Here is a 57,671-nt window from a genome sequence, read left to right as displayed (position 1 = left end):
GACGGTGGAAATCAGGAAAACATGGAGATCAAGGATCTCACCATGCTGGCTGGAAGTAATTACTTTGGTTCGACTACCCAGAATTCGACAGGTGCTACCCCAATTTATATGGAAGGTAACTTGCTCATGGGAACGGGTTCTTCGATGACTTTGATTCCTCGTGGAAACGGTGGTTCTAGTTATGCTGATGGATCAAACTGGGGTATTTACGTTAAGAGTGGAAACCTGAAGTTGCAGCCAGATGCGCAACTGAACATTATCCCCGAAAAGTCTACTTCTGCTAAGAATGCCAATGGAATTTATGCCAACGGTAACGTTGAAGTTAACGGTGGACAAATTAACATCCTGGCTGATGGTTCAAGTTCGGACTATAACAAACAGTTCGTTTCGAAGGCCAACGTTAAGATTTTCAACGGTGGTTCTTTGAACGTGATTGCCCGTAACTTGGGAAACGATTATGCTTCGGGTCTGATTACGAACACTGGAAACTTCAGTGTGCTTGATCAAGGTACAGTTCGGATTTCGGCTGATGGTAGTGGAGCCTCGACTCTGTTAAGCGGAAAGATGAACATCGTTAACCCTGGTGAAGACGGAGTTGTCTTTGACTTGTCAAAGAACACTAACAAGAATAGTACCTTAGCAGACGGTACCATCGTTGCTTCTTCTGTTCGTGCCTCTGATACAGAGGGTGGAAACTTTACCGATTACGGTTACACGCTTACTTGGGCTAGCAACAAGTGGGTATTGATCGATAAAAACATGAAGAAGCAGAACAACGATAGCGTTCAGAACTTCATGGAAATCGCCGCTGCTGCTGCCACGAAGTTTACTTCACCAATTAGCATTACGACTGATGCTCAGGGACAAAAGCACGCCACTGGTTCACTGGTTGTTAAGAACTACAAGCCTGGAACTGGTGACAAGGTTTACTTGCAGTTGGCTACCGGAAGCGGTACTAATTTTGACGGAATGACCTTAGCTGATGGAACGATTTCTAGCGATAGTTCCGTCGATGACAGCAAGTACTACGCCGTTGTTGATATTCCGGCTAACTACCATGGTCAAGCATTGCGTTACGACCTAGTGTTGCCTGCTAAGTACAAGAACGAAAACGTTGGTATTCGTGCTGTCTACTCAGTTTCAAGTACGAACATCACAAAGGACGTGAAGAACAACGTCGATACGACGAACATTCAAGCGATTAAGGCTGATCCTGATACGTCAAAAAAGATTGACCTGAAGGGTGATTCTTACCAAATCGATACCATTGATACCAGCATGGTTGAAAAGGCCAAGAAGGATGCATCAAACGATATCGATCAGGGTGCTGATGTCAATAAGAACCAAGATCTTTATGATAACAACCCTAGTTATCACGATGCTTACGATTCATACAAGGCTGGTTACCACGATGCTGAAAAGGATGGGGGACAAACACCTGATCCAGAAGTTCCTGCTGGAACTGGAAACGCTGATGCCTACGCGAATGGTTATGACGATGGTTATAACAAGTTCGTAGCGGAAGCTATTAAGAAGGCGAAGAAAGAAGCTCACGATGCCATCAAGGAAGCGTTGAAGCAGACTGATGCTAATATTGCTGGTGACTCTTCATTGTCTGATGACAAGCAAAAGCCTCAACAAACGGCTAAGGCTGGTGATCAGGCTAACCGTGCTGACGTTGCTATTGATAACGCCCAAACGTTGGACGATATTAAGAAGGCTCTTTCTGCTGGTGTTGACAACATCAAGGCGGAGTACAAGTCACATGCTGCAATTGACAAGGCGTTGGCTGACACGAAGGCAGCCATTGAAGCAGATAACTCATTGTCAGGTGATGACAAGAAGACTCAGGTTGCAAACGCTGAAGCAGATGCTAAGACTGCCAATGATAACTTGGACAATGCGGCTGACAAGGCTGCTTTTGACGCTGCTCAAACAGCTGGTGTGCAAGCAATTGAAGCTGAACACAAGCCAGGAAACTTAGCTGGCGATCAGGCCGCTGCAAAGGCCGCCATCGAAAAGGCTAAGACTGAAACCAAGGATGGCTTGAACAAGGCCCAAACTGATGGTGTTGCGGGCGTTGAAAAGTCCCACGTTAAGGGTGACTTAGCTGGCGATCAGGCCGCTGCGAAGGCCGCCATCGAAAAGGCTAAGACTGAAACCAAGGATGGCATCAAGAACGATCCATCATTGGATGAAGATGCTCGAAACAAGCAAAACGCAGCAGCCGATAAGGCCGCTGAAGATGCTGAAAAGGCTATCGATAACATCACGAACAAGGATGCCATCAAGAACGATCCATCATTGGATGAAGATGCTCGAAACAAGCAAAACGCAGCAGCCGATAAGGCCGCTGAAGATGCTGAAAAGGCTATCGATAACACCACGAACAAGGATGGCATCAAGAACGATCCATCATTGGATGAAGATGCTCGAAACAAGCAAAACGCAGCAGCCGATAAGGCCGCTGAAGATGCTGAAAAGGCTATCGATAACATCACGAACAAGGATGCCATCAAGAACGATCCATCATTGGATGAAGATGCTCGAAACAAGCAAAACGCAGCAGCCGATAAGGCCGCTGAAGATGCTGAAAAGGCTATCGATAACACCACGAACAAGGATGACTTGAACAAGGCTCAGACTGATGGTGTGACTGATGTGCAAAATGCTCACCAACCTGGTGACTTGGCTGGTGGAAAGACTGCCGCTAAGGCAGCCATTGAAAAGGCTAAGGAACAAACAAAGAACGACATCAACAATGACCCAACCTTGGATCAAGATGCTCGTGACAAGCAAAATGCAGCCGCTGACAAGGCAGCTACGGATGCTGAAAAGGCAGTCGATGACGCTACGAACAAGACGGACTTGGACAAAGCTCAGAAGAGCGGAGTTGCTGACGTTGACAATGCCCACGTTAAGGGTGACTTAGCTGGCGATCAGGCCGCTGCAAAGGCCGCCATCGAAAAGGCTAAGACTGAAACCAAGGATGGCATCAAGAACGATTCATCATTGGATGAAGATGCTCGAAACAAGCAAAACGCAGCAGCCGATAAGGCCGCTGAAGATGCTGAAAAGGCTATCGATAACACCACGAACAAGGATGGCTTGAACAAAGCCCAAGCTGATGGTGTAGCAGATGTTGAAAAGTCCCACGTTAAGGGTGACTTAGCTGGCGATCAGGCCGCTGCAAAGGCCGCCATCGAAAAGGCTAAGACTGAAACCAAGGATGGCATCAAGAACGATCCATCATTGGATGAAGATGCTCGAAACAAGCAAAACGCAGCAGCCGATCAGGCCGCTGAAGATGCTGAAAAGGCTATCGATAACATCACGAACAAGGATGACTTGAACAAGGCCCAAACTGATGGTGTTGCGGGCGTTGAAAAGTCCCACGTTAAGGGTGACTTAGCTGGCGATCAGGCCGCTGCGAAGGCCGCCATCGAAAAGGCTAAGACTGAAACGAAGGCAAAGATTGATGCTGACCCAACGTTGTCAACGGATGACAAGCAGAAGCAAGACGCAGCAGCTAACAAGGCAGCTGAAGATGCCGAAAAGGCTATCGATAACACCACGAACAAGGATGACTTGAACAAGGCTCAAACTGATGGTGTTGCGGATGTTGAAAAGTCACACGTTAAGGGTGACTTGGCCGGAGATCAGGCAACCGCTAAGGCAGCCATCGAAAAGGCTAAGACTGAAACGAAGGCAAAGATTGACGCTGACGAAACGTTGACGCCAACGCAGAAGTCTGAACAAGACGCCAAGGTTGATACGGATGCACAGGCTGCAGATGCCAACATTGATAACGCTACGAACAAGGATGACTTGAACAAGGCAACAAACAATGGAGTCTCAGCTATCCACGCCGATCACCAGTCAGTTGATTTGAGTGGTAAGAAGAATACCGCCCATGAAGCCGTTCAAAAGGCTTTGGATGAAACGAAGAAGGCTATCGATGCTGATGAATCGTTGACGCCAGACCAAAAGAAGGATCAAAAGGCCGCCGCTGAAAAGGCTGCTGAAACAGCAAACACAAACATTGATAACACCAAGAACCAAGATGACTTTAACAAGGCACAAGGTGAGGGAATCAAGAATGTCGAAAACGCCCACAAGACCATCGATATGACTGGTAAGAAGAATACCGCTCATGGCGTAATTGACAAGGCGTTGGAAGACACGACAAACCTCATTAATGGTGATGAATCATTGACGCCAACTGAAAAGAAGGCGGAAGTGGATGCCGCTAAGGACGCAGCTGATAAGGCAAACGCCGCTATCGACAATTCCAAGAACCAAGATGACTTGGACAAGGCTCAGACTGCCGGTGTGAAGGACGTGAATAACACGCACAAGTCCGTCAACTTGGACGATGATAAGGACAAGGCTTACGTGGCTATCCAAAAGGCTTTGGATGAAACGAAGAAGGCAATTGAAAATGATGATTCATTGACGCCAACTGAAAAGTCAGGTCAGATTAGTGAAGCCGAAGGTGAAGCAACAAAGGCTAACAAGGCTATCAAGGATGCCAAGAACCACGATGAGTTGAACACTGCTCAAACCGATGGAGTCAAGGACGTTGAAAACACACACAAGACTGTTGACTTGAGTGGTAAGAAGAAGACGGCTCACGGAGTCATTGCCAAGGTATTGGAAGAAACGAAGAAGGCAATTGAAGCCGATGAATCATTGACGCCAACTCAAAAGTCCGATGAGACCGCTGCTGCTGAAAAGGCTGCAACGAATGATGATGATGCAATTGAAGCAGCTAAAAACCACGATCAGTTGGATGCCGCTCAGTCAAACGGTGCAAAGAACATTGAAGCCGAGCACAAGTCAATTGATTTGACTGGCGATAAGGCAGCTGCAAAGCAAGCCCTCAAGGACGCTTTGGATGAAACCAACAAGGCCATCGTAAACGATGAAACCTTGACGCCAACTCAGCGTGACAAGCAGAAGGAAAACGCCCAAACCGAATACGACAACGCTATCAAGGCTGTTGATAACGCTAAGAACCAAGACGACTTGTCAACGGTTAAGACGGCTGGTGTTACAGATATCAAGAAGCAACATCAGTCAGTTGACTTGTCTGGTGACAAGCAATCGGCTCACGATGATGTGAAGAAGGCCCTTGATGAAGCTAAGAAGGCGATCGAAGATGATGAATCATTGACACCTGATCAAAAGAAGGCTGAAACTGCTGAAGCTGAAAAGGCAGCAGCAAAGGCCAACACGGATATCGACAATTCCAAGAACCAAGATGACCTGAACAAGGCTCAAAGTGAAGGAACGAAGGCAACTGCCGACACGCACAAGTCAGTCGACTTGAGTGGTGACAAGCAGTCAGCACACGATGACGTGAAGAAGGCTCTTGATGAAGCTAAAAAGGCGATCGAAGATGATGAATCATTGACACCTGACCAAAAGAAGGCCGAAAAGGAAGCCGCTGATAAGGCAGCTGACAAGGCTAACAAGGACATCGACGATTCAAAGAACCAAGACGACTTGAACAAGGCACAAAGTGAAGGTACGAAGGCAACTGCCGACACGCACCAATCAGTTGACTTGTCTGGGGACAAGAAGGCTGCTCACGATGCTGTGAAGGATGCTTTGGATAAGGCGAAGACGGACATCGATAACGACGAATCTTTGACGCCAGACCAAAAGAAGGCCGAAAAGGAAGCTGCTGATAAGGCAGCTGACAAGGCTAACAAGGACATCGACGATTCAAAGAACCAAGATGACTTGAACAAGGCCCAAAGCGAAGGTGCGAAGGCAACTTCTGATACTCACCAGTCAATTGACTTGTCTGGCGACAAGCAAGCCGCTCACGATGATGTTAAGAAGGCCTTGGATAAGGCCAAGAAGGCTATCGAAGCTGATGAATCATTGACGCCAAAGCAGAAGGCAGATCAAACTGCAGCCGCTGAAAAGGCAGCCGATAAGGCAAACGCTGATATCGATAACTCGAAGAACCAAGACGACTTGAAGAAGTCTGAATCTGAAGGTGTAAAGACTGCCGAAAACACGCACAAGGCTGTTGACTTGACCACTGATAAGCAAGGTGCTTATGACGCTGTTAAGAAGGCGTTGGCTGATACGAAGAAGGCAATTGCTGCTGACGAATCGTTGACGCCAAAGCAGAAGGAAGCCCAGACAGCAGATGCTGAAAAGGCTGCTGAAAAGGCAAACGCCGACATCACTGCTGCTAAGAACCAAGATGACTTGGACAAGGCGCAAACTGAAGGTGTCAAGGCCATCGAAGATGCTCATCAACCAGCTGACTTGTCTGGAGACAAGAAGGCTGCTCATGAAGCTATCCAAGATGCTTTGAACCGTGTGAAGGCTGAAATTGATGCGGACACGACTTTGACAGATGCTGAAAAGGCAGATCAAAAAGCCGCCGCTGAATTGGCTGCTGAACAAGCAATCAAGATGGTTGATGCTGCGAAGAACGCTGATGATTTGAAGTTGGCAATCGCAAGCGGTATCAAGTCAATTGAAGACGCACACAAGTTACACAATGGTGTTGCGGTAACTGAAACGGCAACTGCTGTTGATGGAAAGCGCAAGAACATTGAACTTCCTGCAACTGGAAAAGAAGATGTACAAAGCCCATGGGCTGCTGCATTGTTGGCACTTTCTGCCGCTGGACTTATGTTGTTTGGACGTAACAAGAAAAACGATGAAAAGTAATCGTTTTAATTCGAGACGTTGACCCCAAGCTGTTGGAGAAGACGTAACGAAACTTCGCTTTGTTAAATAGCGAAAAAGGAACACCCCTACGGATTTTGTAGGGGTGTTTTTTTGCGCGTTTTTTAATGATTCTAAGAGTTTGTAATGTACTGAAACATTTTTGTTTTGGTCTGAAAGACTGATGTAACGGCGTATTCATTGAACTTTGTTATGTTGGATAGGTATGGTTACAACCTATGTCCAAAGTGGGCTGTTTCCTTTATTTAACGAAAGAAGGAATAAACAGATGTATCAAGATCATCAAAAAGTCGGCGAACGCAAGAAACTTAAGAAAGTGAAGAAGCAATGGGTCGTTGCTTCGACCGCTTTGTTCGCCTTTGTAGGGGCTGCGGCATTGACGACAACGACGGTGTCAGCCGACGAAGTAAACAACAACACTGAAGTTGTTTCAACTCAAAATACTGACAAAACGAAAAGCACTGATCAAACGCAAACGACAGATACACAGACCGAAACAGAAGGTTTGGAATTGCGTGGGGCACTTGAAGAAAACAGCAATCCAGCAGGCGATAGGGATCAAAACAACGGTAATAACAACCAAGTCAGTCCCGAAGAAGCTAAGCAAAAATTGATTGACGAAGTGGTCGATGACTTCTTGTCAGGACGTCCTCTGAAGTCAAACCCTTCAGATGACTACTTGAAGTACTGGAACATCTTGAAAGATTTCAGTGCGGAATACAACGCTAAGATCAACGGTTACGGAACGTCAACGGAAGACTATACGTCATTTAAGGCAACGGATAAGAACAACGTCGCACAGTCCAAGCAAGAAGCTGATGACTATGAAGCAAAGCTTAAGGCTAAGTTCATCAATGACAAGAACGTTTCTGTTCACGGAACGGACAAGGATGCGTTGAACGCACAAGATTTCAACAACTCTTCTAAGAAGAGTGAAGATGCTGATTTCTTCAATTCCTACATCATCAAACAAGGGATTGCTGATGCTGAATCTGGTCGTTTTAACGGTCACAACACGGCTGATAAGGCAATTGTTAACATCTCCAACGACAAGAACGACGCCTACTCACAAGCCTACTTGGGTGCACAAGCGGCCATGGCAGCGCAGTGGAACAACGACAAGGATTTGAAGAACCCAGGAACGTTGCAGTTGTTAAGCGATGATAAGTACACAGCCGCTTATTTAGCTGGATACAACGACGTTGTAAAGCGCTTTAACGATGGTACGGTCTTTGTTGCCAATGCGGACCAATTTAACACGGCCTTTACAGGAGACGGACACACCATCCCAACTGGTGGTCAGATTCAAAAGAATCGAACAGCCATTAACTTGACTAACGACATTGACTTTGGAAATAGGGCTAATGGAACACCTCGTGTAAGTGTTACTGGATCACTTGATCGGCTGACAATTGATGGGCAGAACCACATGATGGACCTCCACGGTGTTAGTTATACGATTGGGTCTGGTAGCTCCCAGAATTTGATGATTAAAAACTTCCAGTTGTTGGCAGGTACGAACTACTATGGACCGTTCTGTCTTCAAGGTGGTAATGCATACTACTCAAATGTCAATTACACAGGTTCTCAGTTGCTTTCATCAGCTGGTACGAACGTTGATTTCTCCGGAAACATCAACGTGTTTAGTATTGGAAAATACACAACGCCGTTCTCAAACAACGTCGCAACTCAAGGATCGAATGGAAATCAGGAAAACCTGGAAATTTCGAACTTGACGGTTCAACCGGGAACTTCTTATTTTGGAACAACTGAGTCAAATGGTGTCGGAAACACTGTTATCAAGATGAAGAGCGGTGGAAATTTCCTAATGGGAGATAGTTCTGTCGTGACGCTGGTTCCTCGTGGAAATGGTGGGCAAGATGTGATGGGAAGCTCGAGCTGGGGAGTTGCTAACGCCGGCGGTACGTTAAAGCTTCAAAACAACGCTTCTTTGACGATTGTGCCGGAAGCTTCTACTGCTCATTCCTATGAAACAGCTAACGGTATTTACCTGTCTGGCGGAACGGTCGAGGTCAATGGTGGTGAAATCAACGTCTTGGTTGACGGCCCAAGTGCAGCTAGCAATACATTGGTATATGCAGCTGGTGGTTCAAAGATCTATGTTAAGAATGGTGGACGATTAAACATCATCGTTAAAAACCTTGGGAATCGGGCTGCTACGAATGGAATCCTACGTAACGATGGTGGTAAAATCAACATCCTAGACCAAGGAACGGTTAACCTTTCCGCTGATGGGTCAGGAAACGTTGTTCTGCTAAACGGTCAAATGGCTATCGTTAACCCTGGTAAGGAAGGTGTTGTCTTTGATTTGAAAGACAACACTAACAACTCTAGTAAGCTAGCCTCTAACCAAATTTCTGGTTCTTCTGTCCGCGCAACGGACGATCCAAGCCACGACTTTTCTGAGTACGCCTACACGATTCGTTGGCAAAACGGCAAGTGGACTTTGATCGATAAGAACAAGAAGAAGACCGACAAATCAGACGTTAACCAGTATTTGAAGATTGCTGATTCAGCAACGACTAAGTTCACTTCACCACTTAACCTCGATAAGGATAAGAAGAAGGTTTCTGGATACTTGTCTGTCCAGAACTACACTCCTGAAGCAGGGGATACAGTTTACATTCAATTATCAACTGGATCAGATACTGACATTAACAAGATGACTGCGGTTGACGGTTCTGTAAAGAGCAACAACCCTAACGATGACACGAAGTACATGGTAGCCGTTAAGATTCCTGCAGGATACAAGGGTCAAGCGCTGCGCTTCGAAATGGATTTGCCAGAAAACTATAAGAGCGAAAACATTGGAGTTCGTGCAAACTATTCTGTTTCTACTTCAGTAATCGTCAAGGACGTTACTAAGGACAAGGATACGACGAAGGCCCAAGCCATTAACGCTGATGGCGACAAACTTGACTTCAAGGGTGACAGCTTCGACATCAACACAATTGATAACGCTAACGTTAAAAAGGCCAAGGAGGACGCCCAAAAAGACCTTGAAACGAACACTGATGATAACCGGGAAAAGGATCTCTACGTTAACGATGAAAACTATAAGGCATCGTATGATTCTTATAAAGAAGGTTACAAGGCTGCTAAGAATGGTGGCGCAAAGACCAACACGCCAGAAGTGCCAGCAAACTCAGGAAACGCGCAATCATTTACGGATGGTTATAAGAAGATTGCTGGTGTCGACATCGACAGTGCAAAGAAGACAGCTCGAGATGCTATCGACAAGGCCCTGAAGGAAACCGAAGACGCCATCAACAATGACAATGCTTTGCCACAGGCTGACAAGGATGCTCAGAAGAAGGCCGCTCAACAAAAGGCTGACAAGGCCAAGGAAAACATCAACAAGGTTGATACGGTTGATGACATCAACAAGGCCCAAAAGAAGGGTGAAGAAGACGTTAAGGCTTCTCACGTTCCTTACAGTCTTGACTTGGATGGTCAAAAGAATGCTGCAAAGGATGCCGTTAAGAAAGCTTTGGATGCAACGAACAAGTTGATTGATGATGATCCAACGCTTACGCCAGATCAGAAGAACGATCAAAAGAAGGCTGCGAAGGATGCAGCGGACGATGCCAACAAAGCCATCGACGATGCCAACAAAGCCATCGACGATGCCAAGGATTCCGATGCCGTAACGGCCGCTCAAAAGGATTCTGTACCAAAGATTTTTGACGCCCACAAGGCAGATAAGAACGGAATTCCGGCTCACCAAAGCGCGGCTAAGGCTGCTTTGAAGGAAGCGTTGAAGAACACAAAGGCAGCGATTGATGCGGATCCGACGTTGACTGATGACGCCAAGAAGCAGCAAAAAGAAGATGCTGAAAAGGCGGAAACTGCTGCTGAAAAGAATGTGGATTCAAAAGATAATGTTACTGATATCTTGAAGGCGCAAACTGATGGCGTGAAGGACATCGATTCCAAGCACGTGGTGAACACGACGCCTGTTCCAGCGCAAAAGTCAGCTGCAAAGGCCGCCATCGACGAAGCGTTGAAGAACACGGAAGCGGCCATCGATAACGATCCAACGTTGACGCCTGATCAAAAGGACGAGCAAAAGAAAAACGCTCGTGCGGCTGCTAAGAATGCCAAGGATGAAATTGACAAGATTTCTGACACTGACCCTGATGCTGCTCAAAAGATTGTGAACAAGCAAAACGACGGTGCTAAGGACATTCATGACCAGCACAAGTCTGCTGATCTTGGAGCTCAGAAGTCATCAGCAAAGGCGGCTGCAAAGAAGGCGCTGGAAGACACCAACGCCGCCATCGATGCAGACCCAACGTTGACGCCGGACGAAAAAGATGACCAAAAGAAAAACGCTGCGGCAAAGGAAGACGAAGTCGAAAAGAAAATTGACGCCGCTGATACTGCCGACGATGTGTTAGATGCTCAGAACAAGGGTGTGCCTGATATTTATAAGGAACACCAGGAGCACAATCCAAACTTGCCAGGTCAAAAGACCGCAGCCAAGGCCGCTGTTCAACAGGCCTTGGACGACACCAAGAATGCGATTAACAATGATGGATCCCTCAGTGATGATGCGAAGGCGGAACAAATTTCAAAGGCCGAAGCAGCGGCAGAAAACGCCTTTGATGCCATTGATGAGGCTGAAGATGCCAAGAGCGTGATTGATAACCAGCAACGTGGTGTTGACAATGTCAAGAAGGCCCACACGATGGGTGCAAGTATTGATGATCAAAAGGACGCCGCCAAGAAGGCCCTCGACGAAGCCTTTGACAAGACAAAGGCCGCAATCGAAGCTGACCCAAGTTTGACGGATGCTGAAAAGCAGGATCAAATTCGAAAGGCTGGAGAAGAACGCGATAAGGCCAAGGAAAAAATTGGTAATGTGAATGCTGCTGATTCGAACGCTGCTGACCAAATCCGCGATGCACAACAGTCCGGAGTGAATGACGTGTTGAACCAACATCAACAGGCCAAGACTGATGTTCAAGGTCAAAAGAACGCGGCGAAAGCAGCCATTGACGATGCGCGGAAGCAAACCAAGGCGGCCATTGATGCTGATTCAAACCTGACGCAATCTGAAAAGGACGCGCAAACGGGTGAGGCTGATCGGGAAGCTAATGATGCCATCCAAGCAATTGATCAAGTCGGCGATGGAGAAGAAAACGCCGCCGAAACGATTAAAAACAAGCAAAAAGCAGCCGTTCCAGCTGTCTACGGTAAGCACGTGACGAGTGACTTGGATGCTCAAAAGCAGGCTGCACGTGCTGCTGTCGAAGATGCTCGTGCAAAGGCCAACGCGGCCATTGATGCTGACCCAACGTTAGACACAACGGCGAAGACAAGTCAAAAGAATGCCGTGGATGATGAGGCTAAAAAGGCTATCGACAACATTGACCATCATTCAGAATCAGCTGACGAATTGGCTAACCACCAAAAGGAAGATATTCCGGCTATTCACGTTAAGCACGAAGTGAACAAGGATGACGTCCCAGCTCAAAAGTTGGCTGCGCACGCTGCAGTAAAGGATGCTTTGGATAAGACGAAGGCTGCTATTGATGGTGACCCTACGTTGACCACTGAAGAAAAGAATAAGCAAAAGCAAGACGCTGCTGATGCTGCTAAGCAGGCTGACGACGACATCGAGAAGGCAACTAACGCCCAAGGTATTGAAGATGCTGAAAAGAAGGATTTGCCTGAAATCTTTGGCGCCCACCAGCATGCCAAGGATCCGCTTCCAGCACAACGTGTTGCTGGTAACGGTTCAATCGACGAAGCCTTGGATAAGATGAAGGCTGAAATCGATGCGGACTCGACTTTGGACGACGATGAAAAGGCTGAACAAAAGCACGATGCTGAAGAAGCTGCTCGTCGCGCAAAGGACAACATTGAAGCAGCAACAGATGCCGACGGCATCATCATGGCTCAAAAGATTGGGGTTGCTGCCATCAGCCACGTTCACCGTGCCCACGTTGAGAAGCCAAAGCCTGCTCAACCAGTTGCTCCTGTCGCACCAGCTGCTCCTGTTGCACCACAAGAAGAAGTAAAGCACGCCCAACCAGAAACCGCCAAGGAAGCTGCTAGCCAAGCGCTTTCAAGCATCTGGATGTTGGCCGTTGCGGCAACTGGATTTGTGCTTTCAAAGGCAAAGAAGGATGCAAAGTAAGAACTTGAATCAAGATTTTTTACTAAAAAATTGCATATTTAAGTGATAAAAAAACGCTCCTATCGTGTCATTCAGTGACAGGAAGATAGGAGTGTTTTTTTCTATGTTGATAGCATGTACGATTACAAAAGAATATTGTTTGGCTGAAAACGCCAAGAAGAATCAGATTTACCTCTGCCCGGGTTGCTTTGGACCGGTTCGGTTAAAGCACGGGGAAGAGAAGGTGGCCCACTTCGCCCACGTGGTAAAGGATGGCTGTGCCCGCTTTTCAGAGGGTGAATCACCCGAGCACTTGGCTGGTAAGTTGGCGCTCTTTAAATACTTCGATGGCCGGGTGCCGGTTCTGGTAGGACCGGTGCTCTCACAGATTGACCAACGACCAGACTTACTCGTAGGCCGACCGGGCAACCAGGTCGCCATCGAATACCAGTGCTCGCCAATTTCAAAGAAGGCCTTAGCAAGACGAAATGCTGGCTATGAGAGCATCGGGCTCAAAGTTTGGTGGATTCTAGGTCCCGACTATTATAAAAAGCACCTGTCAACGGGAACCATCTGCCGCTTTGTCTTAGCTGGAAAGGTCTGGTATTTCCTACCGGAACAACGCTTATTTATGGTGGAATCGAACTTCGTCCGACCGGACTTTAAGAAAAGACGGTCTGAGAAGAAGCAGCTGTCCGATCCGCTGTATTTAAAACAAGGTGGTCCGGCGGCTTGGATTCGCGTTTTCCAAGAGCGGGAGAACCAGTGGTCGGCACGTGTGTTAGATATAAAACGTCAGCGTACCAAGCTTTCGTTGATGATGGCGCGCCGTCAAATCAATCCTGACCTGGTCAGTTATTTATACAACAACGGCCACCGTGTGGACCAGATACCGGACTGCACGTTGACTGGCTTTGCCTTTGGCCTAACGGTTCCAAACTGGCAGTACCGGTTGATTGTCCTTTTGCTCTTGGAGTTAGAGGGTGTGAAGTGGCACAAGAGCAACTTAAAGAAGCGGATGGCCCGTTACTTTTACGAGGGGGCACCCGGCGTGCACAAAGTTTTAGAGGATTATTTGAAGGAGCTGGAAGATGCGGAATACATTAAAATCCAGGGGGATGAAATTCATTTATTAAGTTCGCCAAAGTACTTGGTTGACGGTGATTCTATGTTAAAATGAGTAAAAGATTAAAAAGGGGTGTTTTTTATGGGACAAATCACAAGAGAAGAAGTGCCAGCAGAATTGACCTGGGACTTGAGCAGCGTTTTTGAAAGTGACGAAGCTTATCAAAAAGCCTTTGACCAGATTCAAAAGGAATTGCCTGAACTCGAAAAGTACAAGGGTCACTTGGCTGACTCAGCCGAAACTTTGTTGGCCGGGTTAGAAGCTGACCTTCACATCGAACGGACCTTTGAAAAGTTGTTCGTTTACGCGCACCAGAAGTTTGACCAAGACACGGCCAACTCAACGTACGCGGGGATGAACGCCCAAGTTCAAGATTTGATGGCGCAACTTTCTGCTGCCACGGCCTTCTTCCAACCGGAAGTGTTGGCCATGGACGACGACAAGTTGAACGACTACTTGAAGACGGATGGCTTGAAGCCGTACCAGCACTTCTTCGACGTTCTCTTGGCAGAAAAGCCCCACACCCTCCCAGCTGAACAAGAAGCGCTTTTGGCCGGTGCATCAACTGTGATGTCTGCTTCTGCGCAAACTTTCTCCGTCTTGGATAACGCGGACATCGACTTTGGGGATGTCATGACAGAAGACGGTCAGATTCAAGAATTGACGAACGGACTCTACTCAATCATGCTTCGTTCAAAGGATGTTCGTCAGCGTGAAGAGGCCTTAACGTCATTGTACGACGCCTACATGGCCTTGCAAAACACCTTTGCTTCAACGCTTTCAGCGACAGTGAAGAAGCACAACTTCTTGGCTAAGATTCGAAACTACCAATCTGCCCAAGAAGCGGCCGTGACGAGCAACCAAATCCCAGTTTCCGTTTACAAGACCTTGGCGGCAAAAGTGGACCAAAACCTGCCACTTTTCCACCGTTACGTTGCTTTGCGTAAGCAGGTACTTGGGGTGGAGGACTTGCACAACTACGACCTCTACGTTTCACTCGTGGACGATGTTGACTTTCCCGTCACGTATGAAAAGGCAAAGGAAATCGCCTTGGCAGCCTTGGCACCGCTTGGTGAAGACTACTTGGACGTCGTGAAGAAGGCCTTCAACGAACGTTGGATCGACGTTGTTGAAAACAAGGGGAAGCGTTCCGGTGCTTATTCCGGTGGTGCATACGACACCAACCCGTACATCTTGCTGAACTGGCAGGATACGTTGGACAACGTCTACACGTTGGTTCACGAAATGGGGCACACGGTGCACTCTTACATGACGCGCCACAACCAGCCATACCACTATGGTGATTACCCAATCTTCTTGGCTGAAATTGCCTCAACGACAAACGAAGCCTTGCTGACGGACTACTTGTTGAAGCAAACGGATGACGACAAGGTGAAGGCCTTCGTCTTGAACCAGTACTTGGACGGCTTCAAGGGAACGATTTTCCGTCAAACGCAGTTCGCCGAATTTGAAGCTTGGATTCACGAACAAGACGCCGCTGGTCAACCATTGACGGCGGACGCCATGGCGGACTTCTACGGTAAGTTGAACCAAAAGTTCTACGGACCAGACGTTGTCGCTGATCCACAAATCGCTTACGAATGGACGCGCATTCCGCACTTCTACTACAACTTCTACGTTTACCAGTACGCAACGGGTGAAGCCGCTGCCACGACGTTGGCCAAGAAGATTTTGGAAGACAACCACGCGGAAGCCTACAAGAACTACTTGAAGGCTGGATCATCCGCCGCACCGTTGGACGTCATGAAGACGGCCGGTGTCGATATGACGCAGGGTGAATACCTTGATTCCGCCTTTGCCGTCTTTGAAGACCGCTTGAACCAGCTTGAAGCGCTTTTGAAAAAATAAGGATTTTGCGTTAAAACAGAATTGAACATTTAGGAGGGCATTATGGCTGAAAAAGTATTAGTATTTAACGGCATTAGCGACGTCGCCATTTCAAAGTTGAAGGAGGCGGGCTACCAGGTCGAATCAAACGACCAGGCCTCTGACGATGACTTTGCCGCTGACGAAAACGTCGTCGGCATTCTCTTGATGATGTACCCAATCACTGGGGAAATCATGGATCGTTTCCCTAACTTGAAGGTCATTGCCCGCCATGGTGTTGGCTATGACAACGTCGATTTGGAAGCGGCCAAGGAACGCAACATCGTGGTCGCCAACACCCCGGGTGCCAACGCCACTGCCGTGGCCGAAACCGCTGTGACCTTGATGATGATGGCGGGTCGCCTCTTTGATACCGACAAGCGCGGCATCACCGATAAGAAGGCCCAAGCCTACGCCATGACCCACCGCGGCATCCAAGTGTCAAAGAAGACAGTTGGAATCCTCGGCTTCGGACACATTGGAAAGACGGTTGCGCAATTGCTTTCCGGCTTTGGTGTCGAAGTGTTGGCCTACGCCCGTCATGACAAGGACGTGCCAAACGGTCGCATGGCTTCATTGGATGAAATCTTCGAAAAGGCTGACTACGTTGTCTCAACACTGCCAGCCACTCCTGCGACAACCAAGATGATTGATGCCGCTGCCTTCGACAAGATGAAGGAATCAGCGGTCTTGGTCAACGTTGGTCGTGGACCGGTTGTTGACGAAGCAGCCTTGATTGACGCCTTGAAGGCCGGCAAGATTGCCGCTGCCGGATTGGACGTTGTGGAATCCGAACCAATCAGTCCAGAAAACGAACTGTTGGCCTTGGAAAACACTTATGTCCTGCCACACGTGGCAGGTGGTTCGATTGAAGCCTTTACTTCCATTGCTTCGACAGCTGCGGACGACATTTTGTCCGTCTTGTCAGGTAAGGGTGCCATCAACCAAGTGAATTAAAATGAAAGAAAAGCTCAGCCGTTTGGCTGAGCTTTTTTCCTTTGGATAGCGGGCAGAAAAAATATGATATGATGGTTCTAAGTTATCATCTGATATAAAAAGGAGACAGTCATGCGCGAACGCATATCCAACTTCATCGATCAGCACCAACGAGTTTACGTTATCATTCTCGTGGCCATCATGACTTTCATCTGGTCTGTCGTCCGTTTGGTTTTCGTGAAGGGTGCCAACCTACCTGAAGAAATCGGTCACTTCTTTTTCTTGACCGCCTTCGTGGCCATCGGAAACGGAATCGTTTGGTTCTTTAAAGATCGAAAATCAAAATAATCAGTCAGGGGCGGTCCTGACTTTTTAGTCTCTAGTTTCTTATAAAAATCTCTGCTATACTTAAGGAAGCAATGAAGGACCTAGTAGAATCGGAAAACAGCTCAGCGAGCGGGGAAAGTGAGAGCCCGTCTGTGGCACGATTCGAATTTCAGTCTGGAGACTTTGATTTAACCGTCAACGGTGGCCACCGATACCGGCTTAGAGGAGCTAGCAACAGCTAGAATCTGGGTGGTACCGCGGCATCGTTTTCGTCCCTTTTCATCGATTGATGAAGAGGGACTTTTTTATTTGGATAAAGAGGGAAAAACATGACATTAGCAGAAGAATTAAAGGGATTTTTGAAGGAAGCGGAAGCTGAACTTGCTTCACCTGACGTGGACGTCGAAGCCGTTCGCGTGGCCTTTCTCGGAAAGAAGGGAAAGATCACGGGCGTTTTGAAGTCCATGAAGGACTTGTCCGTGGACGAAAAGAAGGAAGTCGGACAAGTGGGAAACCAAGTCCGCACGGCCATCCAAGAAAAGATTGAAGAAAAGAAGGCCGAACAAGAAGCCAAGGCTTTGGAAGAAAAGCTGGCTGCCGAAACGCTCGACGTGACCCTGCCAGGTGCTAAGCCAAAGCTTGGTTCCGCCCACGTTTTGCAACAAATCATGGATGAAATCGAAGCCCACTTCCTGGGGCTTGGTTACCAAATCATCGATGATCCAACAGACTCACCCGAAGTTGAAACGGATGAATACAACTTCGAACGTGAAAACTTGCCAAAGGATCACCCAGCCCGTGACATGCAGGACACGTTCTACATCACGCCTGAGATTTTGCTTCGTACCCAGACCTCACCGGTTCAATCCCGTGTGCTTGAAAAGCACGACTTCTCAAAGGGGCCGTTGAAGATGATCGCGCCCGGTAAGGTTTACCGTCGTGACACGGATGATGCGACGCACTCCCACCAGTTCCACCAAGTGGAAGGGTTGGTCGTTGGTAAGAACATCACCATGGCGGATTTGAAGGGAACGCTCCTTTCCATCATGCAGGAACTCTTCGGTGAAAAGCACCAAATTCGCTTGCGTCCTTCTTACTTCCCATTTACGGAACCATCCGTCGAAGTGGATGTTTCATGGGACGAAGTCACGCCTGACACGAAGCCCGAAGATATCAAGTGGATTGAAGTGCTCGGTGCCGGCATGACCCACCCGAACGTTTTGAAGATGGACGGTGTTGATCCCGAAGAATACACGGCCTTTGCCTTTGGTTTGGGACCAGACCGTTTTGCCATGTTGAAGTACGGTGTCGAAGACATTCGTCAGTTCTACTTGAACGACGTACGTTTCTTGGACCAGTTTAACGAGCGAGGAATCTAATCATGAAGACGAATTTAAATTGGTTAAACGACTATTTGACGCCAGGCTTGCCTGTTGATGAACAAGCGGTCTTGGACCTGGCCCAACAGATTGAATTGACGGCCGTCGAAGTGGAAGAAGTCGGTCAAGCCGCTGCCAAGCAATCCGGCTTGGTCGTGGTTCGCGTGGACGAAGTGAAGGATCACCAAGATTCTGACCACCTCCACATCACGCAGGTCTTCGACGGACAAGAAAGCATCCAAATCGTGACGGGTGCGCCCAACGTTGCCGAAGGGCAATTGGTCATCTTGGCCACGGTTGGCTCAAAGATTGTGGACCGCGAAAGCGGTGAACTGGTGAAGATTAAGAAGGCCAAGCTCCGTGGCGAAGTTTCCTACGGCATGCTTTCCGCCCTCCAAGAAATCGGTTTGCCAGACGCCGTCTGCCCACAACCAATCGAAGACGGGATCTACGTCTTCAACGCAAACTCTGGCGTGAAGCCAGGGGATGACGCCCTTGAAGTCCTCGGCTTGAAGGACGCCATGATTGACACGGATTTGACGCCAAACCGTGCCGACCTCTTGTCACTCCGCGGAATGGCCTACGAAATGGCCGCCATGACGGGACAAAAGGTCAACGAAGCAGCCTTTGAAGAAAAGGCCGCGGCTTTGCCCGAAACGGATAAGATTGCCGCAGAAATCACGGCCGACACCTTGGCTTCTGGTCTTGCCTTGTCATTGGTAGAAGATGTCAAAGTCACAGCCGCCTCACTTCCCGTACAACGCCGTCTTTGGACTTCTGGTATCAAGCCAAAGAACAACGTGATGGACGCCGTTCACTACTGGTTGCTTGCGACCGGTCAACCACTTGCCGCCTTTGACTTCGATAAGTTGCCCGAAGCAAAGCTTGTTGTGCGCTTGGCCCAAGAAGGCGAGGTCCTCGGACAAGGGGATGGCGAAGACGCCATCGCTTTGCGTGCCGGACAAGACATCGTCTTGGCATCTGCTGATAAGGTGATTGCCCTTGCCGGTATCGCCATGGACCCAACCTTTGCCGTTTCAAACGACACGAAGAACGTGGTGCTGGCCGCCGGTCAGTACAACCCAAGCTTGATTCGTCAAGCCGCTCGCCGTCACGGTTTGCGCTCCGAATCATCCTTCCGTCTCGAACGTGGAATCGATTTGCAAAACACGCAAAACGCCTTGGCCCTTGCCTCAAACGAAGTGGCAGAAGACGCCAACGGTTCCGTGGCTGGCTTGGCTAAGGCCGGCTTCAAGAACATCGAATCAACGGTCATCAACATCACCGTTGCCCGCATAAACAAGGTGCTCGGAACGGACTTGTCCGACGCCACGGTTGTTGAATTGCTCGAAAAGTTGAATCTTGACGTGCAAAACGACAAGGGGGCTTTGACGGTCACGATTCCAGGACGTCGCACCGACTTGACGATTCCAGCCGACTTGGTCGAAGAAGTTGGTCGCCTCTACGGCTACGACAACTTGCCAACGGCCTTGATCGACGGTCAGTCAACGGCTGGTGATTTGACGCCACGCCAAAAGAAGATTCGCGCTTCCCGTAAGATTTGGGAAGGCCTCGGCTTCAACCAGGCCATCTCATACGCTTTGATGTCACCGGAAAAGGCAACGGCCTTTAACATCGGTGCCGACCACGGTGTCTTGGCCTTGGACTACCCAATGTCATCCGACAAGACGACGGCCCGTCAAAACTTGATTTCAGGTTTGATTGACGACGTGGCCTACAACGTGGCCCGTTCCGTAAAGGACATCGCCTTGTACGAACAAGGCCGCGTCTTCTTGAACGACAACGCCGCCGTTCAACCAATCGAAGAAGAACACTTGGCTGCCGTTTTGGTTGGTCCCATCGCGGAATCTACTTGGCAGGGCGAACAAAAGACGCGTGACGTCGACTTCTTCGCCATGAAGGGACGGGTTGAAGCCTACCTCGAAGCCATCGGTGTCGAAAAGGTGGTCTTCAAGCAGGCCAAGGAACACCCCAACATGCACCCGGGTCAAACCGCTGATATCTACACTGGCGACGTTTACCTCGGATACGTTGGACAAGTTCACCCTGAATTCGTTTCAAAGCAGAAGTTGCCAGCCATCTTCGCCTTTGAATTGAACCTGGAAAGCATTATTTCCCTTGCGGACAAGGACAACGCTTACCAACCAATTTCCCGTTATCCACAAATCACGCGTGACTTGGCTATCTTGGTCGACGCCACGCTGACGAACCAAGAAGTGTTGGACACCATCAACGAGGTTTCTGGAAAGTACTTGAAGGACGTGACCTTCTTCGATTTGTACACGGGTAAGGGAACGCCGGAAGGTAAGAAGTCATTGGCTTACCAATTGACGTACCAAAACCAAGAAGACACTTTGGTGGAAGAAGCCGTCACAGCAGACTTCACCAAGGTCACGACCGCCTTGGAAGAAAAGTTCGGAGCAGAAATCCGCTAATCTTTAATTGTGAAAGCGGGTTAAAGTCCGTATAATTAATTGCGTACAATAACCTAAATTAAGTGGGATTCGCCTCATGGCAAAAATAATTATTAATGGTGGCCGCAAAGTTACTGGTCAAGTAACGATCGGCGGTGCCAAAAACTCAACGGTGGCGTTGATTCCAGCGGCCATCCTGGCGGATACGTCCGTTCAATTCGATAACGTGCCACAGATTTTGGACGTTAAAAACTTACAATATATTTTAGCGGCGATGAACGTTCACTCCACTTTTAACGAAGGGGACTTGAGCATCGACCCAACGACGATCAAGGAAGCACCGCTTCCCGCAACGGCCATTAAGTCCTTGCGTGCGTCTTATTACTTCATGGGTGCCTTGCTTGGCCGCTTCGGCCGGGCGACCGTGACTTTCCCAGGTGGCGACAACTTGGGCGCACGTCCAATCGACCAGCACATCAAGGGATTCGAAGCCCTTGGTGCAAAGGTCACGGAAGAAGACGATGTGATCAACATTGACGCTTCTGAAAACGGCTTGAAGGGTGCGCGCGTCGCGCTTGACACGGTTTCCGTTGGGGCAACGATTAACATCATCCTCGCCGCCGTTCGCGCCGAAGGACAGACGATTATCGAAAACGTGGCCAAGGAGCCCGAAATCATCGATATCGCAACCTTCTTGAACAACATGGGGGCCAACATCCGTGGTGCCGGCACGGACACGATCCGCATTACCGGTGTGCAGACTTTGGAAGCAAAGAACACGCACACGGTGATTCCTGACCGTATCGAAGCTGGAACCTACATGTCACTTGCCGCTGCCTTTGGTGACGGTGTGACGGTGAACAACGTCATCCCAGAACACTTGGAATCTTACACTTCTAAGTTGATTGAAATGGGTGTCGACATGAAGATCGGTGAAGACTCCGTCTACATCGGTCCTTCAAAGCCTTTGAAGCCAGTGGCTATCAAGACCATGCCATACCCTGGCTTTGCCACGGACTTGCAACAGCCAATCACGCCGTTGCTCTTCTTGGCCGAAGGGGAATCAACGATTACCGAAACCATCTATCCAAAGCGAATCCGCCACATCGCGGAACTGCGCCGGATGGGTGCCGAAGTTTCTTCTTTGAACCCCGGTGAAATCAAGGTGAACCACTCGGCCCGCCTTGTTGGAACCACGGTCGAAGCAGCGGAAATCCGCGCGGGTGCCGCTTTGGTCATCGCCGCCGTCATGGCCGATGGTCAAACCATCATCGACAACGCTTCCCACATCTTGCGTGGGTACGACCGCTTGGCCGATAAGTTGGCCGGCCTTGGTGTGGACCTTCAAATCGAAGGTGTGGATTTGATTAATTTGATGCCTTAAGTTCTTGGCAAAAAATACAGTCCGTGCTATACTTATCTAGTTAATAACTGACTCTGGCTATCAATAGTCAGGGCGCTAAGGAGATCATTATGCGAGCAGATATTCACCCAAACTACCGTCCAGTTGTCTTCATCGACGCTGCTACTGGTAAGAAGTTCTTGTCAGCTTCTACTGTTGAAACTGAAACGACGACTGACTTCGAAGGTACTGAATACCCTTCAATCCGTATGGATATTACGTCAGATTCACACCCATTCTACACTGGTAAGCAGAAGTTTACTCAGGCTGATGGTGCCGTTGACAAGTTTAACAAGAAGTTTGCTGACTTCGGTTTCAAGAACAAGTAATTTGTTTTTAAAGAACGTCCACCTCGGTGGACGTTTTTTCTTTTTTAAAAGTCACAAACGAGGAGCCCCCATGGCAAAGACCACCCCACCCGTAAAACTGAATGAAACAGTCCAACTGACCATCGCAACCATTCGCCAGAACGGAATGGGACTGGCCTGGGCAGATGAGGCCAAGACGTACCCCGTCTACCTCGCGGACGCCATGCTCGGCGAAGTAGTGGAAGCGACCATCATCCAGGTGGATAAGCTTTCGGCTTACGGTCGAATTGAACGATTCCTGGAAAAGTCGGCCGGGCGCCAGGACGCCGGCCGTGACTACTTGCTTGAAGCGGGAACCGCTCCCTTGGTGAACTGGAAATATCCATACCAAAAAGACTGGAAGCGTTCGCTCGTCAAAGATAATTTTGCCTCCGCCGGTGTTGACGTTGACGTCGCCGAACCGGTCACGATGGACGACGAAGTACCGTCTTACTACCGAAACAAAACCGTCGTACCCGTGAAGTGGCAGGATGGCAAGCTCCTGTCTGGTTTCTACCAGCGCGGGACACACGAGTTGGTTCCAATGGAAGACTACTTCGTCAACGACAAGCGCTTGGACGAAACAATCATCATCGTTCGCAACATCCTGGAGAAGTTGCAGATCTCTGCTTATGATCCGGATACCCAACAGGGGGCCATCCGCTACATCATGGTGCGCCGGGGTTACTACTCCAAGCAGCTCATGGTGGTCTTGGTTTCAAACGACCCCGTCTTGCCAAAGCAAGACGAAGTGGTAGCCACCATTGTGGACGCCTTGCCTGATTTGACGTCTTTGATTTTGAACAAGGCGCCAAAGAAGGACTACGTCCAGTTGTCGGCGGTCAACGAAACGCTCTATGGAAAAGACCAGATTGAGGATTCCCTGCTCGGCAAACGTTTCTTGATCGGGCCCAACTCCTTCTACCAGGTGAACCCGGTCATGACCGAAAAGCTCTACCAAACGGCGGCTGACCTCGCCCACTTAAATGAAAACGACCTGGTGGTTGACGCCTACGCCGGCATCGGAACCATCGGAATGTCCGTGGCCGACCAGGTGCGCGAAGTCATCGGGGTCGAGGTCGTACCTGGTGCAGTCGCCGACGCCCAGAAGAACCTGGCCTTGAACAGGATTGAAAACGCGACCTACATCCTGCGTGATGCGCCCGAGCAGTTCGTCGAATGGCAGCAAGACGGCATCAAGCCAGACGTTGTCTTCGTTGACCCACCACGCCGTGGTTTGACGCCCGAACTGATTGAGAAGACGGCGTTGATGGCACCGGACCGTGTGGTTTACGTCTCCTGTAATCCACTAACGGCGGCCCGCGACGTTGCCCTCTTTGAAGACGAGGGTTACTTTGTGACCGGGCCCGTCGTTCCCGTGGATCAGTTCCCGCAGACGGCCCACATCGAAACGGTGACAGTGCTTTCTAAAAAGCGGTAAAATAGTAGATAACTAGTATTAATTAAAATAACAAAACAACATGGCGGAAAGATGGCGCTGGGCGCCCGGTTTTCCCATGGGAAAAGTTAGGTTTATATGATGCGTTATCAACAAGTTCAAGTCGATGGCCTTTCGGTTTTTTACCGGGCCGTTGGCAATCAATCAAAGCCAGTCTTGCTCTTGCTCCACGGCTTTCCCTCAGCCTCGCACTACTTCCGGGAGTTGATGCCGCTCTTAGCAGAAGATTTTTACTGCATCGCCCCAGACATGATTGGTTTTGGGCAGAGCGAGTCGCCCGACCGTTTTGAGTTCACGTATTCTTTTGAAAGTGAAAGTCAGGTCATCCAGCGCTTCTTGGAAGTGCTCGGCGTTGATTCATACTATCTCTATGTTTTTGATTACGGCGCCCCCGTCGGTTTCCGCTTGGCGCTGAACCATCCAGAACAGATTCGGGGCATTATTTCCCAAAACGGGAACGTTTACGAAGAGGGGCTGGGCGCAAAGTGGCAGGATCGCATAGCTTACTGGGCGAATCCGACGAGCGAAGCGAGAGCGACTTTTTCAAACGCCTATGCAGCCGCCACAATCAAAAATCAGTACCTGGGTGGTGAAAAAGCAGGGGCTATCTCGCCGGATGGTTATTCCTTGGACATTTACTACAGTCAAAAGATCGCCGACTATGGTGAGAAGCAAAACGATTTGATTTTGGACTACCGCACGAACGTTGCACTCTACCCCAAGTTCCAGCAGTACCTCCGGGACTATCAACCCGCAGTTCTCGCCATCTGGGGAAAGAACGACGACTCCTTCATCTGGGCTGGTGCCGAAGCGTTTAAGAAGGATGTTCCAGATGCAACGGTTGTACCGATTGACGCTGGTCACTTTGCACTTGAAAGTCACTCGACAACCATTGCCGAACAAATCATTCATCAATTTATGAAACAATAAAGGGTATAACCATGAAACTCACGTTATCCGATGTCAAAAAAGCCACGAACGGCCAACTCCAAGGCGCTGCTGACACTGCCTTTACCGGCGTGGCCTTCGACTCACGCAAGGTAAAAGCGGGCGACCTCTTCATCGCTCTTGTCGGTGAAAACGACGGGCACGACTACATCCAAATGGCCATGGACAAGGGCGCAACGGCCGTCCTCGCCCAAGAAGGGCACGTGCTACCTGGTGACGTGCCGGCGGTTGTGGTCGAAGACACGCTCGCTGGACTCCAGATGCTCGGTCAGTACTACTTGAAGCAGGTTGAGCCGAAGGTTGTGGCCATCACCGGTTCCAACGGAAAGACCACCACGAAGGACATGGTCGCCGCCATCCTCGGGGCCAAGTACAAGACCTTCAAGACGCCGGCCAACTTCAATAACGAAATCGGATTGCCCGTGACGATGTTGTCGATGCCAGCTGATACAGAAGTGCTTGTTTTGGAAATGGGAATGGACCGTCCTGGTCAACTGACCGAATTGTCCAACCTGGCCAATCCTGACATCGCCCTCATCACTATGATTGGGGAAGCCCACCTCGAATTCTTCAAGACACGGGAAAACATCGCCAAGGCCAAGCTCGAAATCACGGCCGGCTTGAAGCACGACGGACTCTTTTTGATTCCGGCAGACGAACCCTTGCTCACCAAAAGCGAGAACCTGCCCGCCCAAACAAAGACGTTCGGACCCGTTCCAGCAGACATTGAAGAATCCTTAACAGAAACGGTCTGGACCGAAGACGGCCAACGGTTTGCAATTCCCATGCTAGGCGCCTATAATGTTAAGAATGCAGAAGCAGCGATTATGGTAGGCCAAGCCCTCGGCTTGGATTTGAAGACCATGGCAAGTGCTTTGGCACGATTTGATTTGACGAAAAATCGGACGGAGATGCTCACAGCGGAAAATGGCGCTCAGCTCATCTCCGACGTCTACAACGCCAACCCAACCGCGACCAAAGAAGTGTTGCACGCCCTTTTAAAAGACGGCGTTTCAAACCTTCGCGTGGTCTTGGGTGACATGTTGGAATTGGGGGAGGCCGGACCAAGCCTCCACGCCTCACTGGCCGATGCTGTCATTGCAGCAAAGCCCACGGCCGTCTACTTGGTCGGTGAACTGACCGTCGATAACCTTGGTGCTGCCTTGAAGGATAAGGCCCCTGAGTTGGCGCAGTTCCACTACCAAAAAGACGAATTGAATCACTTGATTGATGATTTGCAGAAGCAGAGTGAAGCCGAAGACTTGATCTTCTTGAAGGCTTCCCACGGCATCCATTTGGAAAAGGTCGTGGCTGCTTTAACGGGAAAGAAGGACCTGGATGCTTAAGCGAACCGACCTCTTTCCCGAAAAGGTTTCCCGTTTTCGGATGAAACCAAATACCGTGAAGATGGTGCTATCATCCTTACTCGCCCTCGTTCTCATCGCTGAACTGATTCCGGCACCGCAGCCCGCGCCAAGCGTAAAGGCCAAGGCCGCCGAACAGAAAAGAGAAATTAACGTCACAAAGACGGTTTCGGCCAGCTCTGACGCTGAAAAGAACATGGACAAGGCCCTGAAGGAGAACCACTTCTCTGGAACCGCCTTGGTTGTGAAGAACAACAAGGTGGTCATGCACCAGGGTTACGGCAAGGCCAACGTGGCAAAGGACCGACAAAACGGTCCGACGACCACTTTTCCGATTGCCTCAACCGCTAAGTTTTTGACGGCCGTTTTGGTTGGCCAACAAGTCGAAAAGGGGAAGCTTTCCTATGAAAGCAAACTTTCCGACTACTATCCAAGCTTGCCAAACGCCGATCAGATTACGGTGCGCGACCTGCTGACGATGACCTCCGGTCTGCGTCAGCCAAAGCAACCCCAATCCTTTAAGAGTGACCTAGACAACGTGGACTTTTCCGCTGCCAACACCGAAAAAATCGGTGAACCGGGCTCTGGGATTGGTTGGTCCTACCAACCGGTCAACTACCGTTTGCTCGCCGGTATCTTGATGAAGGTGACCCACAAGTCCTTCAACGACATGCTGGACCAAACCTTCAACAAGGACGGTAAGCTCGGCATCGGCCTCTATCCTGACTTTAAAAAGGATAAGAAGCTCGCTGTGGCCTACCAAGTCGGGACGGAAAACGCCCGCGACGTGACCAAGGTCGAGTACCAACGCGAGACGGGAACCGGAAACGTCGCCATGACGACCGGCCAGCTCTTCCGCCTCTACCAGGACTTCTTCCAAAAGAAGTACCTGAAGCACCCAAAGAATCTTTTGGAACAACGACTGCCCGCCCACTACGCCTCCGGCCTTTATGGCTACGGCGACGTCTACGAAGGGCACGGCATTTTCTCGGGATACGAATCAAACGTCGTCATCTCAAACGAAGGTAAAAACGCCGTCATCTTACTGTCGAACCAGTATGATGGCAGCCATTCCTGCCAGGGATTAGCCCAGCAGTTCTTCGAACAATTAACCGGACAAAAAGCGCCCTAAGAGGCCTGGATTTGAATTTGCCGGCCGGGTTGTGATGCCCGGCCGGCGATGGCGTTATGAGCGGTCCCGAAGGGGGCGCGTTCATCCAGCCGTACCAGTCAGCTCAGCCAGACTATAAACCGCTCGACCTTTAAAACGTGCAGGAAGCGCGTTATCATTGAATTGGACCCAAACAGGTCTTGGAGCGCGCACTGCGTGTTCAAAAGGAGAAAAATTTTGAAGTTTGCAGAACTCGGCTTGTCACAAGCCATTTTGAAGTCAATCGAAGCCCACGGCTACGTTGATGCTACCCCCATCCAGGAAAAGACGATTCCATTGACTCTTTCTGGAAAGGACGTTATCGGTCAGGCCCAAACGGGAACCGGTAAGACGGCTGCCTTCGGTTTGCCAATCTTGGAAAACATCGACTTGGACGACAAGAACATCCAAGCCGTTATCATCTCACCAACGCGTGAATTGGCCATCCAAACGGCCGACGAATTGAAGAAGCTCGGATCAGACAAGCACGTCAACGTCCAAGTTGTCTTCGGTGGATCTGACATTCGCCGTCAAATCCAAGGCTTGAAGTCACACCCACAAATCTTGGTTGGTACGCCTGGTCGTTTGCTCGACCACATCAACCGTAAGACGGCTAAGTTGGAAGGCGTTAAGACGCTTGTCTTGGACGAAGCCGACGAAATGTTGAACATGGGATTCTTGGACGACATCGAAGCCATCATCTCAAAGGTTCCTGACGCACGTCAGACTTTGCTCTTCTCAGCCACGATGCCCGAATCCATTCGTCGCATCGGTGTGAAGTTCATGACGAACCCTGAAATGGTTAAGATTGAAGCCAAGCAATTGACGACGGACTTGGTTGAACAATTCTTCATCCGCTGCCGTCACGAAGAAAAGTTCGACGCCTTGTCACGTACCATCGACATCCAGGAACCATTCCTTGGTATCGTCTTCGGTCGTACGAAGCGCCGTGTTGAAGAATTGGCCCGTGGTTTGGAAGCCCGTGGCTACAAGGCCGCTGGTTTGCACGGTGATTTGACGCAACAAATGCGTTCACGCGTGCTTGACCAATTCAAGTCACACGAAATCAACCTCTTGGTCGCAACGGACGTTGCCGCCCGTGGTTTGGACGTGAAGGACGTTTCTCACGTCTACAACTTCGATATCCCTCAAGATCCAGAATCATACGTCCACCGTATCGGACGTACTGGTCGTGCCGGTGCCGAAGGTACTTCTGTTACCTTGGTTGCCCCTAACGAAATGGACTACTTGCGTGCCATCGAAGACTTGACGAAGAAGCGCATGACGCCACTCGAACCAGCAACTTTGAAGCAAGCACGTTTGGGCCGTATCAACGGTGCACTCGACTCAGCGGCCTCACTCGTTAACTCAGTGAACCCTGACGAAATGCAATCACAAGTTGCTGCGTTGACGTCACAGTTCTCAGCCGAAGAATTGGCTGCCGGATTGTTGGCCTCAGCCGCTGGCTTGGAAAAGCAAAACGCACCCGTTACGTTGTCACGCGAACGTCCATTGCCACGCCGTAAGGGTGGTAAGGGCGGATCACGCGGCGGCTACCGTGGTGGAAACCGCGGCGGACGTGGCGGTGGATACCGTGGACGCCGCGATGGTGACAACCGTGGTGGAAACCGCGGTGGATACCGTGGTCGCCGTGATGGTGACAACCGTGGCGGACGTCGTGATAACGACCGTCGCTCAAACGGAAACGGTGGCTACCGTGGTGGTTCCGACCGTCGTTCAAACGGTGGAAACAACGGTGGACGCAAGCGTGACTTCACGGTCCGCGAAAAGGGATAAGCACGCGCTAGCTTTTGTTAGCGGAGTGGCTTAGGGTCCGGGTGAAATATCCCGGTCGCCCCAGGATTTCCTCAAAAAAATGTACGAAATTTAGAAAAGTGTCTGTTATCAGACGCTTTTTTTGTTTATAATGAAAGTAAACGAAGCGAAAAGGAGCGGCAATGAATGTAACAGAAACGCTAGCTTATATTCACGGTCGTCCGAAGGGTGGAAAGAAGAATTCCATGGCTCGGATGGCGGCGCTCCTTGAACAATTAGGGCACCCGGAGGCCGAGCTTCCCGATACCTTCCACATCACTGGAACGAACGGAAAGGGTTCGGTGTCTGCGATGCTCTCGGCCATTGGTCAGGCTGATGGGAAACGAGTGGGGCTGTTCACTTCTCCCTACATCGTGACGTTCAACGACCGCTTTCAGATTAACGGCAAGAACATTTCAGATGAGGAGTTGGTTCGCCTGACGGCCCGTGTTAAAGACGCGGCAGACCGCGTCCAAGCCGACTCGGCCGGCGAGCTCATTCCAACCGAGTTTGAAATCGTCACCGCCATCATGTTCTGCTACTTTGCAGAAGAAGAGCTCGACTTCGCCGTCATCGAGGTCGGCATCGGCGGAACTTACGACTCAACGAACCTCTTGCAGTCGACTTCCTTGTCCGTGATTACGACGGTTGCCCTCGACCATGAGGCACTGCTAGGCGATAGCCTGGCGGCTATCTCAAGGCAGAAGGCCGGCATCATCAAGTTTGGTAAGCCGGTGGTCATTGGGCCGCACTTGCCGAAAGAGGCACTTTCGGTCATTGCCGAAGTGGCGGCAAAACAAAAGGCGCCGGTGTTGACTGCAAAGCCCGTGCCGTTCACGACCGCCCTGCAGGGCGCCTTCCAAGAAGACAACCTGCAAACGGCGGTGGCGGCTTACACGGCGCTCTATCCAGAGACGACGCCCGCAACGATTCAGGCGGGGCTGGATAAGGCCTTTTTGCCGGGGCGCTTTGAAAACGTGGCTGACGGGATTTACTTAGACGGTGCGCACCACCCCGCGGGCCTCGCCGCCTTGCAGAAGACGATTGACCAGAACTTTGACGGTCCGGTCATCGTCGCCCTCGCCGGGCTAGCGGACAAGCACCTCGTCGAAGGACTTGCCCCGCTGGTCAAAGATCAACAGATCGAACTCGTTTCGGTCGACTATTCAGGCATCCCTGGTCGCCCGGCCCTCACAAAAGAGGACTTCGAGAAGGCGGGCTGGTCGCTTTTGACTTTGCCATCCATCGACCAGGTCTTAGATTACGCGAAGCAAAAACAACAGCCGCTGGTCTTCACCGGCTCGCTGTATTTTATATCCGATGTTAGGAGGCATCTATGTCAGACGAAGAAAAAGTTCTGAGTCCAAAGTTGATTTTGAGCATTCTTTCGATTGCCCTTATCGCCTTTACGGACATCATGTTGGAAACGGCGTTGAACGTTTCCTTCCCAGTTTTGATGGAACAATTGCACGTGAGTTCATCCACGGTTCAGTGGCTGACCTCCGGTGTGATTTTGCTGACCACGATGGTCATCATCATGTCATCCTGGCTGAAGGACCGGTTGAAGAACCGCACGCAATTCATGGCCGCCGGCCTGATTTCTCTGGTCGGTATCCTGATTGACGCGACGTCCAACCAGTTCCCAATCATCTTGTTCGGACGCCTGCTCCAAGGAGTCGGTGCTGGTGTTGGGCTGCCTTTGATGAACAATGTCATCTTCGAGCAGGTGCCAATGAACCGTCGTGGAACGATGGTTGGTTTGGCATCCTTGATCGTATCGTTCTCACCAGCCCTCGGTCCTGCCTTCGGTGGTTTCTTGACGGATGCCTTCGGTTGGCACATGATCTTCTGGGTTGTCGTGCCCGTCCAACTCTTCGCCCTCGTGCTCGGTTGGATGACCATTACGACGACGGTGGAGACCAAAAAAGTCAAGTTCGACCTCATTGGTTGGCTCCTCCTCTCCGCCTTTTTCATCGGTGGTTTGATCACCATCGATCGCTTGGCAGGCGATGGCTTGTTTAACCTCACGAGCATGATTGCATTCGGTGCTTTCGTCTTCGGAATCGTGGGCTACTACTTCTACGCCCGCAAGGAGGCCGAACCTTTGCTTGCGCCATCGATGTTTGCAAAGCCAATGTTCCGCCTGGCCGTGTTTGCTGGGTTCATCATTCAGATGATTAACCTGACCTTCAACTACGCCATCCCAATGGGCTTGCAAATCGTCTTGCACGAGAGCTCCTCGATGGCCGGTTTGGCCCTGTTCCCTGGAGCACTTCTCCAGGCCTTGATGGCCGTCATCTCCGGTGCCTTGTACGACCGTTACGGCGCTAAGTTGCCAAACGGTTTGGGTGTCTTCTTCTTGATTTTGGGATGCTTCTGGATGGCCTTCTTGCCATTCGGCTTCGTCCTCTTCATCATCGGATTCGCCTTCATGCAAACCGGTGTCGGCTTCTTTAACGGAAACAACATGACGAACGCCATCTCAAATATGGACCGCGTATACCACAACGCCGGTAACTCCATCTTCGCCGCCATGCAGAACTACTCTGCTGCGGTTGGAATCGCTTTGGCCGCATGTATCGTGTCAATCTTCCAAAACAACGCCACGAACATGACGACCGGAACGGGACTCGGAATTCGCGTGACCTACATCATGGACGCCGTCCTGATTATCGTCGCTGCCTTGATGTCCTTCTCCGTGATGAAGAAGTCCAACCCAGCCGCCAACAGTATTCCCGTTAACCCGGAAGCTGAATGGCACAAGACTGAAAATTAATCACAGATTGTAAGTGAAAAATTACCTGTTTCTTCGTATCAATCCGCAAAGGAGGGTACAGATGAAGAAACAGGTTTTTTATTACTACGAAGCACTGGGCTTTGACGGGGATGAACAGCTGAAGCTCTTTGACCTCTACTTCAAAAACGGTTACGAGATACTGGAAGCAGACGAGGAAACAAAAGAAGACTTCATCTCCGAAAACCCAGCCGTCAACCGGGCCTTACTGCACGCACTAGCGGCAGGTCATTTGCTGAACAGTCAAAGGCGACCCGTCCTCCTGTCCGCCCAGCATTCCGAGGCCTTCGGTCGCTTCGTGCAAGAGGAGTTGGGCGGGCTGAAGCAGGAACAACTGAACCTCGCCTTGCTGAACACGCAGCTCGACGTGATCGCCTTCGAGACCATTTTCGTGGGCACGTTAACCGAAGTGTCCTGTTCGCCCCGTGAGATTTTTCAGCGGGCCTTAGCAGTGAACGCCTACGCCATCATCATCGCACACAACCACCCGTCAGGTTCTGTCTTTCCATCCGAGGAAGACGAGCGTTTCACGAAACGACTGCTTACGGTCGGGCAGGCGCTGAACGTGCCCTTGCTCGATTCCTTCATCGTGACGAGGGAGAACTACTGGTCGATGGCGGAGGAAGACGGAAGACGGTGAGGCCAGACTGGAAACGCGGGAGAGTGGGGCGGGGTCGGGTGTGACTTTTCAGGTAAAAAAATCATTGGAACGTGCGATTTTTAACTTTAAAATGTTAAACTAGAAACAGACAGCACTATTGAAAGGGGCGCTTTATGCCTGCAAAAATCGTGATGATTGGTGGTGGGTCCGGACTGCCCGTGATCGTTAAGCCATTGGTCAAAAAAGACGTTGACCTGACGGCCATCGTAACGGTTGCAGACGACGGTGGATCGTCTGGACTCCTGCGTAACTACGTCAATATCATTCCGCCTGGGGACATCCGCAACATTTTGGTTGCCATGTCTTCAGCCGACCAAAGCCTCTTGGACCTGTTCCAGTACCGGTTTAAGACCAACGACGACTTTCTGGCCAAACACGCGGTCGGCAACCTCTTAATCGCCGCTTTGACCGAGATGACGGGGGATGTCTCCGAAGCCATCGCCAAGCTGGCGGACTACTTGAAGATTAACGGGCAGGTCTACCCGGTCGCCAAGGAACCTTTGATTCTGAAGGCCCAAACGACCAAGGGTGAAGAACTCACTGGTGAAGCCGCCATTACGGCCGCCCACCAGGCACTGGACCACGTGTGGGTCGTGCCAAACGACGACGTGGTCGACCAAGACCACGCCATCGAGGCCAACCCTGAAGCCGTCGACGCCATCCTGTCAGCGGACATGATTGTCTACGGACCGGGTTCACTCTTCACTTCCATCCTGCCCAACGTCGTGGTGCCTGGCATCAAAGAGGCGCTGCAGGCCACACCGGCCAAGCAGGTCTACATTTCAAACATCATGACGCAAAAGGGTGAAACGGACGCTTACAGCGACGCCGAACACCTTGCGGTCTTGGACCGGCACCTCGAAAAGAACGTTGTGGACGCCGTCTTGACCAACCAGACGGAAGTGCCAGAAGACTTCGTCGACTACCAGCGCTGGGGTGAAATCTCCACGCAGGTAAAGCAAGACGAAGAAGGAATCGAAAAGCTCGGGGCCAAGGTATACTCACGCGACTTCTTGCTTTTGCGTGACGCCGGTGCCTTCCACGACGGTGAAAAAGTGGCCAAGGAACTCCTGGCACTTTTGGGGGATGACTAACCATGTCCTTTGCTGCCGAAGTGAAAAAAGAACTGACCGGACGAATCGTTTCCGACGAGGCGGCCAAGCCGGAACTGGCGGCGCTGCTTCAAATGAACGGGGTGACGACTTTGGGCTTCGAACAAGAAGTCCGCGTCCAAACCGATAACCCCGCCATCGCCAGACGAATCTACACGTTGATTCGTCAGTCTTATCCGAAGGCTGAGGTCGACGTGTCGGTGAAGCAGCAGTTTGCTTTGTCGGAGCACAAGGTGCTGACCGTTGTCTTGCACTCCGAGGTGGAAGAAATCTTGGACGACCTGGGGGTCGATCCGTTCGGAATCGACCAGACCATTCCGGCCTGGCTCTTAAACGACGAGGACAAGCGGGCCGCCTTTCTACGCGGTGCCTTTCTGGCCGCTGGTTCGGTAAACTCACCCGAAAAGGCCAACTACCACCTGGAAATCGCCACGCCCCACGAGGGACTGGCCGAGCAGATGCTCGACATGATTAAAGACTTTCGTCTGCCCATCAAGATGATTGCCCGTAGTAAGCACTACGTGGTTTACTTGAAGCGTTCGGATAAAATCGTGGACTTTTTGAAGGTCATCGGGGCCACCCAGACGATGCTTCGTTTCGAAGACATCCGCTTGGCCCGGGACATGCGTAATTCCGTGAACCGTCTGGTGAACGCGGAAACCGCCAACATCCAAAAGATTGCCAACGCGGCCAACGCGCAGGTACAAAACATCCTGCGGATTCAAGAAGAAATTGGGGACCTGGACGAACTGCCAGCCAAGCTGGCCGACTTCGCCCGAGCTCGTCTGGAACACCCGGACGCCTCATTATCAGAAATCGGTGATTACTTAGAAATTTCAAAATCCGGTGCCAACCACCGCATGCGCAAGCTAAACGCCATGGCCAAGCTGATTGAAGAGGGAAACTTTGACCCAGACTCGCTCTAAAGGCGGTTTTTTAAGTGCCCGATTTGCGTTACAATAGATTAAACGAATTGGAACAAAAGGAGATTACTATGTGGCCAGGAGTTATTGAACAAACTGCGAACGGACGCGAGTCCTATGACCTTCCTTCCCGCCTCTTAAAGGACCGAATCATTTTGGTCCAAGGACCGGTGGAAGACGGTATGGCAACGTCCATCGTTGCCCAACTGCTTTTCTTGGAAGCCCAAGATCCTGACAAAGAAATCTCGATGTACATTAACTCACCGGGTGGTTCTGTCACGGCCGGGTTGTCCATCACGGACACGATGAACTTCATCAAGGCCCCCGTGACGACCATCGTCATGGGATTGGCCGCATCCATGGGAACAATCATTGCTTCCTCTGGAGAAAAGGGTCACCGTTACATGTTGCCAAACGCCGAATACCTCATTCACCAACCAATGGGTGGGGCTGCCGGTGGCACGCAACAATCCGACATGGCCATTATCGCGGAACAGTTGACGAAGACACGCAACAAGTTGAACAAGATCTTGTCTGATAACTCAGGTAAGGACTTGAAGACGATTGCCCGCGATACGGAACGCGACTACTGGATGTCCGCCGAAGAGACGTTGAAGTACGGCTTAATCGACGGCATCATGGAGAAGGCTGGCGAAAAGCCAGTGACTTCAAAAAAGTAAGTTCAAGTAGTCGCAAATTAGACTAAACTAGCGTATAATTGTTGAAAGAAAATATTGGAGGACGAATGATGAAAGTATTTGCATACGGAATTCGTGATGACGAAAAGCCAGCTTTGAAGGATTGGGAATCACAAAACCCTGAAATCGAAGTTGATTACACACAAGAATTGTTGACGCCGGAAACGGCTAAGTTGGCCGAAGGTGCCGACTCAGCAGTTGTTTACCAACAATTGGACTACACGAAGGAAACGTTGGAAGCATTGGCAGCTGTCGGTGTGAAGAACATGTCTTTGCGTAACGTTGGTACTGACAACATCGATTTCGATGCTGCGAAGGAATTGGGATTCAACATCTCAAACGTTCCCGTTTACTCACCAAACGCCATTGCAGAACACTCAATGATCCAATTGTCACGTTTGCTCCGTCGTACGAAGCCAATGGACAACAAGGTTGCTAAGCACGACTTGCGTTGGGCCCCAACTATCGGTCGTGAAATGCGTATGCAAACGGTTGGTATTATCGGTACTGGTAACATCGGTCGTAAGGCTATCAACATTTTGAAGGGATTCGGTGCCAAGGTTATTGCCTACGACATGTTCCCAAACAAGGAATTGCAAGAAGAAGGTCTCTACGTTGACTCATTGGACGAATTGTACGCCCAAGCTGATGCTATCTCAATGTACGTGCCTGGTGTTCCTGCCAACCACCACATGATCAACAAGGACTCCATCGCTAAGATGAAGGACGGCGTTGTTATCGTGAACTGCTCACGTGGTAACTTGGTTGACATTGATGCCGTAATCGATGGTTTGAACTCAGGAAAGATTTCTGACTTCGCCATGGATGTTTATGAAGAAGAAGTTGGTCTCTTCAACGAAGATTGGTCAGGTAAGGAATTCCCTGATCCAAAGATCGCTGACTTGATCGCTCGTGATAACGTCTTAGTAACGCCACACATCGCCTTCTACACGACGAAGGCTGTTGATGAAATGGTTCACCAATCATTTGATGCTGCTGTATCATTTGCGAAGGGTGAAAAGCCATCAATCGCGGTTGACTACTAAGCAAGGCGATTAGCCCCAAGTCCAAAAGCTTGGGGCTTTTCTTTAGATAAAAAAGGAGAAAACGAATGGAAACGCAACAATTTTCAGGTAAGAACCCCTTGAATTTGAAGGATTTCTTCTTCAAGGTCCTGTCTGGTTCTGCCAACGGAATCCTAATTGGTGTGGTCCCTGCGGCTTTGATGAAGTACATCATCTTGTACTCTGGAATGGCCAATAACCATATCGGAGCTGAATTCTCAGCAATCTTGACGCTCTTTACCTCAATGATTCCCTTCTTGATTGGAATGGCTGTCGCCATGAACTTCAAGATGAAGATTCTGGACACGGGGGTCGTTGCCCTGGCCACGATGGTGGCGTCCAACTCCATCCTCTGGGGGATGGCCCAACCGGGAACGGTTCACCCGCTAACGGGTAAGGTCATCAGCGCAAGCAGCCATGTCTACATGGCCGCCGGTGCCGGAGACGTTATCAACGCCATGTTGGTGGCAGGAATTGCCGTCTTTGCCATCTGGCTCGTCGACCGTTACCTAAACGGATTCGGTTCAATGGCCATCATCCTTTCCCCAATCATCGTTGGTGGGGGAGTCGGCCTCTTCGGTAAGTTGATTGCGCCATCCGTTGGTCAAATCACGAACTTAATTGGTCAGGGAGTCGAATCCTTCACCAACTTGGCACCATTGCCAATGGCCATCCTGATTGCCATGGCCTTCTCCGTCATCATCATCACGCCGGTTTCCTCCGTTGGAATCGCATTGGCGATCAGCTTGTCCGGACTCGGTGCCGGAGCCTCAGCAATGGGAGTTGTCGCCACAACCATCGTCTTGATGATCAACTCTTGGCAGGTGAACAAGAAGGGAACCACCTTGGCCATCTTCTTGGGTGCCATGAAGGGAATGATGCCATCCATCTTTAAGAAGCCAGCGATGTTGCTCTCCTTCATGTTTGCCGGTGCGCTCTCATCCTTGACGGTGCCACTCTTCAACATCCAAGGAACGCCAACGACGGCCGGATTTGGATTCATCGGAATGGTGTCACCACTCCAGTCCATGATTCCAGACGCCGCCATTCCAAGCACGGTCATGAACCACTACATCAACCCGTTCGTCGGATTGATTGCCTGGGTCGTGGTGCCGGTCATCGCGTCCTTCATCGCGCAGCTCATCTTCTCAAAGTGGTTGAAGCTCTACTCACCAGAGGATTTGAAGCAAGAACTGTAATAATTTCATTTATAAAAGTCAGCCCCGGCCAAGCCCGAGGTTGGCTTTTTTATTTTCTGGTAGAATAGGAATTAACGATTAAAAAGTAGAGGTTTCCATGTTTCGACTAATCACAGACATTACATTGCGCGGTGGTTTCCGCGGTGGCTCCCGTGGTGGGGGACGCGTCACGCCCCGCTCGACGGGTCGTTCGCGCACAAGCCGTCCCCGTCGTTCCGGCGGTTCTGACTGGGGCATCGGGCATATGATTCGACGCGGAATCTTCTACTACTTTGGCTGGCGCATTGGCCAGGGGCTGGCGAACGCCCTCGGTTTCTTCGGGGGCGTCTTGATCATCATCTTCGTGACCTGGCTTGCCCGCCGTCGCCGCCGTTAAGAAACAGGGAAATCGCTAACAAAATGTGGCAAAAGGGGGAGAAGTCATTGGAGCGAATCATCGACATAACGCAGGGACTATTAGCTAAACAAGCTCGAAATCAACGAAACTTGATTTACTTTCAAATCGCCTTTGGCCTGTTTGATGTGGTGTTTGTTTTATTGTTGAGTTCATTGGCAGTCCAGAACCAAGTGGATGCTGTCTTCGTGTTTGGGACGTTACTCGTCTTAATGGCCAATTACTTATTCTTGGTCAATATCAAACGGGTGAATGCCTTTAATGCGTCTGTTCAATATCAGGTGGTTCCAAAAATAATCACTGTGAATGATTTTGCTTCAACCAGTCAGTGGCTTAAGCAGCATCAAATAGCGCTACCGAAGCAAAACATTATCCAGGGCTTGTTCTCAAACAAGCCTCAATACTGGGTTTGGGGATGTATTGAAACGGATGATGGTTATCAAATCATCATCGTTGATCTCTCTCAAAAGAACACGCTCATTGCGTTGAACACCGACAAGAATGAGTTGAATTCCAATGGTGAGTCTGCTTACCTTATGAACTTAATTCAAGGGATTCATAAAAAGATAAGATTCAATCAATCATCCTTCAAACAATACATGTTCTCCCATGTTAATTTCTACGTTCACGAATAGTGCTGCGATGAGTAGTACGTGCCTAATAATAAAAGCAGGCTCACTTCCATTTCGGAAGCGGACCTGCTTTTTGTTTTTCTAAAGAAAAAGGCCAGCACCCAAACGGGCGCTGGGCTTTTATTCATTTCAATTAGAAGATCAAGTTCAGACCGAAGTAGATAATCACGAGACCCATCAGGATGCCGAGGAACTTGTTAAACTTCTTTGGGTCAAAGAGGCGCATCACGAGTGGTGTCAGGATGGAACCGATGATACCACCGATCATCAAGAACAGGCCGGCCGAATAAGAGATTGGTGAGCCAGCCACGAGGTGACTTCCGAGTCCAACGACCGCGAGCACCCAGAGGATGTAGGTCGTCGTTCCAGAAACCTTGATGGCGGGCATCCCGATAATGGAGAGACCAGCAACGGTTGCGGATCCGCCCGAGAGACCACCGAAACCGACCATCAATCCGGATAAGAAACCGAAGCCCAAGGCGACCTTCGAATTCTCGTCGACTTTTTCGATTTGCTTCTTGCCGCGAATCTTCTTTACCAAGACGATGATTCCCATCACCGTCAAGAGAGTTCCCACCATGAGCTGGTAGATGCGGGTGGGGATGAATTGCCCCACGTAGGTTCCGATGACGATTCCGGGCAGCGCAGCCAAAATCAGGCGGTTACCGATTTTAAAGTTCACGTTCTTCAACTTCAACTGGGTCATGAAACCAGAGAAGAGGGCGAAGACGGCGATGAACAATGACGTTGGCACCGCCATTTTCGTTGACATGCCCATCGTGGCCGTCAACACACCCAGGTAGAAGGTGGCACCACCGCCACCAATCAGGGTCACAAAACAGCCAATCAGAAAGCCGTAAAAGATGATATCCATTTCCATACTCCTCAAAAAAAGACTTGGCCAAAGAGGCCGACCTATTCAGTCTAGCACGTTTTTGTCTGAAATAAAGGTCAAAGGGATGCGGGAATCGACCAAAGAGGGGCAAGCCACTCTTATGAAAGAGGCCTGCCTTGAGTGAGGACAATAAAAAAACCCCCAACTGGGAGCTTTTGATTAACCCTTCTTTGGTTCGCGCAACCAAGGACGGTCGGATTCTTCGTTTTCCGTGAGGACGCGTTCGAGCGTGTTCTGTGCGGCGGGCACGAACATCTTCGGACGGGGGTTGACCGGCAAGAATTCGCAGGAAAGCGTTTCGGTGCCGTCGGCCTTCATGTTCTTGACGTCTTCGCCGTCCTTCAACTTGACCTCAAAGCCCATTGAAATCGTTTCCTGCGCGTCACCCCATGAGTTCTTGGGGTTCACGTGTGTGGCGATTCCAAGCAAGCGAACCACTTCGACGTCCAAGTTCGTTTCTTCCTTGAACTCGCGGACCACGGCCTGCATTGGGGAGTCCCCGTATTCCAGGAAACCGCCGGGGAAACCGTAACCGACTTCGGAGTCGCCGCGCTTTTCCAGGAGGATTTCCGTGCGGTCTTCGTTGAAAAGCACCCCGAATGCGGAGTTGAAGATCATGCCTTCGTGTCCGACTTTGGCACGCATGCGTGCGATGTAATTTTGTTCCATGATGGCCTTCTTTCCAATCGTTTTAACTGGGGTTATCATAACGCGGACGGGTTTGACTTTCAATACAATTAAAAGAACTTTACGCCTATAAAAGTCAAAGGCGGGGGCGCTGCATTGGTTGATCAACGCAGAGTAAAGCGCCCAGCATGTTATACTATTAGTAGAAAAAATTCGAGTAGGTGCTTTATGAACCAGAAAAAACCAGCCGTTTGGTACGAACATTTGCATACGGAAAAGGACACCGGCGCCCGTCGTGGGCGGATTCACACGCCGCATGGGACCTTTGAGACGCCAATGTTCATGCCCGTTGGAACCCAGGGGGCGGTCAAGGGTGTCGACAACAAGACCCTGAAGGAAATCGGTTCCCAGTTCATCCTGGCCAACACCTACCATTTGTGGGTGCGGCCCGGTGACGAACTCATTGCCAAGGCCGGCGGGCTCCACAAGTACATGGGCTGGGACCAGGCCATCCTAACGGATTCCGGTGGCTTCCAGGTCTTCTCCTTGGCCAAGGCACGTAAGCTGACCGAGGACGGGGCGACCTTTAAAAACCACGTGAACGGGGATAAGATGTTTTTGTCACCCGAAGTGGCCATGCGCATTCAAAACAACCTCGGTTCGGACATCATGATGCAGCTGGACGAGGCGATTCCATACTTTGAGACCTACGACTACGTGAAGGAGTCGATGCAACGCTCCCTTCGTTGGGCCAAGCGTGCTAAGGACTACCACAAGAAGACGGATACCCAGGCGCTCTTTGGTATCGTTCAGGGAGCCGGCTTCCGTGACTTGCGGACCGAATCGGCCAACGAGCTCGTGAAGATGGACCTGCCCGGCTATGCGGTCGGTGGTTTGTCCGTTGGGGAGTCGAAGAAAGAAATGAACCGCGTGTTGGACTTTACCGTCCCACTCCTGCCGGAAGACAAGCCCCGCTACCTGATGGGGGTTGCGGCACCGGACTCCTTGATTGACTCCGTCATTCGCGGAATCGACATGTTCGACTGCGTGCTGCCAACGCGAATTGCCCGCAAGGGAACGCTCATGACCAAGCACGGTCGGGTCGTGATTAAGAATTCCAAGTACAAGGAAGACTTCTCGCCAATCGATCCGGATTTGTCCTACTACTCGGACAACCCAATCCGGACAGAACAGTTCGGGAACCGTGCCCGGTACGACGTGCCGGGGTACAGTCCTTACCAAAACCTGTCCAAGTCTTACTTGCACCACCTCTTTAACGCCAACGAGCGTCTCGGGGCGCAAATCGCGTCCGAGCACAACCTGCGCTATCTGTTGAACTTAATGGAAGAAATGCGTAAGGCGATTGAAGAAGACCGCCTGCTCGAATTCCGAAAGCAGGTCCTAGAGGACTACGGATATAATAAAAAGGACGCTCGACTTTTTTAAAATCTGTTACAATAGTTAAAACGAAAAAGAAGGAAGTACACTCATGCAAAACATTCTATTGCCAATTATCATCGTTATCGTGATGGTTTTCTGGATGACGCGCACGCAAAAGAAGCAACAAGCACGCCAAGCTGAAATGCGCAGCCAAATGCAAAAGGGATCTGACGTTGTGACCATCGGTGGTCTCCACGCCAAGATCGACGCGGTGAACGAAGAAGCCAAGACGGTTGATTTGAACTGCGAAGGTGTCATCTTGACTTTCGATATGCAAGCCATCCGTTCCGTAAAGAACGCGGACGCTGCTAAGCCAGCTGCCGAAGCTGCATCAACTGAAGAAGAAAAGAAGGAAGACTAAGTCTTTCTGGTCCGCTCTGGCGGGCCTTTTTTGTTTGCTTTTAAGAAGGCAACGGGGAGCGGTCCAAAGTTTGATGAACGCCCCCGCGATTTCAATAAGACACAGAGCGCCAAAATTGTCTCTTTTTTTGGCTAATTTATCCTTTCATTTTTATTCTGAGGCGTTATACTGTACTGATAAAAACGACTGATGCAAACACCAGCCGATAAAAATTCTGCCATTTTACTGGAGAAAATCATTATGTCTCTACTCATTACCTATATCAAACCCTACTGGAAGAAAGCCACGCTGGCCGCCTTGTCCGTCGTGACGATGGCCTTGGCTTCTTTGCTGCAACCCCAGTTTTTAAGCAAGATCATGGAAGCCATCATCAAGGATGACAGCGACGTGGTGCTTTCAAACGGCATCTTCCTGCTCGGGCTCGCTTTGCTCGGGATGGTTGCCGGAATCTCCGGAACATACTTCTCCTCGCGGGTTTCCCAGGCGGTGGCCGCTGATATCCGTGCCGCTGAATACGAAAAGATTCAGGCCTTCTCACTGGAACAGGTGCAATCCTACACCTCCGCCAACCTCGTGGTCCGCTTGACCAACGACGTGAACCAGGTGCAACAGCTGGTCATGCAGGTGCTCCAAATGGTGCTCCGCGTTCCCATCCTCTTGATTGGTGCCATCGTCTTGTCCATCTGGACGATTCCAAGCCTCTGGTGGGTTGTGCTTTTGATGATCGTCTTGATCATCGCTTCTTCCGGTCGCATCTTTTCCATCATGGGCAAGTCCTTCCAGAAGATTCAGAGCCTGATCGACCAGAACAACACGCTGGCCCAGGAAAACCTGGCCGGTGTGCGCGTCGTGAAGTCCTTCAATCAGGAAGCAGCCGAAGAAAAGGGCTTTTCCGATAACACGCAAGAACTGACCGACGTGAACCAGAAGATTGGCTACCTCTTCAACCTGATGTTCCCAATCTTCATGCTGATTTCATACGCCGCCATCATGCTGGCACTCCTCATGATTTCCGGCACGGTGGTCAAGAATCCGGACCAGCTCGCGAAAATCACGCCCTTCATCACCTACCTGAACCAGATTCTGTTTGGCCTCATGATGATGGGGATGATTTCAACCATCACCTCCCGTGGTTTCGTTTCTCTGAAGCGAATCGGCGCTGTTTTGGCTGAAAAAACGGAAGAAGATGCCCCAGTCCAAAGCGACCAGGCGGCCGCTTCCGAAGCCGTCCACCAAGGTACCAACGCCGACGTTTCAAAAGACGTGGCTTCTGGCGACTTCCTCGCCCAAGGCCTCTCTGTTTCAGGCCTCGACTTCGCCTACGCTGACGCTGACGAAAACACGTTGACCGACATCTCCTTCGACCTGGCCGCCGGCCAAACGCTCGGGGTTGTCGGCTCCACCGGTTCCGGTAAGTCGACTTTGGCCCTCGTCTTGGCCCGACTCTACCAAGCCACCCGTGGACAAGTCTCCGTGGATGGTCAAGATATCAACAACCTGGGCAAGGACGACTGGCGCCAGCACGTATCAATTGTGATGCAAAAGCCCGTCTTGTTCTCGGGAACCATCCGCAAGAACATTCAGATGGGAAAGGCCGACGCCTCCGACGCAGAGATTATGGACGCGGTGACGGCCGCCCAAGCGGCCGACTTTGTCAGCCAGTACGACGACGGACTCGACCACGAAATTTCCGAACGCTCCGCCAACCTGTCCGGTGGGCAGAAGCAACGTTTGTCGCTCGCCCGCGCGCTCGTGAAAAAGCCGCGCCTGCTCATCTTGGATGACTCGACCTCAGCGCTCGACGCCCGCTCCGAAAAGCGCGTGCAGGACATCTTGGAAGCCGACTACGGTCAGACGACCAAGGTTATCATCGCCGAAAAGATTGCGTCCATCATTCACGCCGATCAGATTCTCGTCTTGGATGAGGGTCGCGTGGTCGGTCAGGGAACGCACCAGGAACTCTTAACAAACAGCGCACTCTACCAAGAAATTTTTGAAAGCCAGAAGGGAAAGGAGGCAAAGCATGACTAAGTTGAAAAAAGCCATTGTCTACTTTTTGACCTACCTGAAGCCTTTCTGGCGCGGCCTGCTCATCGCCATGGCGATGACGGCCATTGGGACCTACGCCCAGATTAAGGCGCCCCTTTATTTGGGAGACGCCATCTCCGGCCTGGCCCACTACGTGACCGATTCGTTCACGCCGGGGAAGAGCGCCTCTTTGACGGACTTCTACCATGCCATACTCGGGATGGGGGCCTTCTACCTCCTGTCCGAATTCGGGCTCGTGGTTTCCGGTTTCATCACGTCGAAGATTTCGTCCGAATCCGTCGGCAGCATGCGCCGCGGACTCTTCGGCAAGCTCCAAAAGCTGCCGGTTGCTTACTTCGACAAGCACCAGGACGGAAAAATTCTGTCACTGTTCACCTCCGATTTGGACAACGTCTTTAACGCGATGAACCAGGGGGTCTTCCAGATTTTCTCCCAGGGACTTTTGTTCCTCGGCATCATTTGGATGATGCTGTCAAAGTCGGTGATGATGGCCCTCGTGACGATGGCCCTGTCACCGGTCGCCATCCTTGTGGCACTCTTCATCATGAAGAAGGCCCGCAAGCAAATTGAAATCCAGCAGGCCGCCACGGGTGAACTGAACGGTTACATCAACGAGCAGTTGGCCGGCCAGGCGGTGTTGCTCGCCGAAGGCCGCCAGCAGGAATCCATCGAGACCTTCAAGCCATACAACGCCAAGGTGCGGGCTGCCACGCAGAAGGGGCAGTTCTACTCCGGATTGCTTTCACCTTTGATGCAGGGCTTCTCCCTGTTGAACCTGGCCATTGTTATCTTCTTCGGATCATGGCTCGTCTTGCACAACGGCATGGACAAGGCCAGCGGACTTGCCTTGGTTGTTGTCTTCGTGACCTACTCCCAGCAGTACTTCCAACCCATCTCCCAAATCACGGCCATCTACAATCCTTTGCAGCTGGCGGTGACCGGTGCCAACCGGATTACGGACGTCTTGGAAAAGGACAACGAAGTGGACACGGGTTCTGTTGAAGCCGGTCCGTTGGAAGAGGGCGTGCAACTGCAGCACGTGGACTTCGCCTACCAACCTGACCGCCCAATCTTGAAGGACGTGTCCATCGATGTGAAGAAGGGGCAGATGGTCGCCCTTGTCGGACCAACTGGTTCCGGTAAGACGACCGTCATGAACTTGCTCAACCGCTTCTACGACTTGAACGGCGGAAAGGTGTTGTATGACGGCCGGCCCCTGGCCGACTTTACCCTCCAGAGCCTTCGTGACCACGTCGGAATCGTTCTGCAGGAATCCGTCATCTTCTCGAAGACGATTTTTGAAAACATTGCCTACGGAAAGCCGGACGCGACCCAAGAGGAAGTGGAGGCCGCCGCTAAGCAGGCGAACATCCACGACTTCATCGTTTCTTTGAAGGACGGTTACCAGACCAAAGTCACTGGCGCGGACAATTTGTTCTCAACCGGTCAAAAGCAGCTGCTTTCGATTGCGCGAACGATTTTGACGAATCCTGATTTGTTGATTTTGGACGAGGCCACGGCCAACGTTGACACGGTGACCGAGGAAAAGATTCAGGCTGCCATGGAAAACGTGATGAAGGACCGCACGTCCTTTGTCATTGCCCACCGCCTGAAGACCATTCTTTCGGCCGACGTTATCGTTGTGCTGAAGGACGGTCAAGTCATCGAGCAGGGAAGCCACCAGGAGCTCTTGAACCAAAAGGGCTTCTATTCCGAGCTCTACTACAACCAAATGGTATTTGAATAAGGCTGAAAAGGAACCACCGTTAACCCGGTGGTTCCTTTTGGCTGCTACCTGGTAAAATGGTATAATAATAGCACTATGCTTAGAAATCACTTTAAATTTGGGGGCCAAGCATGAAAATTGGATTGTTTACGGATACTTATTTTCCGCAGGTTTCTGGTGTTGCAACCTCCATTCAAACCTTAAAAGACGCTTTAGAAGAAGCCGGTCATTCGGTTTATATTTTTACAACGACTGACCCCAAGGTGGGCAAGGACGAGTACGAAGAAAACATCTACCGTTTTTCTTCCCTTCCTTACTTCGGGTTCAAGGACCGTCGGTTGACCTTCCGTGGCTTGATTCAAGCCGTTGACATCGCCCGCGAACTGGACTTGGACATCGTCCACACGCAAACTGAGTTCTCACTTGGTTTGATTGGAAAGTACGTGGCCCGTCGCCTGAAGATTCCGGCCATCCACACTTACCACACGCAGTACGAGGACTACACGCACTACGTGGCGAAGGGGATGCTCCTTCGGCCATCGGCAGTCTCCCACTTGGTGAAGGCTTATTTGAAGTCCATGGACGGGGTGATTGCCCCATCCGAACGCGTGAAGGAAAGCCTCCTTTTCTACGGCGTTGACGATATTCCAATCCCGGTTATCCCAACCGGAGTTGCTATGAAGGAACTGGGCGAAGGTTCCGTTGATTTGCACGCCAAGTACAACATCGAACCCGGCACGCCCGTGATCTTGTCACTGGGACGTCTGGCCTTCGAAAAGAACGTGGCCATGACGATTTCGGCCTTTTCCGAAGTGCTCGAACACGTGCCAAACGCCAAGCTCTTGATTGCAGGGGATGGTCCCGCCAAGAAGTCCTTGCAAGAACAGGTTGAAGACCTCGAATTGCAGGACGCGATTATCTTCACGGGGATGATTGACCACGACGAAGTAGCCAACTACTATAAGCTGGCTTCTGTTTTCGTCTCCTCATCGGACTCCGAAACACAGGGGCTTACTTTCATTGAAGCCCTCGCATGCAACCGTCCCTTCGTTGCCATCCACTCGCCTTACCTCGACCAGCTGGTCACGGATTCAGCGATTGGAACGTTGGTCGACGACTACGACGAGTTCTTAGATGCGATGCTCAGCTACCTGAAGCGCCCGCTGTCCGAGCAGGATGAGGCAGTGCGTCAGCACGCTGTGAAAAACGTGGACGCGCAGACATTTGAGGCCCGCGTCTTTGACTTTTACGAAGAAGTCATCAATAACTACCAACGAGACGAACAAGCAGACGATTCCGACCAGCTAAACGATGACGAAATCGGTTATATCAAGCGACTCTTACGGAATCCTTTTAGGAGAAACTGATTTGAAAGTTCTGTTATACTTCGAAAATCAAAACTTAATCGCCCAGTCCGGTATCGGGCGTGCCTTGCGTTTGCAGCAGGCTGCACTCGGTCCCATCAAGGACGTGACCGTCACGACCGACCCGAAGTGTGAAGACTTTGACGTCTTGCACATCAACACCTACGGTGTGATGTCCATGTACATGGTTAAGAAGGCCCAGAAGATGGGAAAGAAGGTCGTTTACCACGCCCACTCAACCTACGAAGACTTCCGGAATTCCTTCTTTGGTTCCAACTTGATGGCGCCCCTGTACAAGAAGTACTTGATTGCCTTGTACAAGCAAGCCGACGCCCTGATCACGCCCACGCCATACTCCAAGTCGCTCTTGGAAAACTACGGGCTGACCCAACCCATCTACCCGGTTTCAAACGGAATTGATTTGACGAAGTACGAACCCGACGAATCAAAGATTCAACTCTACAAGGACTACTTTGAAATCAAGGACGACGAAAAGGTCGTGATGTCCGTTGGCCTCTTCTTCGAACGCAAGGGGCTCTTTGACTTCATCGAGCTTGCCAAGCGTCACCCTGAAATCACCTTCATCTGGTTCGGCCACACGAACATGGCTTTGGTGCCACAAAAGGTGCGCTTTGCCATCGAACACGCGCCAAAGAACCTGCGTTTCCCTGGTTACATTTCAGGGGACATTATCAAGGGGGCCTTTGCGGGTGTCGACTTGTTCTTGTACCCATCCTTTGAAGAAACCGAAGGAATCGTGGTCTTGGAAGCCTTGGCTTCCAAGCAGAAGCTCTTGGTTCGCGACATTCCGGTCTATGACGGCTGGTTGAAGGACCAGGAAAACTGTTACAAGGCAAAGGACGTCGACGACTTTGACCAGCAGATGGATGCCATCTTGGCTGGAGACAAGAAGGACTTGACGGACGCCGGCTACGACGTCGCAAAGTCCAAGGATTTGCACCAGGTTGGTCAAATCTTGGACGACGTTTACCGTGCGGTTGTAAACGAAAAGACCCTGCCCGTTGACGAGCATGGATCGGTCACTTTGGACTGGTCAGAAAACCAATCCTAAGGAGCGCATATGAAGTCACGTCGTAATCAAATCTCAGCATTAATCGTCCTTCTCTTAACCGGAATCACGGTTTACTATTTGACCAACGAACTCTCAGGTCGCGGCAAGCAACTGGAAGAAGCCTTGAAGGTCTTGGACTGGCGCTACCTCTTGGGTGGCCTCTTCATGATGATACTGTCCCTTGTTTTGGAAGCCTTTGCGACTCACGCCTTGCTTTCGGACGAGGACCAAAAGGACACTTCATGGGGAACACTCATGCGAGTCCCTTTGATGAACCAGTTAGGTGTCGGCTTGACGCCCTTTGCCACCGGTGGACAGCCGGCTCAGCTCTGGGGCTTGACCCGGGGAAACATCCCGGCCTCCCGTGCCTTGTCCGTCATCTTGATGAAGTTCTTGGTTTACCAAATTGTCGTGGTGTTGTTCTTCTTGGTGGGGGACTTTGCCGCCGAGAACTTCATCTACGAAAACGTGAACCCGGCCTTTGCCACGTTCATCCCGTTTGCCATCGCCATTCACGCGGTGGTCATCCTGGGCATCCTCTTGGTCATGTTTTGGCCAACGCTTTCCTTGAAAGTCGTCGAGGGTGGTGCTAAATTAATCTCAGGGTTAATTAAGAGCGAAAAGGTCGAAAACTTTAAGGAAGCCAGTCGACAAAAGATTTTGTCTTTCCACGAGGAATCAAAGCGGGTCATTAAGTCCACAAAGTCCTTGTTCATCGCAACGGTCTACACGGGCCTGCAGCTCATCGCTTTGTACGTGGTGCCTTACTTTGTCATCCGGGCCTTCGGCTATCAAGACGCCAACCCCTGGTTGATCATCGCCATGAACATCATGATCATCATGGTGATTTCACTCTTCCCAATCCCCGGTGGGGTTGGGGGAGCGGAACTGTCGTTCCAGCTCCTCTTTACGCCATTCGTCAAGAACCCAGCAACGCTTGTTCTGGTCATCTTGATCTGGCGCTTGATTACCTACTATTTTGCTTTATTCGCCGGAATTTTGGCTTACGTCATTCCGACTAAAGAACAACGAAGAAGGAAGTCATGACCGAAGAAAACAGTCAATTGGAATCAATTTTGAAGCGGCTCTTTGCCATGGAAAAGGCGTCCGACGGACGCTATCAAAGCCGACGCTTTGACCTATACGGCCTGGAGTTGCTGAAGGTCACCTACGACCAAGAAAACCAGGATTGGGACATTTTGGACCACCGGTTGAAAAAGCATTACCACTTTGACGATGTCGACCTGGTCGCCATTGAAATCTTCGATCTCTTACGTGATGTACAGTTGACCTTTTAAGGTCTCTTTTTATGAGGAACCACTTATGATGGCTAAATTTTTAGCAGAAACAAGAAAACAGTTTTCGAAACTGACCGTTTTGAAGGAAAAGTCCTTTTGGACGACCTTAACCGGTTTTTTCCTGATTAACGTCATCTTGGTCTGGTTGAAGACGTACGTGAACTACCACTTCAACTTCAACCTGGGCGCAACGGGTGCTTTGCAACAGTTCTTGCTCGTTTTGAACCCCATTCCAACGACCATTATCCTGTTGGGAATCGCCCTTTACTTCCGTGGTAAAGTCGCCTACTTCCTCATTTGGTTGATGAACTTAATTCAAAGTGTCTGGCTCTTTGCAAACATCTTGTACTACCGGGAATTCTCGGACTTCTTGTCCTTTGGAATCCTCGGTTCCGGTTCATCGACCGGAAACAACCTCGGCAAGTCCATCGCGGCCATTATTAAGCCAACGGACTTCCTGGTTTACCTGGACTTAGTTGTCATCGCCGTCTTGCTCTTGATCAAGTTCTGGCCAATGAGCAAGAAGGGATTGAAGAAGCGCTACGCCTTTTTGACCACTTGTTTGGGAATCGCGCTCATGTTGGTGGACTTCGGAATTGCCTCCGTTGACCGTTCCGACCTCTTGACGCGTTCCTTTGACAACAACTACATCGTGAAGTACTTGGGACTAAACGAATACGCGGCCTTTAACGCCGTCCAAACCAAGAAGCAGTCGGATTCCCGTAAGGAAGCCACGGCAAAGGATTTGAACAAGGTTAAGGCCTTCTTGGCACAAAACGACATTCCCGCCAACGCTTCCTACTACGGAACGCAAAAGGGAAAGAACGTCTTCATGATTCACTTGGAGTCCTTCCAACAGTTCTTGATTGACTACAAGGTGAATGGTCAAGAAGTGACGCCAAACTTGAACGCCTTCTACCACGATCAAAGCACGTTGTCCTTTGACAACTTCTACAACCAGGTCGGACAGGGGAAGACCTCCGATGCCGAAATGATGCAGGAAAACTCCCTGTACGGTTTGGCCACGGGTTCTGCCATGACGAAGTACGGAACGGCTAACACCTTCGAAGCCATGCCGGCCATCTTGGGTCAGCAGGGCTACACGTCGGCTGCCTTCCACGGTGACGTTTCGACCTTCTGGAACCGAAACAACACCTATAAGTCCTTTGGGTACAACTACTTCTTCTCAAAGGATTACTATCCAAACGCCGATAACCCAAACTACTCCGTTGGTTACGGGTTGAAGGATAAGATTTTCTTGAAGGATTCCGCTCAGTACATCGAGCAGTTGCCACAACCGTTCTACGCGAAGTTGATTACGGTTACTAACCACTACCCATACGGTTTGGATAAGCAAAACATCGACTTCCCAGCCACGGAAACGGGTGACTCAACCGTCGACGGTTACGTGCAAACGGCCCACTACTTGGATCAGTCCTTCGGTGAATTGATGGACTACTTGAAGAAGACCGGTCTGTACGACAACTCGACCTTCGTCTTGTACGGCGACCACTACGGAATCTCTGAAAACCACAAGCCAGCCATTGCTAAGTTGCTTGGTAAGGACTCCGTGAACAACAATGACTTGGCCAACTTCCAGAAGGTGCCATTCATGATTCACGGAACCGGTTTGCAGGGGGGAATCAACCACACCATCGGTGGTGAAATCGACATGATGCCAACGTTGCTTCACCTCCTAGGTGTTTCAACGGACGGTATGACGTTGTTCGGACACGACTTGTTGTCCGCGCAAAACCAGCAGACGGTTGTCTTCCGGAACGGGGACTGGGTCACACCAACCTACACGAAGTACCGCAACGAATACTTCGATACGAAGTCTGGTCAACAGGTCTTCATGAAGGATAACCCAGCGCTCCAAGCCACGGCTAAGCGGACGCAAACCTATGCCGACCAGTCGCTTTCTTACTCTGACAAAGTCATTACCGGGGACTTGCTGCGTTTCGACAAGTCACGCTTGAACTTCACCAACGTGAACAAGACTTCTTACGACTACAACAAGAAGAAGGCGTTGAAGGCATTGCAACAAAACCAGCAATCCAACCCAACGTCCTTGTTGAAGCAGAAGGGTGGCCAGTCGACGGTTAACGATTACCAGACCGACGCGCCTGAACTGAAGAATAATTAAGCTTTTAATTGAACAAAAACGAACAGAACATCTGTTCGTTTTTGTTCTTTTTGTTATAATGGAGAAAGTGACTTTACATTGAAAGGGGAGTACCATGGTGGAACCAAAACGCAAAGATGAACAGTTTGACGTTGTTTCCAAGTACCAACCAACCGGTGATCAGCCAAAGGCGATCAATAAGTTGGTCGACGGCTTGAAGAAGGGCGTTAAGGAACAAATCTTGCTCGGGGCAACCGGAACGGGAAAGACCTTCACGATTTCAAACGTGATTGCCCAAAACAACAAGCCGACGCTGGTGCTCTCCCACAACAAGACCCTGGCTGGACAACTCTACTCCGAGTTGAAGGAATTCTTCCCGAACAACGCGGTGGAATACTTCGTGTCCTACTATGACTACTACCAGCCAGAAGCCTACGTGCCATCTTCTGACACGTTCATTGAAAAGGATTCCGCCATCAACGACGAAATCGACCAGTTGCGAAACTCCGCAACGGCTTCTTTGTTCGAGCGAAACGATACCATTGTTGTCGCTTCGGTATCCTCGATTTTCGGGCTGGGTGACCCCCACCAGTATAAGAGCCACGTGATTTCATTGCGTGTCGGCGAGGAGTACGGGCGAAACCAGTTGATGCACGACCTGGTGGATGTGCAATTCGCCCGGAACGACATCGACTTTCAACGTGGTACCTTCCGCGTGCGAGGGGATGTTATTGAAATCTTCCCATCCTCTCAAGACGAGTTGGCCATGCGCGTCGAGTTCTTCGGGGATGAGATTGACCGGATTCGCCAGATTAACGCGCTGACCGGTCAGATTGTGTCCGAAAAGGACTACGTGGCCATTTACCCTGCCAAGCACTTCATGACCGACGACGAACGGATGAAGGAAGCATTGACCGGTATCCGCGAGGAAATGGACGAGCGCTTGAAGGAACTCGAGGGTGAGGGCAAGCTGCTCGAAGCCCAACGGCTCCGCCAGCGAACTGAATACGATTTGGCCATGCTTCAAGAAATGGGCTTCACGCCTGGAATTGAAAACTATTCCCGTTGGATGGACGGTCGCAAGGAGGGCGAGGCGCCCTTTACGCTGCTTGATTTCTTCCCCGACGACTTCTTGATTGTCGTGGACGAAAGCCACGTGACGATGCCGCAGGTCCGCGGAATGTACAACGGTGACCGTGCTCGTAAGCAAACGCTTGTCGACTACGGTTTCCGTCTACCATCCGCCTTGGACAATCGGCCTTTGCAGCTGCCGGAATTTGAGGACCACGTCAACCAGATTATTTACATGTCCGCAACGCCGGGTGACTACGAACTCGAGAAGGTGCCAAAGGAAGACGTCGTCGAGCAGATTATCCGACCAACCGGACTACTCGACCCTGAAATCGAAGTGCGTCCCGTCATGGGTCAGATTGATGACCTGGTCGGCGAGATCAACAAGCGCATCGAAAAGGACGAGCGTGTCTTCATCACGACGCTGACGAAGCGGATGTCAGAAGATTTGACCGACTACCTGAAGGATGTCGGAATCAAGGTCGCCTACCTGCACTCCGACATCAAGACGCTGGAGCGAACGAAAATTATCCGCGAGCTGCGTCTGGGAAAGTACGACGTACTGGTTGGAATCAACCTGTTGCGTGAGGGAATCGACGTGCCGGAAACTTCCCTTGTTGCCATCTTGGATGCCGACAAGGAAGGGTTCTTGCGTAATCCGCGCTCCCTTATCCAGACAATCGGACGTGCGGCTCGTAACGCCAACGGTCACGTGATTATGTACGCGGACAAGACCACCAAGGCCATGCAGGCTGCCATCGATGAAACGGCCCGTCGTCGTGAAATTCAGATGGCTTACAACGAGGAACACGGCATCACGCCGATGACCATCAAAAAGGACATCCGTGACCTGATTTCATCGTCAAAGCCAGCCGAAGTCGAAGAGTCCGTGGACTTGACCGAAGTGGACTTCGCCGACCTGCCAAAGGCCGACCAGACCGATATTCTGGAGAACTTGGCCAACCAAATGAAGGCTGCCGCCAAGGAGCTGGACTTCGAAACGGCCGCGAAGGTTCGCGACAACATCATGAAGTTAAAGAAGCAAGCGGGCCGCTAGGGGATTTTGCTAGAGAAGCGAAACCTCAGGGCCTCACGGGCTTAGCCGCCCATTGGGCGGCGTTTTCACAAATTAAAACAAAGCTGCAAAAGCAGGCTGGTGGACCACACCAACCAGCAAGATTTAAAAGTCGGCAACGGCTTTTTTGCTAGGAGAGGATCGAATGGCAAAGAACAACATTGAAATTCGCGGCGCACGCGCCCACAACCTAAAGAACATCGACGTCGACATCCCAAAGGGGTCGCTCACCGTCGTCACGGGACTGTCTGGTTCCGGTAAGTCATCGCTCGCCTTCGACACGCTCTACGCCGAAGGACAACGTCGCTACGTCGAATCACTTTCATCCTACGCCCGGCAATTTCTGGGCCAGATGGACAAGCCTGACGTCGACTCGATTGAAGGGCTCTCACCAGCCATTTCCATTGACCAGAAGACCACGTCCAACAATCCCCGTTCCACGGTTGGAACGGTAACCGAAATTGCGGACTACTTCCGTCTGCTCTTCGCCCGCGTTGGAAAGCCCGACGACCCCAAAGACGGCACAAAGATCATGCAGACCATCGACCAAATGGTCGACTACGTCCAAAAGACGCTGCCCGAAGGCACGCGCTTACAAGTCTTTGCGCCCATCATTGAAGGCGTCAAAGGGACTCACCAAAAGGCCTTTGAAAAGATGCAAAAGCAGGGTTACCTCCGCGCCAAAGTCGACGGCGAAGTTATCGAACTCGACCAGCAAGACGACCTCGCCCTCGAGCGCAACAAGAAGCACGACATCGCCGTCTTAGTCGACCGTGTCGTGATGCGTGAAGGCTCCCGCTCCCGTCTCTTCGATTCCATCGAAGCGGCCACGGGCCTCGCCAACGGATTGGTTGTCATGGAACCCGTCGTTCGTGACCCTGAAGAAGAAGCGCCGGCCCCCATCCGGATGTCTGACCACTACCTCGGGGAACTGAGCCACTTCCGTCCAGGACGTTTGGAACCACGCCTGTTCTCATTTAACGCGCCTGACGGGGCCTGCCCAGTCTGTCAGGGACTCGGTGCCAACCAAGAAGTCGACATCGATTTGGTCGTTCCAGACGACGAGAAGACCCTGAAGCAGGGTGCCATCGCCCCTTGGAACCCCATCTCTTCCAACTACTATCCTGAAATGCTATCCCAGTTCTGTGAACAGTTCGGCATTCCAGAAGACGTGCCCTTCAAGGACTTGAAGAAGGAACAACAAGACATGGTCTTGTACGGTTCCGGTGACAAGGACTTCCACTTCCACTTCCAAAACGACTTCGGTGGCGTTCGTGACGTCGACCAGCCGTTTGAAGGGGTGATGAACAACATCGACCGCCGCTTCAAGGAAACAAACTCCGATTTCACCCGCGACACGATGGCCCAGTACATGACAAAGCTCACTTGTCCGGCCTGTCACGGGTACCGTTTGAACCCGGCGGCTTTGTCCATCAAAGTCGGGGGTAAGAACATCGGTGATGTTTCCAACTGGCCGGTCGACGAGGAATTGGCATTCTTCCAGAACCTCGAACTCGGTCAACAGGACACCGAAATCGCTCAACCAATTTTGAAAGAGATTCGTGACCGTCTTGGTTTCCTGTCCTCCGTTGGTTTGGACTACCTGACGCTTTCGCGTACCGCTTCCACCCTTTCCGGTGGAGAAGCGCAGCGTATCCGTTTGGCCACCCAAATCGGGGCCAACCTTTCCGGTGTGCTCTATGTTTTGGACGAACCTTCCATCGGTTTGCACCAGCGTGACAACGACAAGTTGCTCGCTTCGATGCAAGCCATGCGTGACCTCGGCAACACGCTTGTTGTCGTCGAACACGACGAGGACACGATGAACGCCGCCGACTACCTCATTGACGTTGGTCCCGGTGCCGGAAGCCTCGGTGGAAAGATTATGTCCGTTGGAACCCCCGAAGAGGTCGCAAAGGATCCGAACTCTTTGACAGGGGAGTACCTCTCCGGAAAGAAGTTTATCCCGGTTCCAAAGACACGCCGCAAGGGGAACGGTGAGGAAATCATCGTTCGCGGTGCCAAGGAAAACAACCTGAAGAACGTGACGGCCAAGTTCCCACTTGGTAAGTTCGTCGCCGTGACCGGTGTTTCTGGTTCCGGTAAGTCAACCTTGGTCAATAGCATCCTGAAGCGTGCGTTGAAGCAGAAGCTGAACAAGAACTCCAACAAGCCGGGTGCCTTCCGTAAGATTGAAGGGGTCGAAAACGTCGAACAAGTTGTCGACATCGACCAGTCACCAATCGGTCGTACACCGCGTTCCAACCCGGCAACCTACACGGGGGTCTTCGACGATATTCGCTCACTCTTTGCCGAAACCAACGAAGCCAAGCTCCGTGGTTACTCCAAGGGGCGTTTCTCCTTCAACACGAAGGGTGGACGTTGTGAGAACTGTCGTGGTGACGGTGTCATCAAAATTGAGATGAACTTCCTGCCCGACGTCTACGTCGACTGTGAAGTGTGTCATGGAACCCGCTACAACTCCGAAACGCTCGAAGTGACGTACAAGGGACACACCATCTCCCAAGTTTTGGACATGACGGCCGAAGAAGCCCTGGACTTCTTTGCCCCAATTCCTAAGATTGCACGCCGCTTGCAAACGATTGTGGACGTTGGTTTGGGTTACGTAAAGCTCGGACAATCTGCCACGACCCTTTCTGGTGGTGAAGCGCAGCGGATGAAGCTCGCTTCAGAGCTCCACCGTCGCACGAACGGGAAGACGATTTACATCCTGGATGAGCCAACGACTGGTTTGCACGTGGATGACATCGATCGCCTGCTCCGCGTCTTGAATCGACTCGTTGACAACGGCAACACCGTAACGGTTATCGAACACAACCTCGACGTGATTAAGTCCGCCGATTGGTTGATCGACCTTGGTCCGGAAGGTGGTGCCGGTGGCGGGCGAATCATCGCCACGGGGACACCCGAGAAAGTCGCCAAGAGTGAGGAATCTTACACGGCTAAGTACCTCCGCGAAATCATGGACCGCGACATTGCCAGAGAAAAGGCCCAAAGCAAGTAAACATTGTTTTAAAAAAAGCAGCGCTCTTTTGGAGCGCTGCTTTTTGTTTTTATATAAAGAAAAAAACTTTGTATAACATTGAAAAAGGGCCTATTCATGGGGGTTGAAAGGGTGTATGATTTGGGCGAATTAGGGTTCTTGTTAACTGTCATTTTTCCTGCAACACCACGGGAGGGCGCGGACATGATCACGTTAACGGCATACCACGGCACATCCAAAAAGAACGCTGCCAGGATTTTGAAGGAGGGCTTCATCAATGATGCGGATTCGAACGAAACGAAGGCAGAACTAGCTCGCTATCCCAACGACTTGGGGCGGGGAGTGTACGGGTATGTGGATGAAAGTTTCCAGTCCGACGTCTGCTACGTTTAGTCGGCGGTGGAGAATGCACGCCAGTATGCGAGAGATTTCCATAAAGTGAGCACCCAAGAGATCGCCGTTTTGAAAATTGAAATAAAAGTTGAGGATGATAAGGCACTGATTTTGAATGATTACCAAACACGGAAATTGTTTGTTGGTTTGCAACGGCTTTTCATGGAAAAAGCGATTTCCGGCTCCTATGATTAAATTATGGACAAAAATGTTCGATATAATTTAATCATAGGAGCTTTTTATGCAAAAAATATCAC

39 protein-coding genes (1 of these 39 running past the window's edge) are annotated in these 57,671 nt (G+C 50.7%); 37 read left to right on the top strand and 2 right to left on the bottom strand.

What is annotated here, in order from left to right; translation table 11 throughout:
• The 25 genes from NFX39_RS01970 to NFX39_RS01850 all read left to right on the top strand — a co-directional run.
• Window positions 1-6,699, top strand: the 3' portion of a protein-coding gene (locus tag NFX39_RS01970) for a DUF1542 domain-containing protein (RefSeq protein ID WP_252442534.1). It extends 567 nt beyond the left edge of the window; only the last 6,699 of its 7,266 coding nucleotides appear in the window; its start codon lies beyond the left edge, outside the window; it ends in the stop codon at window positions 6,697-6,699.
• Between the two features lie 286 nt (window positions 6,700-6,985).
• Window positions 6,986-12,883, top strand: coding sequence for a DUF1542 domain-containing protein (locus tag NFX39_RS01965; RefSeq protein ID WP_252442532.1), 5,898 nt, complete (start codon window positions 6,986-6,988; stop codon window positions 12,881-12,883).
• Window positions 12,884-12,986: 103 nt separating this feature from the next.
• Window positions 12,987-14,042: a competence protein CoiA gene (locus NFX39_RS01960; RefSeq protein WP_252442530.1), complete on the top strand. Its 1,056-nt coding sequence runs from the start codon at window positions 12,987-12,989 to the stop codon at window positions 14,040-14,042.
• 27 nt (window positions 14,043-14,069) lie between these two features.
• Window positions 14,070-15,857: an oligoendopeptidase F gene (gene pepF / locus NFX39_RS01955; protein ID WP_252442528.1), complete on the top strand. Its 1,788-nt coding sequence runs from the start codon at window positions 14,070-14,072 to the stop codon at window positions 15,855-15,857.
• A gap of 42 nt (window positions 15,858-15,899) precedes the next feature.
• The gene (locus NFX39_RS01950) at window positions 15,900-16,832 is read left to right on the top strand and encodes a phosphoglycerate dehydrogenase (RefSeq protein ID WP_252442526.1); all 933 of its coding nucleotides are present in this window, start codon (window positions 15,900-15,902) and stop codon (window positions 16,830-16,832) included.
• Between the two features lie 111 nt (window positions 16,833-16,943).
• The gene (locus NFX39_RS01945; RefSeq protein ID WP_252442524.1) at window positions 16,944-17,159 is read left to right on the top strand and encodes a hypothetical protein; all 216 of its coding nucleotides are present in this window, start codon (window positions 16,944-16,946) and stop codon (window positions 17,157-17,159) included.
• A gap of 308 nt (window positions 17,160-17,467) precedes the next feature.
• Complete coding sequence (pheS, locus tag NFX39_RS01940) at window positions 17,468-18,517, top strand: phenylalanine--tRNA ligase subunit alpha (protein ID WP_252442522.1); 1,050 nt, start codon at window positions 17,468-17,470, stop codon at window positions 18,515-18,517.
• A gap of 2 nt (window positions 18,518-18,519) precedes the next feature.
• Window positions 18,520-20,973, top strand: coding sequence for a phenylalanine--tRNA ligase subunit beta (pheT, locus tag NFX39_RS01935; protein WP_252442520.1), 2,454 nt, complete (start codon window positions 18,520-18,522; stop codon window positions 20,971-20,973).
• A gap of 76 nt (window positions 20,974-21,049) precedes the next feature.
• Window positions 21,050-22,336: a UDP-N-acetylglucosamine 1-carboxyvinyltransferase gene (locus NFX39_RS01930; RefSeq protein ID WP_252442518.1), complete on the top strand. Its 1,287-nt coding sequence runs from the start codon at window positions 21,050-21,052 to the stop codon at window positions 22,334-22,336.
• Between the two features lie 89 nt (window positions 22,337-22,425).
• Window positions 22,426-22,683 (top strand): type B 50S ribosomal protein L31, encoded by a 258-nt coding sequence (locus tag NFX39_RS01925; protein WP_252442516.1) that lies wholly within the window; start codon window positions 22,426-22,428, stop codon window positions 22,681-22,683.
• A 70-nt stretch (window positions 22,684-22,753) separates the two neighbouring features.
• The gene (gene rlmD, locus NFX39_RS01920; RefSeq protein ID WP_252442514.1) at window positions 22,754-24,142 is read left to right on the top strand and encodes a 23S rRNA (uracil(1939)-C(5))-methyltransferase RlmD; all 1,389 of its coding nucleotides are present in this window, start codon (window positions 22,754-22,756) and stop codon (window positions 24,140-24,142) included.
• Between the two features lie 96 nt (window positions 24,143-24,238).
• On the top strand, window positions 24,239-25,090 hold the full coding sequence (locus NFX39_RS01915) for an alpha/beta fold hydrolase (protein WP_252442512.1): 852 nt from the start codon (window positions 24,239-24,241) through the stop codon (window positions 25,088-25,090).
• Between the two features lie 11 nt (window positions 25,091-25,101).
• Window positions 25,102-26,454 (top strand): UDP-N-acetylmuramoyl-tripeptide--D-alanyl-D-alanine ligase, encoded by a 1,353-nt coding sequence (locus NFX39_RS01910; protein ID WP_252442510.1) that lies wholly within the window; start codon window positions 25,102-25,104, stop codon window positions 26,452-26,454.
• A complete protein-coding gene (locus NFX39_RS01905) occupies window positions 26,447-27,604 on the top strand; it encodes a serine hydrolase domain-containing protein (protein ID WP_252442508.1) in 1,158 nt (385 codons plus the stop codon). Before NFX39_RS01910 ends, NFX39_RS01905 begins: the two co-directional genes overlap by 8 nt.
• A gap of 216 nt (window positions 27,605-27,820) precedes the next feature.
• Window positions 27,821-29,419 carry a degradosome RNA helicase CshA gene (gene cshA, locus NFX39_RS01900; protein WP_256469571.1) on the top strand — a complete coding sequence of 533 codons (1,599 nt, stop codon included), beginning with the start codon at window positions 27,821-27,823 and terminating at the stop codon, window positions 29,417-29,419.
• A 161-nt stretch (window positions 29,420-29,580) separates the two neighbouring features.
• Window positions 29,581-30,798 carry a bifunctional folylpolyglutamate synthase/dihydrofolate synthase gene (locus NFX39_RS01895; RefSeq protein ID WP_252442506.1) on the top strand — a complete coding sequence of 406 codons (1,218 nt, stop codon included), beginning with the start codon at window positions 29,581-29,583 and terminating at the stop codon, window positions 30,796-30,798.
• Window positions 30,774-32,213, top strand: coding sequence for an MFS transporter (locus tag NFX39_RS01890; protein WP_252442504.1), 1,440 nt, complete (start codon window positions 30,774-30,776; stop codon window positions 32,211-32,213). The genes NFX39_RS01895 and NFX39_RS01890 overlap by 25 nt, the downstream gene beginning before the upstream one ends.
• A gap of 61 nt (window positions 32,214-32,274) precedes the next feature.
• Window positions 32,275-32,871, top strand: coding sequence for a JAB domain-containing protein (locus NFX39_RS01885; protein ID WP_252442502.1), 597 nt, complete (start codon window positions 32,275-32,277; stop codon window positions 32,869-32,871).
• Between the two features lie 134 nt (window positions 32,872-33,005).
• Window positions 33,006-33,986, top strand: a complete 981-nt coding sequence (locus tag NFX39_RS01880) for a gluconeogenesis factor YvcK family protein (protein WP_252442500.1) — start codon at window positions 33,006-33,008, stop codon at window positions 33,984-33,986.
• A gap of 2 nt (window positions 33,987-33,988) precedes the next feature.
• Window positions 33,989-34,930, top strand: coding sequence for a DNA-binding protein WhiA (whiA, locus tag NFX39_RS01875; protein ID WP_252442498.1), 942 nt, complete (start codon window positions 33,989-33,991; stop codon window positions 34,928-34,930).
• 62 nt (window positions 34,931-34,992) lie between these two features.
• Complete coding sequence (locus NFX39_RS01870; RefSeq protein ID WP_338030499.1) at window positions 34,993-35,607, top strand: ATP-dependent Clp protease proteolytic subunit; 615 nt, start codon at window positions 34,993-34,995, stop codon at window positions 35,605-35,607.
• Window positions 35,608-35,675: 68 nt separating this feature from the next.
• Complete coding sequence (locus tag NFX39_RS01865; RefSeq protein ID WP_252443018.1) at window positions 35,676-36,671, top strand: D-2-hydroxyacid dehydrogenase; 996 nt, start codon at window positions 35,676-35,678, stop codon at window positions 36,669-36,671.
• A 65-nt stretch (window positions 36,672-36,736) separates the two neighbouring features.
• On the top strand, window positions 36,737-37,888 hold the full coding sequence (locus tag NFX39_RS01860) for a PTS sugar transporter subunit IIC (RefSeq protein WP_252442494.1): 1,152 nt from the start codon (window positions 36,737-36,739) through the stop codon (window positions 37,886-37,888).
• A gap of 97 nt (window positions 37,889-37,985) precedes the next feature.
• Window positions 37,986-38,264, top strand: a complete 279-nt coding sequence (locus tag NFX39_RS01855; RefSeq protein WP_252442492.1) for a hypothetical protein — start codon at window positions 37,986-37,988, stop codon at window positions 38,262-38,264.
• A 23-nt stretch (window positions 38,265-38,287) separates the two neighbouring features.
• Window positions 38,288-38,917, top strand: coding sequence for a hypothetical protein (locus NFX39_RS01850; protein ID WP_252442490.1), 630 nt, complete (start codon window positions 38,288-38,290; stop codon window positions 38,915-38,917).
• Between the two features lie 130 nt (window positions 38,918-39,047).
• Here the strand turns inward: NFX39_RS01850 and NFX39_RS01845 are convergent, their stop codons facing one another.
• Both NFX39_RS01845 and NFX39_RS01840 read right to left on the bottom strand, forming a co-directional pair.
• On the bottom strand, window positions 39,048-39,788 hold the full coding sequence (locus NFX39_RS01845; protein WP_252442488.1) for a sulfite exporter TauE/SafE family protein: 741 nt from the start codon (window positions 39,786-39,788) through the stop codon (window positions 39,048-39,050).
• Window positions 39,789-39,968: 180 nt separating this feature from the next.
• Window positions 39,969-40,478 (bottom strand): NUDIX domain-containing protein, encoded by a 510-nt coding sequence (locus tag NFX39_RS01840; RefSeq protein WP_252442486.1) that lies wholly within the window; start codon window positions 40,476-40,478, stop codon window positions 39,969-39,971.
• 186 nt (window positions 40,479-40,664) lie between these two features.
• On the opposite strand from NFX39_RS01840, the gene tgt reads away from it, so the two are divergent.
• From tgt to NFX39_RS01780, 12 genes are all read left to right on the top strand, one after another.
• Window positions 40,665-41,882, top strand: coding sequence for a tRNA guanosine(34) transglycosylase Tgt (tgt, locus tag NFX39_RS01835; protein ID WP_252442485.1), 1,218 nt, complete (start codon window positions 40,665-40,667; stop codon window positions 41,880-41,882).
• A gap of 43 nt (window positions 41,883-41,925) precedes the next feature.
• Complete coding sequence (yajC, locus tag NFX39_RS01830; RefSeq protein ID WP_252442484.1) at window positions 41,926-42,237, top strand: preprotein translocase subunit YajC; 312 nt, start codon at window positions 41,926-41,928, stop codon at window positions 42,235-42,237.
• 240 nt (window positions 42,238-42,477) lie between these two features.
• A complete protein-coding gene (locus tag NFX39_RS01825; RefSeq protein WP_252442482.1) occupies window positions 42,478-44,268 on the top strand; it encodes an ABC transporter ATP-binding protein in 1,791 nt (596 codons plus the stop codon).
• Window positions 44,261-46,033: an ABC transporter ATP-binding protein gene (locus NFX39_RS01820; RefSeq protein ID WP_252442480.1), complete on the top strand. Its 1,773-nt coding sequence runs from the start codon at window positions 44,261-44,263 to the stop codon at window positions 46,031-46,033. Before NFX39_RS01825 ends, NFX39_RS01820 begins: the two co-directional genes overlap by 8 nt.
• A gap of 110 nt (window positions 46,034-46,143) precedes the next feature.
• A complete protein-coding gene (locus NFX39_RS01815; RefSeq protein WP_252442478.1) occupies window positions 46,144-47,379 on the top strand; it encodes a glycosyltransferase family 4 protein in 1,236 nt (411 codons plus the stop codon).
• Between the two features lies 1 nt (window position 47,380).
• Entirely contained in the window at window positions 47,381-48,448 is a 1,068-nt protein-coding gene (locus NFX39_RS01810) for an LTA glycolipid anchor biosynthesis glycosyltransferase, IagA/BgsA family (protein WP_252442476.1), read from the top strand.
• A gap of 9 nt (window positions 48,449-48,457) precedes the next feature.
• Window positions 48,458-49,495 (top strand): lysylphosphatidylglycerol synthase transmembrane domain-containing protein, encoded by a 1,038-nt coding sequence (locus NFX39_RS01805; RefSeq protein ID WP_252442474.1) that lies wholly within the window; start codon window positions 48,458-48,460, stop codon window positions 49,493-49,495.
• Window positions 49,492-49,746: a DUF1797 family protein gene (locus NFX39_RS01800; protein WP_252442472.1), complete on the top strand. Its 255-nt coding sequence runs from the start codon at window positions 49,492-49,494 to the stop codon at window positions 49,744-49,746. The genes NFX39_RS01805 and NFX39_RS01800 overlap by 4 nt, the downstream gene beginning before the upstream one ends.
• Window positions 49,747-49,771: 25 nt before the next feature.
• On the top strand, window positions 49,772-51,892 hold the full coding sequence (locus NFX39_RS01795) for an LTA synthase family protein (RefSeq protein ID WP_252442470.1): 2,121 nt from the start codon (window positions 49,772-49,774) through the stop codon (window positions 51,890-51,892).
• Window positions 51,893-51,986: 94 nt separating this feature from the next.
• Entirely contained in the window at window positions 51,987-53,999 is a 2,013-nt protein-coding gene (gene uvrB / locus NFX39_RS01790) for an excinuclease ABC subunit UvrB (RefSeq protein WP_252442468.1), read from the top strand.
• 163 nt (window positions 54,000-54,162) lie between these two features.
• Complete coding sequence (gene uvrA / locus NFX39_RS01785) at window positions 54,163-57,042, top strand: excinuclease ABC subunit UvrA (protein WP_252442466.1); 2,880 nt, start codon at window positions 54,163-54,165, stop codon at window positions 57,040-57,042.
• Between the two features lie 183 nt (window positions 57,043-57,225).
• A complete protein-coding gene (locus NFX39_RS01780) occupies window positions 57,226-57,414 on the top strand; it encodes a hypothetical protein (protein ID WP_252442464.1) in 189 nt (62 codons plus the stop codon).
• Window positions 57,415-57,671: the final 257 nt, after the last annotated feature.

It is taken from the genome of Fructobacillus apis (assembly GCF_023893635.1).
Taxonomy (GTDB): Bacteria; Bacillota; Bacilli; order Lactobacillales; family Lactobacillaceae; genus Fructobacillus; species Fructobacillus apis.
This window is presented reverse-complemented; position numbering and strand designations above follow the sequence as displayed.

Bases quoted from the DNA above. Each gene is read 5' to 3' on its own strand.
- NFX39_RS01860 (WP_252442494.1), top strand. From the start codon at position 36,737: ATGGAAACGCAACAATTTTCAGGTAAGAACCCCTTGAATTTGAAGGAT.
- NFX39_RS01915 (WP_252442512.1), top strand. From the start codon at position 24,239: ATGATGCGTTATCAACAAGTTCAAGTCGATGGCCTTTCGGTTTTTTAC.
- NFX39_RS01945 (WP_252442524.1), top strand. From the start codon at position 16,944: ATGCGCGAACGCATATCCAACTTCATCGATCAGCACCAACGAGTTTAC.
- NFX39_RS01855 (WP_252442492.1), top strand. From the start codon at position 37,986: ATGTTTCGACTAATCACAGACATTACATTGCGCGGTGGTTTCCGCGGT.
- NFX39_RS01965 (WP_252442532.1), top strand. From the start codon at position 6,986: ATGTATCAAGATCATCAAAAAGTCGGCGAACGCAAGAAACTTAAGAAA.
- tgt (WP_252442485.1), top strand. From the start codon at position 40,665: ATGAACCAGAAAAAACCAGCCGTTTGGTACGAACATTTGCATACGGAA.
- NFX39_RS01820 (WP_252442480.1), top strand. From the start codon at position 44,261: ATGACTAAGTTGAAAAAAGCCATTGTCTACTTTTTGACCTACCTGAAG.
- NFX39_RS01800 (WP_252442472.1), top strand. From the start codon at position 49,492: ATGACCGAAGAAAACAGTCAATTGGAATCAATTTTGAAGCGGCTCTTT.
- NFX39_RS01815 (WP_252442478.1), top strand. From the start codon at position 46,144: ATGAAAATTGGATTGTTTACGGATACTTATTTTCCGCAGGTTTCTGGT.
- NFX39_RS01910 (WP_252442510.1), top strand. From the start codon at position 25,102: ATGAAACTCACGTTATCCGATGTCAAAAAAGCCACGAACGGCCAACTC.
- NFX39_RS01885 (WP_252442502.1), top strand. From the start codon at position 32,275: ATGAAGAAACAGGTTTTTTATTACTACGAAGCACTGGGCTTTGACGGG.
- NFX39_RS01960 (WP_252442530.1), top strand. From the start codon at position 12,987: ATGTTGATAGCATGTACGATTACAAAAGAATATTGTTTGGCTGAAAAC.
- NFX39_RS01895 (WP_252442506.1), top strand. From the start codon at position 29,581: ATGAATGTAACAGAAACGCTAGCTTATATTCACGGTCGTCCGAAGGGT.
- NFX39_RS01905 (WP_252442508.1), top strand. From the start codon at position 26,447: ATGCTTAAGCGAACCGACCTCTTTCCCGAAAAGGTTTCCCGTTTTCGG.
- rlmD (WP_252442514.1), top strand. From the start codon at position 22,754: ATGGCAAAGACCACCCCACCCGTAAAACTGAATGAAACAGTCCAACTG.
- NFX39_RS01865 (WP_252443018.1), top strand. From the start codon at position 35,676: ATGAAAGTATTTGCATACGGAATTCGTGATGACGAAAAGCCAGCTTTG.
- NFX39_RS01925 (WP_252442516.1), top strand. From the start codon at position 22,426: ATGCGAGCAGATATTCACCCAAACTACCGTCCAGTTGTCTTCATCGAC.
- yajC (WP_252442484.1), top strand. From the start codon at position 41,926: ATGCAAAACATTCTATTGCCAATTATCATCGTTATCGTGATGGTTTTC.
- uvrA (WP_252442466.1), top strand. From the start codon at position 54,163: ATGGCAAAGAACAACATTGAAATTCGCGGCGCACGCGCCCACAACCTA.
- NFX39_RS01890 (WP_252442504.1), top strand. From the start codon at position 30,774: ATGTCAGACGAAGAAAAAGTTCTGAGTCCAAAGTTGATTTTGAGCATT.
- pheT (WP_252442520.1), top strand. From the start codon at position 18,520: ATGAAGACGAATTTAAATTGGTTAAACGACTATTTGACGCCAGGCTTG.
- pepF (WP_252442528.1), top strand. From the start codon at position 14,070: ATGGGACAAATCACAAGAGAAGAAGTGCCAGCAGAATTGACCTGGGAC.
- NFX39_RS01880 (WP_252442500.1), top strand. From the start codon at position 33,006: ATGCCTGCAAAAATCGTGATGATTGGTGGTGGGTCCGGACTGCCCGTG.
- NFX39_RS01780 (WP_252442464.1), top strand. From the start codon at position 57,226: ATGATCACGTTAACGGCATACCACGGCACATCCAAAAAGAACGCTGCC.
- pheS (WP_252442522.1), top strand. From the start codon at position 17,468: ATGACATTAGCAGAAGAATTAAAGGGATTTTTGAAGGAAGCGGAAGCT.
- NFX39_RS01950 (WP_252442526.1), top strand. From the start codon at position 15,900: ATGGCTGAAAAAGTATTAGTATTTAACGGCATTAGCGACGTCGCCATT.
- NFX39_RS01845 (WP_252442488.1), bottom strand. From the start codon at position 39,788: ATGGATATCATCTTTTACGGCTTTCTGATTGGCTGTTTTGTGACCCTG.
- NFX39_RS01825 (WP_252442482.1), top strand. From the start codon at position 42,478: ATGTCTCTACTCATTACCTATATCAAACCCTACTGGAAGAAAGCCACG.
- NFX39_RS01840 (WP_252442486.1), bottom strand. From the start codon at position 40,478: ATGGAACAAAATTACATCGCACGCATGCGTGCCAAAGTCGGACACGAA.
- NFX39_RS01805 (WP_252442474.1), top strand. From the start codon at position 48,458: ATGAAGTCACGTCGTAATCAAATCTCAGCATTAATCGTCCTTCTCTTA.
- NFX39_RS01930 (WP_252442518.1), top strand. From the start codon at position 21,050: ATGGCAAAAATAATTATTAATGGTGGCCGCAAAGTTACTGGTCAAGTA.
- whiA (WP_252442498.1), top strand. From the start codon at position 33,989: ATGTCCTTTGCTGCCGAAGTGAAAAAAGAACTGACCGGACGAATCGTT.
- NFX39_RS01795 (WP_252442470.1), top strand. From the start codon at position 49,772: ATGATGGCTAAATTTTTAGCAGAAACAAGAAAACAGTTTTCGAAACTG.
- NFX39_RS01850 (WP_252442490.1), top strand. From the start codon at position 38,288: ATGTGGCAAAAGGGGGAGAAGTCATTGGAGCGAATCATCGACATAACG.
- uvrB (WP_252442468.1), top strand. From the start codon at position 51,987: ATGGTGGAACCAAAACGCAAAGATGAACAGTTTGACGTTGTTTCCAAG.